A 57,671-nucleotide genomic window follows, 5' to 3' on the forward strand; every position below is an offset into this window, starting at 1 on the left:
CGCGCCGAACGATCCGGATGGCATCGACATCCCGGATTTCCTGCGCTGATTGAGCCACGAAAGCCAGAAAGGAAACACTGATGCCCGGGTTTCTCAAACAGACGATGTCATATCTCGGCATGAGCGACGTCGCCGAGGACGATGACGCCGAATTCGACGAGGAGGAGGACGAGACCGCATCATCCTTCGATTCCGACCGTTCGGTGACGCCGATGCCGGCCGCGACCTCGCAGCCGGCCGCCGCGCGCAAGCCAGCCGCCCCGTTCCAGGGACGTGTCAGCCGCATCACGACGATCCATCCGCATTCGTATGAGGATGCGCAGCTCGTCGGCCGCGCGCTGCGCGACGGAGTGCCGGTCGTGCTCAACCTCACCGGCGTCTCCGAGGCCGTCGCCTACCGCATCGTCGATTTCTCGTCGGGCGTCGTATTCGGCGTGTCCGGATCGATCGAACGCGTCACGCCGCGCGTGTTCCTGCTCAGCCCCGCGCGCGTCGACATCGTCGCCGAGGACGCCGAGCAGAACGCGGCGCACGACCTGTTCGCGCAGTGACCGGGGCGACGCACGACGCGCGCCCGGTGCGGGAAGGTAAGGAACAGGCATGCTCTCGATGCTGATGACGACGCTGTTCAGGCTCGTCGACTGGCTCATCGACGCCTACCTGCTCGTGCTGTTCGCGCGCATGATCCTCGACTGGGTCTTCGTGCTGGCGCGCGGTTGGCGGCCGCGCGGATTCGCGGCGACGCTCGTCTCGATCGTCTACGCGCTCACCGAACCTCCGCTGCGCTGGCTGCGGCGGTACATCAAGCCGATACCGATGGGGCCGCTGTCCTTCGATACGAGCTTCCTCGTGCTGTATTTCGCGCTCATCGTGCTGCGGGTCCTCATCTGAGAGGGCGCCGCGGACGCGGGACCGGGCGACGGGAAATACGCAGAAACGCGATTGTTTGCACGCAACCCGTGCTAGCATCAACAAATAAGTCCAACTAAGCCGGGTGGTAACCCAAAGCGAGGTGCAAGATATATGGCTCTTTTGACGCCTAAGGATATTAGGGAGCACACCTTCCAGACGGTGCGCTTCAAAGAAGGGTACGACGTTGACGAGGTCGACGACTTCCTCGATCAGGTCACCGAGACCGTCGAAGCTTTGGGCAAGCAGGCCGTCGCCGGCAGCCAGTCGACCCAGGCGCTCGGCCCGGACGTTTCCGAACTCAACACGAAGATCTCCGACCTGACGAACCAGGTCCAGCAGCTGCAGAACGAGAACCAGTCGCTGCGCGCCGCGGCCGCGCAGGGCGCCGGCGAGCAGGCCCAGTCGCAGATCGCGCAGGCCAATCAGCTCGCCCAGGCCGCGCAGGGCAAACTCGCCGAGGCCGAGGACACGAACCGCACGCTCGCCTCGCAGAACGAGCAGCTCAAGGCGCAGGTCGAGCGCCTGAGCGCGCAGGTCGACCAGCTCACCGCGCAGGCCGCGCAGAACACCGAGCAGCCTGATCTGGCGGCGCAGCTCGCCGAGGTCACCAAGCAGCGCGACCAGTTCCGCGCCGATAGCGAGAACCTGCGCCACGAGCTGTCCAGCGCGCATCAGCAGACGATCCGTGCACAGCAGCAGGACGCGCAGATCGCCGAGCTGAGCAAGCAGCTCGAGGAGTCGAAGCAGCGCGAGGAGCAGCTGCGCGATCAGGTCGCCAAGGTCGAGCCGAACACCGAGACCGGCAGCCTGCAGAAGATCAAGAGCGCCGCGGCGGCCGCCAACAGCGAGCCGGAGCGCGCGACCGCGATGCTCACGCTCGCGATGCAGCTGCACGACCAGTACGTCGACAAGGGCAAGGCCACGGCGAAGGAGATCACCGAGCAGAGCCAGCGCAAGTACGAGGAGCTCATCGGCAAGGCCAACGACTACTCGAACCGCACGCGCACCGAGGCCGACGACTACAACAAGCGCGTCCACGAGGAGGCGGACGCCTACAGCAAGCGCACTCGCGACGACGCGGACGCCTACGGCAAGAGCGTGCACGAGCAGGCCGAGGCCTACTCGACGAAGACTCGCACCGAGGCCGACGAGTACAGCGTGAAGACGCGCCAGGACGCCGACACCTACATGCAGAACAAGCATGCCGAGGCCGACCAGTACGTCGTCGACAAGACCGCTGAGGCGAACGACTACGCGGAGACGAAGACGAACGAGGCGAACACCTACGCCGACGCGAAGGCGCATGAGGCTGACGAATACGCCCAGAAGAAGCAGGACGAGGGCAACACCTACGCCCAGCAGAAGAAGAGCGAGGCCGACCAGTACGTCGTAGACCGCCACGCCGAGCTCGACGAGTACGAGAGCGAAGTGCAGCAGCGCGCCCAGGCCTACGACGAGAAGACCCGTACGGCGGCCGACGACTACGCGACGCAGGTGCGCACGAACCTCGAGACGCAGTCGAAGGTCATCGAAGGCAACATCCAGGGACTCAAGCAGTTCGAGACCGAGTACCGCGCACGCCTGACCGAGTTCCTCACCCAGCTGCAGGCGCAGGTCTCGGACACGAACAACTACAACAGCATGGACAAGAGCAACTGAGGGACGCAGTGACCCATCAGTCGAACAGCGAGCAAAGACGGCCGCGTATCCGCGTGGCCGTCTTTGCGTGTACCGCCATCATCGCCATCGCCATCGACCAGCTGACCAAGTGGGTCGCGCAGGCGCGGCTCGCCGACGGCGAACCGGTCGCCGTCATCCCCGGGATGCTCAGGTTCACGCTCGTGCACAACCCCGGCGCCTCGCTCGGCATGGGGTCGAACATGACATGGCTCATCGCGCTGCTGGCCATCGTCGCCTGCGCCGTGCTGCTCGTGCTCGGGCTGCGCACGCGGTCGATGGCGTGGACAGTGTTCCTCGCGCTGGCCTTCGCCGGCGCCTTCGGCAACCTCATCGACCGCGTCGTCCATGCGGACGGGTTCCTCAACGGCAGCGTCGTCGACTTCCTCGACTACGGATGGTCGGTCGGCAACGTCGCGGACGTCTTCCTGATGGTGGCCGGCGTAGGCATCGTGGTGCTCATCCTGTGCAATGTGCCGTTCCTCGGGCGTGATGGCGCCGGGGCGGCGAAGGGAAAGGACGAGGGGACATGCTGAAGGTCGTGCCGGCGCCGGACACGCTCATCGGCAGGCGCTTCGACATCGCCGTCGCGAAGATGCTCGGCATCTCGCGCGTGAAGGCGACCGACCTGATCGAGACCGGTCAGGTGCGCATCGCCGGACGTCAGGGGGACCACGGCAAGTCGGCGACGCTGCAGGACGGCGACCTCGTCGAGTTCGACCTCGTCGACGAGCAGCGCGCGCCCGAACCGATCGCCGAGGACATGCCGATCGTCTACGAGGACGAGGACATCGTCGTCGTGGACAAGCCGGTCGGCGTCGCCGCGCATATGTCGGTCGGCTGGACCGGACCGACCGTGCTCGGCTCGCTGCTCAAGCGCGGCGTGCGGATCACGGCGCTCGGCGTCCCGGGCCGCCAGGGGATCGTCTCGAGGCTCGACGTCGGCACGTCCGGGCTCATGCTCGTATGCAAGTCCGACCTCGCGTACAAGGAGATGCGCCGGCAGTTCTCCGAGCATGAGGTCGCCAAGACCTACCATGCGATCGCCCAGGGCAACCTCAAGGAGGACAAGGCGACGATCGAGGCGCCGATCGGGCGCGCGAAGGTCTCCGACTTCCGCTTCTGCGTGACGCCGGGCGGCAAGGACGCGGTCACCCATTGGGACGTGCTCGAGCGCTTCGGCGAGGCGACGCTCGCGAGGATCAACCTGGAGACCGGGCGCACCCATCAGATCCGCGTGCACTTCTCGTCGATCGGGCATCCGCTCGTCGGCGACACGATGTACGGGGCGAACCCGAAGCTGTCGGCCGAGCTCGGGCTCAAACGCCAGTGGCTGCATGCGATGCAGCTCGAGTTCCGCCATCCGCGCACGCATCTGAACACCGTCGTCACCTCGCGGTATCCGGCCGATCTCGAGCACGCGCTCGAAGTACTGCGCGCGCGCCGCGCCGGCGCCGATGAAGACTGAGGCACGCGCTAGCGCGTTGCGGAGTGTCGCACGGCGGGGGCCGTGAATCGCCCCACAGACCCTTGAGGGGCGTCAGCGAAGTTCGCTAGATTGGTGGGCATGGCTCAATCCGCGAACTTCGTCCATCTGCACAACCACACGCATTATTCGCTGCTCGACGGCGCCTCGAAGATCCCCGATCTCGTCGCGCGCGCCAAAGAGCTGGGGATGCCGGCCGTCGGCATCACCGACCACGGCAACATGCACGGCGCCTACGAGATGTGGAGCACGGCGATCGGACAGGGCGTCAAGCCTATTCTCGGCATCGAGGCATACGTGACCCCGGAGACGGCGCGCGGGGACAAATCCCGCGTGCATTGGGGCACCGAGGACCAGAAGCGCGACGACGTCTCCGGCGGCGGCCTGATCACCCATCTGACGCTGTGGGCCGAGAACGACGAGGGCCTCGTCAACCTGACGAAGGCGTCGTCGGTCGCCAATCTCGAAGGCCGCGTCATGCGTTATGCGCGTATGGACAAGGACGTGCTCTCCACCTACAGCAAAGGCGTGATCTGCGGCTCGGGCTGCCCGTCGGGCATCATCCAGACGCGTCTGCGCCTCGGGCAGTTCGACGAGGCGCTGCGCGCCGCCGGCGAACTGCAGGACATCTACGGCAAGGACAACTTTTTCATCGAGCTGATGGACCACAACATCGAGATCGAGCGCAAGGTCACCGATGACCTGCTCGAGATCGCCGACAAGCTCGGCGCGCCGCTGCTCGCGACGAACGACTCGCACTACGTGCTCGAGCAGGACGCGGCCACGCAGGATGCAATGCTGTGCATCAACTCGGGTTCGAGGCTCGACGACCCGGACCGCTTCAAGTTCGACGGCGAAGGCTACTACCTGCGCACGGCCGAGCAGATGCGCGAGCTGTTCCGCGACCTGCCGCAGGCGTGCGACAACACCCTGGAGGTGGCGGAGCGGTGCAATGTGATGTTCGACGATCATGAGGACGGCGCGTTCATGCCGAAGTTCCCGTGCCCGGAGGGTTGGGACGAGACCTCGCTGTTTTTGAAGAAGGTCGAGGAGGGCCTCGAGCGCCGCTACGACGGCGATGTGCCGGCGCATGTGCTCGCGCAGGCGGACTACGAATGCGGCGTGATCTGCCAGATGCAGTTCCCGGGCTACTTCCTCGTCGTCGCCGACTACATCCAGTGGGCGAAGGACCATGACATCATGGTCGGCCCGGGCCGCGGCTCGGCGGCAGGCTCGATGGTCGCGTACGCGATGGGCATCACCGAGCTCGATCCGCTCGAGCATGGCCTGATCTTCGAGCGCTTCCTCAACCCCGAGCGTGTGAGCCTGCCGGATATCGACGTGGATTTCGACCCGGACGGCCGCCTCAAGGTGATCGAGTACTGCGGCGAGAAGTACGGGCATGACAAGGTCGCGCAGTGCGTGATCTACGGCACGATCAAGACGAAGCAGGCGATCAAGGACTCGGCGCGCATCATGGGTTACGAGTTCGCGATGGGCGAGAAGGTCACGAAGGCGCTGCCGCCGGCGGCCACGGGCGGCAAGGACATCTCGGTGCACGACATCTTCGACCCGAAGTCGAAGCGCTACGCCGAGGCGCGCGAGTACCGCGAGCTGTACGAGTCGAACCCGGACGCGAAGGCGATCACCGACAAGGCGATGGGCCTCGAGGGGCTGATCCGTCAGACCGGCGTGCATGCGTGCGCGACGATCATGGGCTCGGCGCCGATCACCGACACGTCGCCGCTGCTCGAGCGCACCGACGGCACGATCACGACGACGTTCGAGTACCACACCTGCGAGACGCTGGGCCTGGTGAAGATGGACTTCCTCGGCCTGTCCAACCTCACGGTGATCAGCGACACGTTGAAGAACATCGCGGCCAACGGCAAGGAGTCGATCGACTACACGAAGATCCCACTCGACGACAAGGAGACCTACGAGCTGCTGTCCCGCGGCGACACGCTGGGCGTGTTCCAGCTCGATTCGGACGGCATGCGCGCGCTGCTCAAGCAGCTCAAGCCGGACAACTTCAACGACATCTCGGCGCTCATCGCGCTATACCGTCCGGGCCCTATGGATATGAACTCGCACACGAACTACGCCAAGCGCAAGAACGGGCTGCAGAAGATCGAGCCGATCCACCCGGAGCTCGCCGAGCCGCTCAAGGAGGTGCTCGACGAGACCTACGGCCTGATCGTCTACCAGGAGCAGGTGCAGTCGGCGGCGCGCATCCTGGCCGGCTATTCGCTCGGCAAGGCGGACGTGCTGCGCCGCGCGATGGGCAAGAAGAAGCCCGAGGTGCTGGCCAAGGAGAAGGTGCCGTTCTTCGAGGGCATGAAGGAGCACGGCTATTCCGAGGAGGCGGCGCAGGCGGTGTGGGACGTGCTCGTGCCGTTCTCCGGCTACGCGTTCAACAAGGCGCATTCGGCCGCCTACGGGCTGATCTCGTACTGGACCGCGTACCTCAAGACGCATTACCCGGTCGAGTTCATGGCCGCGCTGCTGCAGGGCGCAGTGAGCAACAAGGACAAGACGGCGCTCTACCTCGGCGAGGCGAGGCGCATGGGCATCAAGGTGCTGCTGCCGGACATCAACGAGTCGGTGTTCGAATACTCGGCCGTCGGCGACGTCGTGCGCTTCGGTCTGGGCGCGATCAGGAACGTCGGCGAAACGGCCGTCAAGGAGATCATCGCCGAGCGCAACGGCCCGCGCGGCAAATACGTCGACTTCATGGACTACATCCGCCGCGCGCCGCTCGCCGCGCTCAACAAGCGCCTCGTCGAGTCGCTGATCAAGGGCGGCGCCTTCGATTCGGTCAACCCCAACCGCCGCGCGCTGTGCACGATCCACGAGGCCGCGATCGACTCGGTCGTCGACCTCAAGCGCCGTCAGGCCAACGGCCAGTTCGACCTGTTCGCCGACCTCGACGGCGGCGAGGACGACGATCCGTCGCTGCTGGGCGACGCGACCGTCACGATCCCCGACATCGAGGAATGGGACAAGAAGACGAAGCTGCAGTACGAACGCGACATGCTCGGCCTGTACGTCTCCGACCATCCGCTTTCGGGCATGCAGAGCATCCTGGCGGCGCTGCGCGAGATGTCGATCGCGCATCTGATCGACCGTGCGCCGACGATGCCTGAACGCACGCAGGTCACGGTCGCCGGCCTGATCACGAACGTCGACCGGCGCATGTCGAAGAAAGGCAACCCGTGGGCGATCGTGACGATCGAGGACATGGAAAGCTCGATCCAGTGCATGCTTTTCGGCAAGGTCTACGAATCGGCCGCCGCCGAGCTCGCCGTCGACACCGTCGTGCAGATGCGCGGCATGGTCGAGGAGCGCGACGAGACCGTCACGCTGCGCGCCACCGAGATGCAGGTGCCTTCGCTCGAGGCGGAGGACGCGCGTCCGGTGCTCATCGCGCTGCCGGCCGGGGCCCTGCGGCGCGACCGCCTCGAACAGCTCGGCGCCGTGCTGACGAACCATCCCGGCTACTGCGAGGTCAAGCTTGTCATCCTCGACGACCGCGGCGACGCGCAGGTGCTGACGATGGGTGACCGCTTCCGCGTCACGCGCGACACGAGCCTGTTCGCCGACGTCAAGATCATCTTCGGCCCGTCGGCGCTGATGTCCGCGTGACCTGCGCGCGCCGCCGTGCGGCAGCCACATCGTGAGACACGGCGGCGCGTGAACCATGCTCGTGACAGACCGTTGTTACGATAGTGGCTTATGAGCGAAGAAAACTACATGCGCATCATTGACCTGCGCGGAAAAGAACTCAACCGTGCCCAGATGCTCGAGGCGATGCCGCGTGCCGAGATGGGCACCGACGAAGCCACCGAGCTCGTCCAGCCGATCCTCGACGACGTCAAGGCGCACGGGGCGGAGGCGCTGCGCGCGTACGCCGAGAAGTTCGACCACGTCGTGCCGAAGTCGCTGCGCGTGCCGGCGGACGTCATGGACGCCGCCGTCGCCGAGCTCGACCCCGAGGTGCGCGCCGCGATCGAGGAGTCGATCCGCCGCGCCCGCGCCGTCGCGCAGAACCAGGTCCCCGAGGACTTCCACACCGACCTCGCCGACGGGGCCCGCGTGTCCGAGCGCTGGATTCCGGTGCAGCGCGTCGGCCTGTACGTGCCCGGCGGCAAGGCCGTCTACCCGAGCTCGGTCATCATGAACGCCGTCCCGGCGCAGGCCGCCGGCGTCGAATCGCTCGCGATCGCCACGCCGCCGAACCGCAACGACCCGGACGGCTGGCCGAACAAGACGATCCTCGCGACATGCGCGATGCTCGGCGTCGACGAGGTCTACGCGGTCGGCGGCGCGCAGGCGATCGCGATGTTCGCGTACGGCGCGACCGACGTCGACGACCCGACGAGCCCGGTGCTGTGCGAACCGGTCGACAAGATCACCGGCCCGGGCAACATCTTCGTCGCCACGGCCAAGCGCCTCGTCTCCGGCATCGTCGGCATCGACGCCGTCGCCGGCCCGACCGAGATCGCGATCATCGCCGACAAGGACGCGAACCCCGAATGGGTCGCCGCCGATCTCATCGGCCAGGCCGAACACGACGAGCTCGCCGGCTCCGTGCTCATCACCGACAGCCCCGAACTCGCCGACGCCGTGCAGGCCGCGCTGCTCAGGCGCGTGCCGCGCACCGAGCACGCCGAACGCGTCGCCACGTCGCTGTCGGGACGCCAGTCCGGCATCATCCTGACCGATTCGCTCGACCAGTCGATCGACGCCGCAAACGCCTACGCCGCCGAACACCTCGAGGTGCAGACCGCCGACCCGGACGCCGTCATCGCGCGGATCCGCAACGCCGGCGCGATCTTCCGCGGCCCGTACTCGCCGGTGCCGCTCGGCGACTACATGTCCGGCTCGAACCACGTGCTGCCGACCTCCGGCACCGCGCGCTTCGCCGCCGGCCTCGGCGTGCACACGTTCATGAAGCCGGTCGAGGTCATCGAATACGACGAGCAGGGCCTCAAGGAGCTCGCCTCGCGCGTCAACGCCTTCGCCGTCTCCGAAGATCTGCCGGCGCACGGCGAGAGCGTGCTCAGCCGCTTCGTCGACGACCCCTACGACAAGGCGACGCTCAAGGACCAGGAGCAGGAGGCGGGCCTTCGATGAGCGAGGGGACGATCCCTGCGGGCCTGCCGCTGCGCAACGACCTGATCGGCGAGGAGCCCTACGGCGCCCCGCAGCTCGACGTGCCGGTATGCCTCAACGTCAACGAGAACCCGTATCCGCCGAGCCACGCCGTCGTGCGCAGCATCGAGAAGCGCGTGCGCGAGACCGCCGCCGGCCTCAACCGCTATCCCGACCGTGAGCACATCGAGCTGCGGCAGGCCTTCGTCGACTATCTGGCCAGGGAGTCGCAGGCCGACCTGACGACCGACGAGGTGTGGGGCGCGAACGGCTCGAACGAGATCATGCTGCAGCTGTTCCAGGCCTTCGGCGGCCCGGGGCGCAACGCGCTCGGCTGCGACCCGACCTACTCGATGTACCCGGAATACGCGCGCGACACGTTCACGACGTGGAACACGGCGCCGCGCCGTGCCGACTTCGCGCTCGACGTCGACGCGACGATCGCCGCGATCGACGCGCTCGAACCGTCGATGGTCGTGCTGACGAGCCCGAACAACCCGACCGGCACTCCGTTGCCGATGGCCGACCTCGAACGCATCCTCGACCACTGCCAGAACGCGCGCGTCGCAGGCGCCGCCGACGGCGTGCACCCGATCGTCGTCGTCGACGAGGCCTACATCGAGTTCCGCGACCCTGGCACGCCGTCGGCGACGACGCTCGTCGGCGCCTACGTGAACCTCGCCGTGAGCCGCACGATGAGCAAGGCCTTCGCCTTCGCCGGCGCCCGCGTCGGCTACATCGCCGCGAGCAAGGGCATCATCGACTGCCTGCGCATCGTGCGCATGCCGTACCATCTGTCCGCCGTCACGCAGGCCGCGGCCCTCGCCGGCTTCGACCACACCGACGAGCAACTCTCGCAGGTCGGCCATCTGCGCGCCGCGCGCGAGGCGACGGCCGCATGGCTCAAGGAGCAGACCTACGACGGCAAGCCGCTCGAGGTCGCGCCGTCGCAGTCGAACTTCCTGATGTTCGGCGGCCACTTCGACGACCGCGGCGCGATCTTCGACGAGATGCTCGAACGGGGCGTGCTCATCCGCGTCGTCGGACCCGAAGGCTGGCTGCGCGTATGCATGGGCACCGACGAGGAGATGAAGGCCTTCCGCAAGGCGCTCGTCGAATCGATGCGCGCCGTCGAGGAGCGCGCGGCGCGCTGAACCACAACCACAATCCACAGCAGACAGACAGCAGGCAGGAGGAACGCGACGATGGCACGTACCGCGACGATCGTGCGTGAAACGAGCGAATCGAGGGTCGAGCTGAGCCTCGACCTGGACGGCACCGGCAAGACCGAGATCAACACGTCGGTGCCGTTCTACAACCATATGATGACGGCGCTCGGCAAGCATTCGCTCATCGATCTGAGGATCGACGCGCACGGCGACACCGACATCGACGCGCACCACACGGTCGAGGACACGGCGATCGTCTTCGGCGAGGCGCTCAAGCAGGCGCTCGGCGACAAACGCGGCATCCGCCGCTTCGCCGACGCGACGGTGCCGCTCGACGAGGCGCTCGCGAAGGCCGTCGTCGACGTCTCCGGACGTCCGTACTGCGTGTGCACCGGCGAACCCGAGGGATTCCAGTACGCGATGATCGGCGGCCACTTCACCGGCTCGCTCGTGCGCCACGTCATGGAGTCGATCGCGTTCCACGCCGACATCTGCCTGCATCTGCAGCTCATCGCTGGCCGCGACCCGCACCACATCGCCGAGGCCGAGTTCAAGGCCTTCGCACGCGCGCTGCGCTTCGCGATCGAGCCGGATCCACGCGTCGACGGCGTCCCGAGCACGAAGGGCGCGCTGTGATGGCCTCCGACGACGATAACAACAAGGACGGCAACGGCGGCTTCGATCCCGACGACGTGCATTTCGACGACGCCGACCTCGAGGCCGCGCTCGAAGGCTTCGAAAAGGAGTTCGCCGATACGGACGGCCCGGACGCGCGTCCGCCTGCTGACGGCGGTGACGCGCCCGCGTCCGCCGGATCCGACGGCGACGTCCTCGGCGCCGACTTCGAGGACGAGCTGCAGGGCATCCTCGGCAACAAGGCGAAATGCGCCGTCCTGTGCTCGCATCTGGCGAGCGCGGAGCTTTTCGCCGCGATCTGCCGGCTCGCCGACGTCGACGCGCTGTGCGTCGGCGACCGCTACGGCGCCGTCGCCATCCTGCGCGACCTCGAGGGCAACGCGCCGGAGACGGCCGCTCATGATCTGACAACGGTCATCTCCGGCATGGACGCGCTGCTCGTCGTCAACCGCGCCGACAAGATCGAGGCATCGATCTACGCGGACGGCGCGGCCGTCGAGCAGATCCCGCCGCCCTTCGCGTTCCCGACGCTCGCGCCCTTCGTCGAGGACTACATGATCGGCCTTGTCGACGTCGCCGGCATCGAGGCGGAGGCGGATGAGACGGTCGACACGGCATCGATCGCGACGACGCAGGACGCGGAACGGCGCCTCCGCGCCTTCATGCGCGCGCATCCGATGCCGCCCGACGACGAGCCGCGGCGCTGAACGCGGACGCGGCATCCCACGAACCAGAACACCCGAAAGGCGGAAGGCAGAAAAGATGAAGACGGTGGTCGTTTTCGATTACGGATTCGGCAACGTGCGTTCGATGGTGCGCGCGCTCGCCGATCAGGGGCTCGACGTGACGCTGACCTCGGACTACCGGCAGGCGCTCGAGGCCGACGGTCTCGTCGTGCCCGGCGTCGGCGCGTTCGGCGCGTGCATGGAGGGCCTGCGCAAGGTCAGTGGCGACCGCGTCATCTACGACCGGTTGCGCGCCGAGCGCCCGGTGCTCGGCGTGTGCGTCGGCGAGCAGATCATGTTCGAGGAAGGCCACGAGCACGGCGCGGAAAGCGAGGGGCTCGGCCTGATCGGCGGCGCCGTCACGAAGCTCGACGCCGACGTCGTGCCGCATATGGGCTGGGACACGCTCGAGGCGCCGGCCGATTCGATCCTGTTCGCCGGCATCGAACACGAGCGCTTCTACTATGTGCACTCGTACGCGGCCCACGAGGTGCGGCCGGCCGACACGAGCGAATACATGATCGACTTCGCCGACGCCCCCGAGCGCGTCGCCTGGTGCGACTACGGGCGCAGCCGCTTCGTCGCCGCCTACGAGCACGGGCCGCTGTTCGCGACGCAGTTCCACCCGGAGAAGTCGGCGCAGGCCGGCGCCAAGCTGCTGCGTAACTGGGCGTCCGTGCTGTGACGCGCGCATCGCCGTCCATCCATCATCATCCAGATATCCAGACCATCCGTTCAACCGATTCGAAGGAAACGAACCCCCATGCCATTGACCCTTCTTCCTGCCGTCGACGTGCGTGACGGCAAGGCCGTGCGCCTGCGCCAGGGCGAATCCGGATCCGAGACCGACTACGGCTCGCCGCTTGAGGCCGCCCGCACCTGGGTGGACGCCGGCGCGCAGTGGATCCACCTCGTCGACCTCGACGCCGCCTTCGGCACCGGCGACAACCGCGCGCAGCTGCGCGCGATCGTCCACGAGCTCGGCGACCGTGTCAACATCGAGATGTCCGGCGGCGTGCGCGACGACGACTCGCTGCGCGCCGCGCTCGACGCCGGAGCCGCGCGCGTCAACATCGGCACGGCCGCACTCGAGAACCCCGACTGGACGGCGCGCGTCATCGCTGAGTTCGGCGACCGCGTCGCGGTCGGCCTCGACGTGCGCGGCCACACGCTCGCCGCGCGCGGCTGGGTCAAAGAAGGCGGGGATCTCTTCGAGACAATGAGGTTCCTCGACGACGCCGGCTGTTCGCGCTACGTCGTCACCGACGTGACGCGCGACGGCATGATGAGCGGCCCGAACATCGACCTGCTGCGCGAGGTCGGCGAACGCACCGACGCGAAGGTGACCGCCTCGGGAGGTATCGCGAAGCTCGACGACCTGCGCGCGATCGCCGCGCTCGCCGACTGCGGCGTCGATTCGGCAATCCTCGGCAAGTCGCTCTACGCGGGCGCGTTCACGCTCCAGGAGGCGCTCGCCGTCGCGAACGGCGAGTGACGGAACGGGCCCATCCACGACGACGTCGGCGGACGGCGGCACGTCACCCCTTCGAGCAGGGCAGCTCGCCGTCCTTGATCATCCGTTTGAAGACGCGGTAGTCCTCCTCGTTCTGGTCGGCGTAGGAGTCGGCGAAGCTCGCCATCGCGACGTCGAAGGCGTCGGTGCCGCCCAGATAGTTCGCGATCGCGATGCTGTCGCCGCTGCGTGCGTGCGCGTGCGCGAGGCACCACGCGCACATGCGGCCGAGGTCGTTGAGGGAGACCGCGGTCAGATGGTTGATGTCGATTGAGCCCTTGCCGTTCCACAGTTGGCGCACATAGTAGTCGCGCGGATGGCCGTCGTTGGCGACGAACTTCGTCCAGCCGAGCATGATGTCGGCCGTTGTCTGGATCAGCTTCTGCCCCTGCACGACGCGTTCGCCGTGTGACGGGTAGCGGGAGCGGCCGACGAAGCGTTCGAGCACGGAGTCGGTGGCCTCCTTCATCTGCAGCATCAGCGGATCGTCGATGTCGCGGCCGGTGAGCACCGACACCCATGCGCGCGTGCCGACCGAGCCGACGCCGACGACCTTGCGCGCCGTATCGTGGTAGCGGTACTGGCTGAGCACATGGCGGCGGTCCTCGTACAGCGAATCGTGGTAGGACGAGAACAGCAGGTCGAGCCGTTGCCGCAGCGCGTCGATGTCGCCGTAGCCCTCGAGCTCGTTGATCGGCACGAGCTCGGGCGGCATCGAACGGAAACGCAGGCGGTCGCCGTCGAGATAGGTGAGCTTCGCGGTCGCGCTCGCCGAATCCTTCGACTTCGCCTTCATGACGGCCGCGCGCAATGTGCGGTTGCGCTTGCCGTGCGCCGACGATTCGAACTGGTCGAGCGTGTTCTCGACGTCGAGATGGTCGTACCACATGTCCAGATACCGCATCTGCGAGAACTGGTTGATGTAGCCGCGGTACGTCCTCACGCACTCGCGCACCGCCGCCTGACGGTCCTTCGAATAGACGCCGTTCGCGCGCCCGCAGATCTCGACGGAGACGACGAGGCGTTTGATGTCCCATTCCCACGGTCCGGTTGTCGTCTCGTCGAAGTCGTTGACGTCGAAGACGAGACGCATCGTCGGCGAATAGAAGATGCCGAAGTTGCCGATGTGCGCGTCGCCGACGGCCTGCACCGGGATGCCGGTGATCGGCGTGCGTGCGAGGTCGTTCGCCATGATGAGCGCGGTGCCGCGGTAGAACGTGAACGCCGAGTCGCTCATCCGGTGGTAGCGCAGCGGGATGAGGCTTTGCAGACGCGTCCTCGACTGCTCCTCGAGCAGTCCGATGACGTCACGTCGGCCCTTGACGACCTTCCATACGGCGTGCGATTCGAGCGGGGCCTTCCGGCGGGCCTCGATGCCCGCGCGCGCACGCGAGCGCGGCGTCGGCGACTGCCGCCATGTGGTGATGTCGACGACAGGGGCGTCGGGGCTGGATACGACGATGTTTCCGTTCATGTGCGTCATATCCGCAACGATAGCGTGACAGTGCGCCGACGGCGTGGCGGAAGGGGAGCGGAGGGCGTCCGCGCCGGCGCCCGTCCGCCATCTGATTGTTAACATCTGCCGTAACATCGGCATGGAAGCATGGGCGGCATGGACAAACAGCAAGAGTTCGCGCTCAGGACCGTGGAAGAGCGCGACGTACGTTTCATTCGCCTGTGGTTCACGGACGTGTTGGGAACGCTTAAATCGGTCGCGATCGCGCCTGCGGAGCTGGAGGCTGCGTTCGAGGAGGGCATCGGTTTCGACGGTTCGGCGATCGAAGGCATGACGCGCGTCTCCGAGGACGACATGATCGTCAAGCCCGATCCGAGCACCTTCCAGATCCTTCCATGGCGCGGCGGCCCGCAGGGCACGGCGCGCATGTTCTGCGACATCCTCTCGCCCGAGGGAGAGCCCTCGCTCGCCGATCCGCGGCATGTGCTCAAGCGTGCGCTGTCGAAGGCGAAGGAGAAGGGCTTCACGTTCTATGTGCACCCGGAGATCGAGTTCTATCTGTTCGAGAAGCAGGACGACTGGTCGCTCACGCCGGTGCCGATCGACCAGGGCGGCTATTTCGACCATGTGCCGCGCAGCCCGGGCATGGACTTCCGCCGTGCGACGGTGAACATGCTCGAGCAGATGGGCATCTCGGTCGAATACTCGCACCATGAGGCGGGTCCGGGCCAGAACGAGATCGACCTGCGCTACGCGGACGCGCTGACGATCGCCGACAACATCATGACCTTCCGCACCGTCGTCAAGGAGATCTCGCTCGAGCGAGGCATCCATGCGAGCTTCATGCCCAAGCCGCTCGCCGACGCGCCCGGTTCGGGCATGCACACGCATCTGAGCCTGTTCGAAGGCGACACGAACGCGTTCTACGAGGCGGGCCAGGAGTTCAACATGTCGTTGACGGCGCGCCAGTTCGCCGCCGGCATCCTGCACCACGCCGCCGAGATCTGCGCCGTCACCGACCAGTTCGTCAATTCGTACAAGCGCCTGTGGGGCGGCAACGAGGCGCCGAGCTACATCTGCTGGGGCCACAACAACCGTTCCGCGTTGCTGCGCATCCCGCAGTACAAGCCGGGCAAGGGCAACTCGGCGCGCATCGAGTTCCGTGCGCTCGATCCGGGGGCGAACCCGTACCTGGCGTATTCGGTGCTGCTCGCCGCCGGCCTTGACGGCATCGAGAAGAAGATGCAGCTCGGCGAACCGACGAGCGACGACGTCTGGGAGCTCACCGACGCCGAACGTCAGGCGATGGGCATCCAGCCGCTGCCCGAATCGCTCGACGAGGCGCTGCGCATCATGGAGAAGTCCGATTTCGTGGCCGACGTCCTCGGCGAGCACGTCTTCGAGTACTTCATCCGCAACAAGCGCAAGGAGTGGGAGGAGTACCGCAGTCAGGTGACGCCGTTCGAGCTCAGGAAGTACCTCGCGAAGCTCTGACCGGCGCCTCTCGCCGATGCGTCGCGGCGGTCCGTGCCTGTGCAGGCTCTGCACAGGCACGGACCGCCGCTTTGCTATGCCGCCCTCGGGTCGCCGAACCAGTCGGAGTAGATGATCGAGAAGTTGCGGTTGCCGTAGGTTGAGCAGGCGTCGCCTTCGCCGGCGCCGGCGGCGAGCGCCGCGTCGTTCGGCTGGTAGGGCGTGTAGATGTACAGCAGCGCCGTCGCCTTGTTCTCGATGTACACGTTCGCGCCGCCGCATGAGACGTCCGGACTGAAGCGGACGAAGTTGAGACGTCCGGCGTGGAAGTCGTAGCGGTCCTCGTGGTGCACGTAGTACTGGTAGCGTTCCGCGGAGCCGAAGACCTGCCTGAAGAAGCCGGCGTATTCGGGGTCGCAGTGGTCGTCGTCGGGGCAGCTCAGGCCCATCGCCGACTTGAACTGGAACTCCTTCGGATTCGTCGCGGTGACGAGCTGCTGCTCCTTCTGCAGCATCGTGAGCAGCACCTTCGGCGAGACATTGCAGGCCTTCGCGGCCGCCGTGATGATCGCGGCCGCCGACTGCCCGTCCTGCGCGCCAGGATATTCGCTGCAGTAGTCGTTAGCGGCGCGCCGCTCGACGCTGAAGCGTCGCGCGCGCAGGCACGAGTCCTTCGTGCATGCGGCGCCCTGCTCGTCGAGGAAGGCCTGCACCTGCGCCTCGTCCATAGCGTCGCCGTCGAAGAACTGGTCGTCCGAGATGATGTCGCCGGGATTGAAGCCATAGGTCTCGGTGAGTTCGACCTGCCGTGCCTTCGCCTCGGAGAGTTCGACGCGGTCGGTGATGATGTTGCCGATGGCGACGACGAGCGCGATCGCGACGACCGCGGCGAGCGCGCCGAAGGTCGCCATCGTCGCGCGTTCGACGCCCGATCCGCCCCTCCAGCGCGCGGCGAGCGTCGCGAAGGAGCGTCGTGCGCGCGACCGCCGACGGCGGTCGGCGATGCGCGCCGCGAAGGTGCCGCCTCGCGACGTCCGCTTCGCCGTCGATTTCGCCGATGTCGACTTCACCGTCGTCGGTTTCGCCACCGCGTCGTTGGCGGCCTTCGGCGCCGACTTACCCGGTTTCGCCGGTTTCGTCCTGCGCTGCGCCGCCGGTCGTGCCGATTTCGGCGTCGGCTGCGCGGGGCCGGTGCGCCGCGGCTTGCGCGGACCGCGCTTCGGTGTGCCCTTCGATGCTGCCATCTTCTTCCTTTCCGCCGACGCTCAGCGCAGCGCCTTCGCGATGCGCTGCATGCTCACCGGCTGGTTCGTGCCGAGTTCCTGCGCCCACAGCGAGACGTAGAACTCCTCGAGCAGCCACCGTGCGCGCGTCGCCTTCGCCCTCGCCTCGTCACGCGCCGCTCCTGCGGGCATCGCGTCCGCCTTGGCCGCCGCGTCGTCGACGAGCCGCTTCGCCTCGTCGGCCTGCCACGCCCATCGCACGTCGCGGTTCTTGTCGGCCTTCGCCTTGTCGAGCCGCATCAGGTCGGCGCGCAGATAGACGCCGATCCGGGGCAGCGCGAGTGGCGGCGTGCGTCCGATGAACCCGGGGTTGACGAGCGTCGCGACGTGCTCGCGGATCGACTGGAGCACCGACAGCATCGGCAGATCCGCCGGCCCGCTCACCGCCTTGTCGACCTTCGCGTACTGTTCGAGGATCGCGACGACGTCCTTGGCGACGGCGTAGACGGCGTCCTCGTAGACCTGTTCGACGCCGGCGACGGCCTGCGCGAGCGCGGCGTCGTCCGTGAGCGCGCCGATGTCCGGCAGCAGCCGTTTGACTGCGGCGCGCTGCAGATCCTCGACGAGCTGCTTCGTGTCGTCGTATGGCGCCGCGGCCAGACGCAGCGCCTCGGCGCCGAGCCAGCGCGACGAGATGCGTTCGGCCGGCAGCCGCAGACGGTCGAGCGCGCCGTCCCAGAGCATCTGCTCGCGCGAGCGCGTCGTCGCACCGGCGTTGCGCAGCAGGTCCGCCTGCCTGACGATCGCGCCGGCGTCGGCGGCCTGCTGCGCCTGACGCTTGACGACCTGACGTGCCGAGACCTGCGCTTCGGCGGCGAAGCGGCGCTGCAGCTCGGCGAGCGATCTGCCGCTCGCGACGACCTTCGGCATGACCCGTTCGCGCCGGCGCCCGTGCTTGGGGCGGGGCATCGGCTGCTCGATGACGAAGGTCATGCGCAGGTACGGCGGCAGCTTCGTGGTGAGCCCGTCGAGGACCTCGGGATGGATCTGCGCGCCGACGACGCTGATCGCGGCCTTCGTGAACACATGGAGGAAGTCGGGCCAATTGCCGTCGGGCGCCTCGGCCGGATGCTCGCGTGTGCCGGAGCCGGGCTGTTCGGGGAAGTGCGCGCCGATCCACTCGTCGATCTTCGCAGCCGTGTCCGGGGCGGGCACGAACTGCACGCGCAGGGTCTTCGGCAGCGCCTTGATCAGCGCGACGATGAGCTCGCGGCGCAGGCCGGGCACGTTCCAGCTGAACTCCTCCGGAGTGACGCGCGACAGCGCGGTCATCGGGATGTGGACGCTGACGCCGTCGGCCTCGTCGTTCGTGTCGTAGACGTAGCTCAGCCGCAGCTCGATCGCGCGGCCGTCGGATCCGACGGTGACCCAATGGTCGGGGAAGTCGCCCGGGTCGTAGGATTCGGCGTCGAGCAGCCGCTCGACCTTCGACGGGTCGAAGTCGAGCAGATGCGGCTGGGTCTCATGCTCCGTCTTCCACCATTTGCCCAGATCGGCGACGCTCGTCACGTCCTGCGGAATCAGTGCGTTGTAGAAGTCGAAGAGGTCCTCGTCGTTGAGGCTCAGCGCGATCTGGCGCGTGCGGCTGGCGTCGTCCTGCGCGTCGGCGACGATCTGGCGGTTGCGCTCGACGAAGCCGTCGAAGGCGAAACGCTGCTGGATCTCGCCTTCGACGAGGCCCTGGCGGATCAGGAAGTCGCGCGCCTCGAGCGGATTGATGCGGCCCCACTGCACCTGACGGCCCTGCACGATCGGCAGGCCGTAGAGCAGCACCTTCGCCTCGGCGACGGCGCTGCCGCGTGACGCCGACCAGTGCGGCTGCGCGTAGGTCGTGCGCGTGAGACCCTTGGCGAGCGGCTCCGCCCACGCCGGATCGATCTGCGCGCTGTAGCGCGCCCACAGCCGGCTCGTCTCGACGAGTTCGGTGCTCATGACCCACGGCGGCGTCGACTTGGCGACGGCCGACGCCGGGAACAGCGCGAAATGCGTGCCGCGTGCGCCCTGATAGTCGTTCTTCGCCGTCTTCTGGGCGCGCTTGAGCGCGCGTGCGCGCGCGGCGCCCTTGAGGTTCGCGTAGTCGGAGGCCTTCGGTTCGCGCACGACCTGCATGCCGATCATCGACAGCAGGCCCGCGAGCATCGACGTGTGGATGCCCTGCGCGTCCCACGAGCAGCACAGCGCATGCGCGGCCTGCTGGTTAATCGGCAGCGCGCGCACCGCCTCGTCGGGACGGGAGACCGGAATCGGTTCGCCGACCTTGAACCTGAGCTCGCGGCACAGCTCGCGCAGCTGCGTGACGAGGTCGCGCCACTGGCGCATGCGCAGATAATGGAGGAACTCGTTTTTGCACAGGCGGCGCAGCGCGTTGCCGCTGCGTTCGCCGTCGGCGCCGAACGTCCGGTCCCAGATGTTGAGCGCCGTCAGGAAGTCGCTCGTCGGATCGGCGTAGCGGTTGTGGATGCGGTCGGCCTCGTCGCGCGCCTCCTCGGGGCGTTCGCGCGGATCCTGCAGACTGAGGAACGCGACGACGACGATGAGCGCGGCGAGCGTGTTCGGCGTCGTCGAACGCGCCGCCTCGATGAGCATGCGTCCCAGACGCACGTCGATCGGGATACGTGCGAGCTGGCGTCCGGTGTGCGTCAGGCGGATGTCGCCGCGCGTGCGCGAGATCGCCTGCAGCTCGGTCAGTTCGTTGATGCCGTCGGAGACCGATTTCATGTCCGGCGGGTCGATGAAGCCGAAGTCGGTGATGTCGCGCGCCGTGTGCGCGACGCCGACCGAGAGCATGTGCAGCACGACGGCGCCGAGCGACGTGCGCAGGATCTCCGGTTCGGTGAAGCGCGGACGGCTTTCGTAGTCCTCGGCCGAATACAGGCGGATCGCGATGCCGTCGGCGATGCGGCCGCAGCGGCCCGAACGCTGGTCGGCGCTCGCCTGCGAGATCGGCTCGATAGGCAGCCGCTGCACCTTCGCGCTCTTCGAATAGCGCGAGATGCGCGCCAGACCCGGATCGACGATGTAGCGGATGCCCGGCACCGTCAGCGAGGTCTCGGCGACGTTCGTCGCGATGACGATGCGCTGACGGCTGTGCGATTCGAAGACGCGGTGCTGGTCCTTCGCGCTCAGGCGCGCGAACAGCGGCATGATCTCGATCGCGTCCGGACGGCGCATGTCGGCGCAGCGCGGGCCGAAGGCATGGCGAATCGCCTGCTCGTAGTCGCGGATGTCGCGCTCGCCGGCCGCGAAGACGAGGATGTCGCGCGGACCGCGGTCATGCGCCGAAATCGTCACGAGCTCGACGCAGGCGCGCGCGACGGCGGTCGGCATGTCGCCGTCTGCATCGCGTTCGCCGCCGGCTGCGTCCGCATGGACGTCGGCGAAGCCGGGCACGTGGCTCATCAGCGACGGAGCGCCGCCGAGCGGCTCGTAGCAGATCGTGACCGGATAGGTGCGTCCGGAGACCTCGATGACCGGCACAGGCTGCTTGAGCGCGTCCTCGAAATGCTTCTGGAACTTGACCGAATCGATCGTCGCCGACGTGATGACGAGCTTGAGGTCGGGGCGCTGGGGCAGCAGCGCCGTCAGATAGCCGAGCAGGAAGTCGATGTTGAGCGTGCGCTCGTGCGCCTCGTCGATGACGATCGTGTCGTAGCGCGTGAGCTTGGGGTCGCGTTGGATCTGCGCGAGCAGGATGCCGTCGGTGACGACGCGCAGCCGCGTCTTCGGCGACGACTCGTCGGTGAACCGCACCTGGTAGCCGACCTCGTCGCCCAGATGCACGCCGAGTTCGCCCGCGATGCGTTCGGCGACGGTGCGCGCGGCGAGACGCCGCGGTTGCGTGTGCACGATCTGACGGCCATGTGCGCCACGGCCGAGTTCGAGCAGGATCTTCGGCAGCTGCGTCGTCTTGCCCGATCCGGTCTGGCCGGAGACGATGACGACCTGCGCGTGGCGCACGGCCTCGGCGATCGCGTCGCGCGCGCCGCTGACCGGCAGTTCTTCTGGATATGAGAATTTCATATGATGCTATGCGTTGTGCTTTCCGTGGCACCGATGTCTGCGTGGTGCCGATGTGCTTGATGGATGATATGTGACGTCGATGCGCCGGCATGGGCGGGGGGGGGGGGGGGAAGGGCATATGCCGGCGGCCTGCCGCGATGCCCCGCATGCAGCGCGGGACCCGTGCCCCGTCAGGGCAGGCGGTGGACCTCGATGACGCGGTAGCCCTTCGAGCTGGCGTACTTGCCGACCGTGTAGGCGTCGCCGAGCGCGTCGGCGAGCCAGCGCATCAGCGAATCGGAGCCGAGGTTGCGCTGCACGACGAGATAGGCATGGCCGTCCGGCGCGAGCCGCGGCAGCCACGTCATCAGCAGCGTGTGCAGCTCCTCCTTGCCGATGCGGATCGGCGGATTCGACCAGATGAGCTCGAACTCGAGGCCGTCGGGGACGTCGTCGGCCGTGCCGGCGTGGATGTTCGCGCAGCCGTTGATCCCGGCGTTGCGTTCGGTCAGCTCGATCGCGCGTTCGTTGACGTCGACCGCGTAGACCTCGGCCCGGGGGGACTCGAGCGCGAGCGCGAGGCTGATCGCGCCCCATCCGCAGCCGAGGTCGAGGAAGTCGCCGCGCTCGGGGGGCTGCGGCGCGTGACGCAGCAGCACCGACGTGCCCAGATCGACGCGATGCGCTGAGAAGACGCCGTTCGACGTCTCGACCTGCGCCTCATGGCCTCGCAGCGTCACCCGCATCGCATGGCGCACGTCCTTCGACGAGGGGGAGGCCGAGAAATACTGTTCGTTCGCCTGTGGGGATTCGATGTGCGCCATGGTGCTCCGCCTCGCTCTGCTGTATACTGGCATGTCTGCTTATCCGATGATAATCAGGGCTCAGTAAGTTTTCCAAGCAAGGACGAGGTAGTATTTGACCACATTGAACACCTTCGACGACGAAGCGACGGCCCCCTTCGGGGCGCAGGGACGCCGCGGCGTGCTCGCCGACCAGTCCGACGTGCTGCTCGATGACGGGCACATGGACGGCGCCGAAAGCGAAATCTGGCGCGAAAGGGAATCGCGCAACGAACTCAAGCACGTCATCGGCCTCGGCGAGCTCGAGGACGTCACCGAAGTCGAATACCGCAAGGTGCGCCTCGAACGCGTCGTGCTCGTCGGCGTCTGGTCGGCGCGCACCGGTTCGCAGCGCGAGGCCGAGGAGTCGATGCGCGAGCTCGCGGCGCTCGCGCAGACGGCCGGCGCCGTCGTGTGCGACGCCGTGCTGCAGCAGCGCTCGCGGCCCGATCCGGCCACCTACGTGGGCGCCGGCAAGGCCAAGCAGATCGCGGACATCGTCGCGGTCAACGAGGCCGACACGATCATCGTCGACGACGACCTGCCTCCAAGCCAGCGGCGCGCGCTCGAGGACGCGACGAAGGTCAAGGTCGTCGACAGGACGGCCGTCATCCTCGACATCTTCGCGCAGCATGCGACGTCGCGCGAAGGCAAGGCGCAGGTCGAGCTCGCTCAGCTGCAGTACATGCTGCCGCGTCTGCGCGGCTGGGGCGCGGCGCTGTCGCGTCAGGCCGGCGGACGCGCCGCCGGCGCCGACGGCGGCATCGGCTCGCGCGGCCCGGGCGAGACGAAGATCGAGCTCGACCGCCGCGTCATCCGCACCAGGATCGCGCATCTGCGCCACCAGATCGCGCAGATGGCGCCGTCACGCGAGGTCAAGCGCGGCTCACGGCGCAAGTACGGGCTGCCGACGATCGCCGTCGTCGGCTACACGAACGCCGGCAAGTCGTCGCTGACGAACCGGCTCACCGGCTCAGACGAGCTCGTCGAGAACGCGCTGTTCGCGACGCTGGACACGGCCGTGCGCCGTGCGCGCGCGAAGGACGGCCGCCTGTACGCGTACGTCGACACGGTCGGCTTCGTGCGCCGGCTGCCGACGCAGCTCGTCGAGGCCTTCAAGTCGACGCTCGAGGAGATCGCCGACGCCGACCTCGTCGTCCACGTCGTCGACGCGTCGCATCCCGACCCCTTCGGGCAGATCGACGCCGTCAACGAGGTGCTGCGCACGATCGACGGCGTCGAGCGGCTGCCGGTCGTCACCGTGTTCAACAAGACCGACCTCATCGACGACGTGACGCGCGAACGGCTGCACCGGCTCGCGCCGGACGCGTTCCTCGTCTCGTCGGCGAGCGGCGAGGGCGTCGACGGGCTGCGTGCGCACGTCGAGGGGATGCTGCCTAAGCCGAACGTGCACGTCGAGGCGCTGCTGCCGTACACGGCCGGCTCGCTGCTGTCGAGGATCCGCGAATACGGCGACGTCGGATCGGTCGAATACCGCGGCGATGGCGTCATGCTGCAGGCGGACGTCGACGAGCGCCTCGCCGCGCAGGTGATGGAACAGGCCGTCGACGGGGGCTGACGACACGCAAAGCGCCCCGGCTGCGCACGTTCGCGCGGCCGGGGCGCCTGACGCGCATTCCGTCCAGCGCGCAAGTTGCTGACAGCGCTGTCAACACGGGGACGGGAGACGGCGGCGGGGCGCCGATGGCGCCGTTTTTCGAACCGTGAACAAGGGGGACGTCTGCTACAGTGAGCAGCGAATGAAATACGCATCCGCCACAAGCGGATCTTCGGTGATTATTGAGAGGTTATCATGGTGGATTCACCCATTAAGCCCACAAAGCTCGCCATCGTCGGCGCCGGCGCCGTCGGTTCCACGCTCGCCTTCGCCGCCGCCGAGCGCGGCGTCGCCCGTGAAATCGTCCTCGAGGACATCGCGAAGGAACGCGTCGAGGCCGAGGTGCTCGACATGCAGCACGGTTCGAGCTTCTTCCCGACCGTCTCGATCGACGGATCCGATGACCCGGAGATCTGCCGCGACGCCGACATGGTCGTCATCACCGCCGGCGCACGCCAGAAGCCGGGCCAGTCGCGCCTCGACCTGGCCGGCGCGACGATCAACATCATGAAGTCGATCATCCCGAACATGGTCAAGGTCGCCCCGAACGCGATCTACATGCTCATCACGAACCCGGTCGACGTCGTCACCCATGTGTCGATGAAGCTCTCGGGCCTGCCGTCGAACCAGATCTTCGGCTCGGGCACTAACCTCGACTCCGCGCGTCTGCGCTTCCTGATCGCGCAGCAGACCGGCGTCAACGTCAAGAACGTCCACGCCTACATCGCCGGCGAGCACGGCGATTCCGAAGTCCCGCTGTGGGCCTCCGCCACGATCGGCGGCGTCCCGATGTGCGATTGGCAGCCGCTGCCGGGCCACGCCCCGCTCGACGCGGCGATGCGCGAGCAGATCCACCAGGAGGTCAAGAACGCCGCGTACAAGATCATCAACGGCAAGGGCGCGACGAACTACGCGATCGCGATGTCCGGCGTCGACATCATCGAGGCCATCCTCAAGGACTCGAACCGCATCCTGCCGGTGTCCTCGCTGCTCAACGACTTCCACGGCATCTCGGACGTGTGCATGTCGGTGCCGACGCTGCTCAACCGCAACGGCGTGAACTCCCGCATCAACACGCCGGTGTCCGAGCATGAGCTCGCCGAGCTCAAGCGCTCCGCCGAGACGCTCAAGGAGACCGCCGCGCAGTTCGGCTTCTGATTCGCGCGACCGGCATGTTCCAAGGGCCGGGTGACCGATCGATCGGCCACCCGGCCCTTGCCGTCTTCCGGGGGGGCGGCGACGCGCCGCCTGCGCCCCGGACGGTTGCCGTGCCGGGGCGCGCGTCCTAGGATGTGCAGCAGCGACGGGGACGGAAGCCGCAAGGCGGTTCCGGCACGCCGCGCGAAGGTGAGGTCGCGGACAGGGAGATGGCATGGCGCATTCGCATACGCATACGGTGGGCGGCGGGATGGACCACGCCGGCAGGCTGACGACGACGCTCGTCCTGACCGGCACGATCTTCGTGGCCGAGGTCGTCGGCGCCGTCGTCACCGGCTCGCTCGCGCTGCTCGTCGACGCCGGCCATATGATGACGGACGTCTCGGTGCTCGCCGCGTCGACGCTCACCGCGTATCTGATGCGGCGCCGGCCGAGCAACGCGCGCACGTGGGGATGGGCGCGCCTCGAGGTCATCACGGCCGCCGGCGGCGGCGCGCTGCTGCTGTTCGTCGGCCTGTACGCGCTCATCGAGGCCGGGATGCGCCTGTTCGGCGCCGAGCCGGATACGATCCACGACGTGCGGCTGCTGCTGTTCTTCGGCGTCCTCGGTCTGGCCGCGAACGTCGGCTCGATCCTTGTGCTGCGCGCGCAGGCGGGCGACAACATGAACATGCGCGCCGCGTTCCTCGAGGTATGCAACGATGCGCTCGGTTCGGTGGCCGTCATCGTCTCGGCCGTCGTCATGATGACGACGGGATGGGACGGGTTCGACGCGATCGCCGGCGCGTTCATCGCGCTGCTGATGATCCCGCGCGCCTTCATCCTCGTACGCGACGCGATGCGCGTGCTGCTCGAGGAGACGCCCGAGGGCCTCGATCTGGACAAGGTGCGTGAGCATCTGCAGCAGGTGCCGCATGTGATCGCCGTGCACGACCTGCATGCGAGCGTCGTCGCGACCGGCATGCCGATCCTCACCGCGCATGTCGTCGTCGATCGCGGCATGACGATGGAACAGGCCGGAGAGGTGCTGCGCCGGATGCAGGACTGCCTGCGCGAGCATTTCCCGGTCTCGATCCCGCACACGACCTTCCAGCTCGAACCGGAGGGCTATACGAGCGAAAGCGCGTCGCGCATCCATTCGTGAGTGGCGCGGCTCACAGCCTGCGCAGCACGGTGACGACCTTGCCCATGATCTGGGCGTGCGTGCCGTCGATCGGCGAATAGTTCGGATTGTGGGGGATGAGCCAGATGTGGCCATGCTCCTGACGGAAGGTCTTGACGGTCGCCTCGTCGCCGAGCAACGCGGCGACGATGTCGCCGTTCTCGGCGTTCTGCTGCTCGCGCACGACGACGAAGTCGCCGTCGCAGATCGCGGCGTCGATCATCGAATCGCCGTGCACCTCGAGCATGAACAGGTTGCCGGTGCCGGTGAGCCGCACCGGCAGTCGCATGACGTCCTCGACATGCTGCTCCGCCGTGATCGGCGCTCCGGCGGCGATCACGCCGACGAGCGGCACGTCCTGCGAGGCAGTGTAGGCGTCGCCCGTCGCCTGCATGCCCTCGCCGAAGGCGACCGGCACGTTCTGCGGCCCGGTGATTTCGATCGCGCGCCCCTTGTTCGCGTCACGGCGGATGTATCCCTTGAGCTCGAGCGCCTGCAGCTGATGCTGGACCGACGACGTGCTCCTGAGACCGGCGGACTGGCCGATCTCGCGCAGCGACGGGGCGAATCCCTGGCGCGAGATCAGATCGCGGATCGCGTCGTACACGCGCCGTTGGCGCTCGGTGAGGGGCTCCTGCGGGCCGGCGTTGCCCGGCTGCTCGCGCTGTGGTTCGGTGCTGTGCATGGCATGTCCTTTCGTTGGTAGCCACGATACCGCGAAACGCCGAGGAAATCAAACAGATGTTCGAATCAGGCTTGACGGAATCGAACATCTGTGTGAACATCGATGCCATCGAAGAGAACAGATGTTCGAAAGGTGGCTCGTATGGAGACTCGGGGAATGCGTCGGATGACGGTCGGATCCGAGACGCATGGCGGTCGTGCGGTCATCGACGTGCCGATGGCCGCCGCGGCGCCGTGCACGCGGCTTCGCAGCGGGGAACGCGCCGTCGCGGCGCCGGTCCGCGGCTGGTGCGCGCGCCATATGCGCATGCTCGCCGTCGTGCTGTTGGCGTGCGCGACCTTCCTCGCCCTGTGGGGCAGCGGCGCATGGTCCGGCGGCCGCGCCCCCGCTGCGTCCGCCGGGCGGGCGGCGGCCGGTGTCGCCGCCGACGCGGTCGTCCACTACACGGTGCGCTCCGGCGACACGCTGTGGTCGATCGCGCGTTGGTGCGGCTATGCGAACGAGCAGCAGGGCGTGGCCGAACTGATGGCGATGAACGATCTGGGCACGGCCGAGCTCAGCCCCGGCCAGCACCTCGTCCTGCCGATGGGCGTGTGACGATGGCGGCCATAGCGGCGGCCGCGCACGGCGCGCGGTCGGTTATAAAGGGCGCGCTTGCCGCTATTGTTGCAGATATGTATTGTCCTTTCTGCCAGAACCCCGATACCAAGGTGATCGACACGCGCATCAGCGACGACGGTCACTCGATCCGCCGCCGGCGCGAATGCCCCAAATGCGCTCGCCGCTTCAGCACCGTCGAGACGGCGACGCTGCTCGTGAGGAAACGCTCGGGCAACGTCGAGCAGTTCGACCGCAACAAGGTCGTCTCCGGCGTGCGCAAGGCGTGCCAGGGACGGCCGATCAACGAGGATGACCTCAAGCAGCTCGGCCAGAAGGTCGAGGAGAGCCTGCGCGCGCAGGGCATCGCCGAAGTGCCGTCCGAGCAGGTCGGCAAGGCGATCCTCAAGCCGCTGCGCGAACTCGACGAGGTGGCGTACCTGCGCTTCGCGAGCGTCTACCAGAACTTCGAGGACCTCAACGACTTCCAGCGCGCGATCGACGACCTGCGCGAAGCGGAGTGAAGGTGCGCCGATGACGAGGGGGCCGCATCCCGTACCGGGATGCGGCCCCCTTTCTGTATGCCCCTGTGCGCGGCGCCGTCAGTGCTCGAGGACGCGCATGCGGATCGTGCCCGGGATCGCGGCGAGCGCGTCGAGCGTGCGCTCGTCGGGGACCGTCGCGACGTCGGTGACGACGTAGCCGATCTCGCCTTCGGTGCCGAGCGCCTGCGCCGAGATGTTGATGTCCTGCTCGCCGAGCACGCGGTTGACGGCGGCGAGGATGCCCGGCAGGTTGTCATGCAGGTGCGCGATGCGCACCGCGCCCTTGCATGGGCCGGTCGTGATCTGCGGCAGGTTGACCGACAGCATCGTCGACGCCTTCGTCCAGTAGTCTTCGAGACGCTGGGAGACGAACTGGCCGATCGATTCCTGCGCCTCGAGCGTCGAGCCGCCGATGTGCGGCGTGAGGATCATGTTGTCCTCGTCGGCGAGCACCGTATGGAACTCGTCGCCGCTCTTCTTCGGCTCGGTCCGGAACACGTCGATCGCCGCGCCGGACAGATGGCCGCAGTCGAGATGGCGCTTGAGCGCGTCGAGGTCGACGACGAAGCCGCGTGAGCAGTTGATGAAGATCGCGTCCTGCTTCATGTGCGCGAACTGGTCCTCGCCGAAGAAGCCGACGTTCGACTTCCTGCCGTCCACATGGATCGTGACGGCGTCCGAGCGTTCGAGCAGTTCGTCGAGCGTCTCGCAGCGTTCGGCGTTGCCGAGGGCGAGCTTCTCCTCGATGTCGTAGAACAGCACGTGCATGCCGAGCGCCTCGGCGAGCACCGACAGCTGCGATCCGATGTTGCCGTAGCCGATGATGCCGAGCGTCTTGCCGCGCACCTCGTGCGAGCCGGCGGCGGACTTGTCCCACAGGCCGTGCTTCATATGGTGCGTGTGCGCGGGGATGCGGCGCATCAGGCAGATGATGTCGCAGATGACGAGCTCGACGACGGAACGCGTGTTCGAATACGGCGCGTTGAACACGGCGACGCCGGCCTTCGCCGCGGCGGCCAGATCGACCTGGTTCGTGCCGATGCAGAAGCATCCGATGGCCGTGAGCGTCGGCCGCGCGTCGAGCACGCGCCGCGTCACCGTCGTCTTGGACCGGATGCCGAGCAGGTCGACGCCGTCGAGCGCCTCGATGAGCTCGTCCTCGGCGAGGGCGCCCTTCATCGTCTCGACTTCGAAGCCATGGTCGCGCAGGGCCTGCGCGGCGAGCGGATGGATGTTTTCCAGTAACAGTGCTTTCGGCATGGAGTCCACCTTAGAGGTTGAGCAGCGTTTCATCATCGTTTGTCCGTAGTATAAGCAGACGCTGCGTCGGGCGCGTCAGCGCTACGTACAGATCGGCGGCCGCGCTGACGTGATCGGGCGCCTCCTGCCCGATGGCGCCGGGTTCGACGACGACGACCGCGTCGTATTCGAGTCCCTTGACCGCCTGCGCGCCGCATACGACGACCTCGTCATCGACGAGGCCGGGCCGCCCGGCCAGGGCGTCGGCGACGGCGGCATGCACGGCGTCGGCGATCTCGTCGGGGACGATGACGGCGACGCGGCCGTTGCCGCCGTCGTCGACGAACTCGTCGGCGAGCGCGCGCGCCCGTTCGCCGACGGCGCGGTAGAGCGCCGGTCGGTCGTCCAGCCGGACATGTTCGACGGCGTCGGGCACCGAGCGGATCGCCTTGACCGTCGAGATGTACAGGCCTTCGCCTTGCGCGAAGGCGGCGGCGAGGTCGGAGACCTCGCGCGGGTTGCGGTAGTTGATCGTCAGTTCCTTGAGGTCCCAGTTGCCCGGGCCGAAGAGCGCGTTCATCGACTTCGCCCAGTCGCGCGTGCCGCCGAGCGCCGAGGTCTGGGCGACGTCGCCGACGATCGTGAACGAGCGCGACGGGCACCGGCGCATCAGCATGCGCCAGTCCATCGGCGTGAGCTCCTGCGCCTCGTCGACGACGATGTGCCCGTAGGTCCATTCGCGGTCGGCGGCCGCGCGCGTCGCGACGAGTTCGACGTCGTCGGCGCTCATCTCGTCGGCGAGCATCCTCGAGGTGACGATGCCCGATCCGATCCCGGCCTGCGCGAGCGTGTCGCGCGCGTACTGCTCCTCCTCGGCGCGCCGGGCGTCGCGGGCGGCGCGCCGGGCCGCCTCGTGCGGATCCGGGCCGAGCAGCTCGAGCGCCTCGTCGAGCAGCGGGATGTCCGAGCGCGTCAGCGGCGCTCCGGGCTCGCGCGTGAGCATCCGCACCTGCTCGTCGGTGAGCCACGGCGCGAAGCGGCGGAGCTGCGCCGGCTTCGAGAACATCTGGTCGAGCATCCACGCGCCGTCCATCGGCAGCCATGCGAGGTTGAGCGTGACGCGCAGGCGGTCGTTCATGCGCAGCTGCGCGAGGATGTCGGCGAGCTCGGAGGCGTCGGGCGTGTAGTCGAGCTGCTCGACGACGCGCGTGCGCATCATCCCGAGCATCGACGCGACGAAGGTCTCGCGCGCCTTGTTATGCGGCTGGCGCGTGCGGCGGGCGTCGGCGATCGCCTGTTCGATGTCGGCGGCGCGCATCGGCACGCTGACGCCGTTGACGTTGATCGTCGGCAGCTTCGAGGGCACGCGCTCGCGCGCGGCGACGGCGTTCGCGACCATCTGCGCCATGCGGCGCTCGCCCTTGAGCTTCGCGACATGGGGCTCGTCCTCGCGCGCGGCGACGACGCCGGGGACGAGGACGCCGATCGTGCGGCTGACGACACCGGTCTCGCCAAGCGACGGCAGCACCTGGTCGATGTAGTGCAGGAAGTCCTCGCTCGGGCCGACGACGAGCACGCCCGACCGTTCGAGGCGACGGCGGTGCGTGTACAGCAGATAGGCGGCGCGGTGCAGCGCGACCGCCGTCTTGCCGGTGCCCGGACCGCCCTGCACGACGAGCGCGCCGCGCATGTCGGCGCGGATGATGCGGTCCTGTTCGGCCTGAATCGTTGCGACGATGTCGGTCATCTTGCCGGTGCGCCGCGAGCCGAGCGAGGCCAGCAGCGCACCCTCGCCGGTGAGCGTGCCGCGTTCGGAGGCGGCGTTGACGTGCTCGGAGCGCACGTCGAGCACCTCGTCCTCGATGCCGGCGACGTCGCGGAAGTGCAGCGTGATGTGGCGGCGCATGACGATGTCACCGTGATGCGACGGCGTCGCCTCGTAGAACGGCCGGGCCGCCTCGGCGCGCCAGTCGGTGAGGATCGGCTCGTGCTCGGCGTCGGACAGGCCGATGCGCCCGATGTAGCGGCGTCGTCCGGCCGTGTCGTCGAGCCGTCCGAAGACGAGGCGGTCCTCGACGGCGCGCAGCTGCGCGAGGCGGTCCTCGTACATCGTCGCGAAGGAGTCGCGTTCGGTGCGCTGCGTCGGCGAGCCATGCGATCCGGCCGCGCGCACGTCGCTCAGGCGTTTGCGCACCTGCGCGCGCAGATCGTCGAGACGCCCGTAGGCGCGGTCGACGGCTCCCTGTTCCTCTTGCAGCTGCGATGAATACTGTGACATGCTCTTGTGCGTCCCCTCGGTGAAAGTTAAGCCGTACAAGTGTAGCAAACGCGTTCAACAGCGTCGCGCCGACGGACGCGATGTGCGGATTTCGTACATGAAACGGGCCGACGGGTCACGCTCACGGCGTGTTTAGCCGCGCGGTGGGGATTTTAGGTGAACAGTGGGGTAGAGTGGTGGTCTGAGCAAGCAAGTGGTCGGAGTCAGGTCGAGAGCGTGCGGAGGTGGGCGATGACGGATCACACCGACGCGCACCCCACGCATGCGACGGCCGACACACCGGACGACGCGGCCTGCGGGCCGCTCGACGACGCGCCGCTGCTGCTTGGAACCTACACGCCGAAGATCGATGCCAAAGGAAGGGTCGCGTTGCCAGCGAAAATGCGTACGCAGCTGGGGGAGGGCATGGTGCTCGCGCGAGGCCAGGAACGCTGCGTCACCGTCCTGCCACGCCGGGAGTTCCGCCGCATCGCCGCCCGCATCCAGCGCACGTCGATGGGCGACCGCGCCGCGCGCCAGTACCTGCGCATCTTCCTGTCCGGCGCCGTCGACACGCTGATCGACCGCCAGGGCCGCATCAGCGTGCCGACGATGCTGCGCGACTACGCCGGCCTGGGCGAGCGCATCGTCGTCATCGGCGTCGGCACACGCGCCGAGATCTGGAACGCCGACGCGTGGGAAGACTATCTCGCGCGGAACGAACAGGGATACGCCGACATCAGCGACGACGTGCTCCCGGACATGGAGTTCTGATGACCGATTTGACCGATTACGCACACATCCACCAGCCGGTGCTGCTGCGCGACTGCGTCGAGCTCGTCTCGCCGGCGCTCGCCGCCCCCGGCTCGGTCGTCGTCGACTGCACGCTCGGACTGGCCGGGCATGCGGTCGCGTTCCTCAAGGCGAACCCCGAGGCCCGGCTCATCGGCATCGACCGTGACGCCGAGGCGCTCGAGATGGCGACCGCGCGCATCGCCTCCGAGGGGATGGCCGGCCGGTTCACGCCGGTGCACGCCGCCTTCGACGCCTTCGACGAGGTGATCGCGGGCAACGGGCTCGAACATGTGGACGCCGTGTTCATGGACCTCGGGCTGTCGAGCCTGCAGATCGACGAGTGTGAGCGCGGCTTCTCCTATTCCCATGACGCGCCGCTCGACATGCGCATGGACGTCGCGCAGCCGCTGACGGCGCGCGACGTGCTCGCGACCTACGACGAGCGCGCATTGGCCCATATCTTCAAGGAATACGGCGAGGAGCGCTTCGCCCGACAGATCGCGCGCCGCGTCGTCGCCGAACGCGCCCGCGGGCCGCTCGAGACCTCGGCGCAGCTCAACGCGCTCGTCGACGAGGTGATCCCGCAGGCGCACCGCGCGAGCGGCAACCCGGCCAAACGCGTCTTCCAGGCGCTGCGCATCGAGGTCAACGGCGAGCTCGACAAGCTCGCGCGCACGCTGCCGCAGATCGCGAACCGCCTCGCCGTGGGCGGACGCCTCGTCGTCGAGTCGTACCATTCACTCGAAGACCGTTCCGTCAAGACCTTCATGAACCAGGGACTGCACGCCGACGTCCCCGCCGGCATGCCGGTCATCCCCGACGACATGCAGCCGTTCTTCGCGCCCGTCACGAAGGGCGCCGTCATGGCCGACGCCGAGGAGCGCGCGCGCAATCCTCGCGCGGCCTCGGTGCGCCTGCGCGGCGTCGAGCTGATCCGGCCGCTGCCCGAACGCTGGCGCCGCCGCTTCGCCGAACAGGCGCGCGGCGACGCCGGCGGACGCGCGGACCGTGTCGGCCGCGGCGCGCGCGGACGCCACGGCCAGGGCCGGCGCGCGAAGGCGAGGAGCTGATCATGGGATCGTCAATGCGTTCATCACGTTCGTCGGCGGCGCCGGCCGGACGCCAGGGCCAGGAGCCGGCCGTCGGCCATGTCCAGAAGCGCCCGCAGCTGCACGTCATCGAGAACCGCCGCGCCTCGTCGTCGAAGGTCGGCCGCGGCATGGAGCGGCTGCTCGACTGGACGCGCACGCGGCGTTCGCCGGCCGTGCACATCGTCGTCGCCGTGCTGTTCCTCGGCGTGTGCCTGCTCGGCGCGCTGCTGCTGCGCACGCAGATGAGCTCGAACTCTTTCGAGGCCGCCACGATCGAGCAGCACATCACGATGCTCCAGCAGGACGTCGAGGAGGACCAGACGAAGCTTTCGCAGCTCGAGGCCACGCTGCCCGAGCGCGCGCAGAAGATGAAGATGGTCCCCGCCGAAGGTTCGCTGTCGATCGACCTCAACGGATACACCCCGTCACAGGAAGGCACCCACTAAGCCATGATGCATCCCATCCGTTCGTTCAGGGCGCTCGCCAAGCCGATGCGCAGCGCCCTCGTGCTCGGCGTCGTGCTCGCGCTGCTCGCCTCGGCGTGCCTCGTGCAGCTCGGCGTGCTCCAGCTCGTCGAAGGCGCGCGCACCGCACAGGCGGCCGCGCAGGCCCGCACCGTGCAGGTCACGCTCAGCGCCAAACGCGGCCGGATCATGGACACCAACGGCGTCGTGCTCGCCCAGAGCGTCGAACGCTACACGATTGTCGGCAACCCGCAGGCCGCGCAGGACTTCACGCCGCTCGACTGCACGCCGCGCACCCAGGACTACTGCCAGCAGCTCGACGGCAAGCCGCTCGAGACGACCGGCGTGGCCGCCGTCGCGCAGCTGCTCGCGCCGCTGCTCGACATGAGCGCCGCCGAGATCGGCGGCAAGCTCGCTGGCACCGGCCAGTACGCGGTGCTCAAGAAGGACGTGACGCCCGAGGTCAAGCGCAAGATCAGCGCGCTGCATCTGGGCGGCATCGTCTACGGCGAGCTGAGCAACGAGCGCGTCTACTCGAACGGGTCGCTGCTCGGCGTCTTCCTCGGCGGCGTCGACGACGAGGGCAAGGGCGTCGCCGGCGTCGAGCAGCTCGAGGATGAGGCGCTCACCGGCACCGACGGCTACGAGATCTACCAGCAGGGCAACGGCGGCGAGCAGATCCCCGGCACGATGACCGAATCGAAGGCCGCCGTCAACGGCGCCGACGTGCAGTTGACGATCGACCGCGACGTGCAGTGGCGCGTCGAGCAGATCCTCAAGCAGAGCCAGGAGAAATACAAGGCCGGCTGGGGCATCGCCGTCGTGCAGAACGTGCGCAACGGGCAGATCGTCGCGCTCGCCGACACCGACGACATCGAGGCCGGCAGCGACGACGCGAAGCTCAACGTGGCGCGTGCGGTCAACGAGACCTTCGAGCCCGGCTCGATCGGCAAGGTGTTCACGATGTCCGGCCTCATCCAGGAGGGGCTGCACACGATGGGCGACAAGTTCACGGTGCCCTCGACGCTCACGCTCGACGGACAGCAGTACAAGGACTCCTTCGAGCACGGCGACGAACGCTGGACGATGGCGGGCATCCTCGAACAGTCGTCGAACATCGGCACGATCCTCGCCTCCGAGAACTTCAGCGACGACAAGCGCTACGACTATCTGCGCAGATTCGGCATCGGGCAGCCGACCGGCCTGGGGCTGCCGGGCGAATCGCAGGGGCTGCTCGCGCAGGCCTCGCAGTGGGACGGCCGCACGCGCAACACCGTGCTGTTCGGCCAGGGCTACACGGTCAACGCGCTGCAACTGACGAACGCGGTGAGCGTCATCGCGAACGGCGGCGTCAGGAAGCCGCAGTCGATCATCAAGGCGGTCATCGACGCCGACGGCAAGACGCGCGAAAGCGAGACCGGCGACTCGACTCGCGTCATCGACGAATCGGTCTCCAAGCAGGTGCTCAACGCGATGGAATCGGTCTCCGAACACTACGCGTCGCAGGGATTCGCGGGCGTCGACGGCTACCGGGTCGCCTCGAAGTCCGGCACCGCCGAGGTCGCCGGCGCCGACGGCAAGCTCTCGTCGCTGATCAGCGACTATTCGGGCATCATCCCGGCCGATGACCCGCGCTTCGTCATCACCGTCATCCTCAAGGACCCGGAAGGCGCGTACGGCGGCCTGACCGCCGGACCGGTCTTCGCCGAGATCGGCAAGTTCCTGATGCAGAAGTACGAGGTGCCGAACTCCCAGCCGCGCACGGACGCCATCCCGGTGGAGTGGTGAGCCGCAGGCGGAGGAAGCACACGGAGAGGAGACAACGATGAGCGCAATCAACGAAACGACATCCCAGCGCCTGACGCTCGGCATGCTCGAGGACCGCTACGGCTGCGAGCTTGTGCCGGGCTTCGCACGCGACGTGACCGTCACCTCGCTCGCCAACGACGTGGACTCGGTCACGCCGGGCGCGCTGTACATGCCCGGCGCGCGCGTCGACAGGGGCCGGATCGCGCTCGCCGTGCGCCGTGGCGCCTACGCCGTCATGCTGCCGACGTCGATGCGCAACGCGGTCGACGACCCGCAGGTGCCGGTGCTGTTCGCCGACCCGTCGCCGCGCCGGATCGGCGAGCTCGCCGCCTCGATTGCCGGGCGCCCGGCCGAGTCGATCGCCGTCTTCGCGATCGCCGGAAGCGACGTCGACCATGTGCGCGAGGACGTCGACGTGCTCGCGCAGTTCCTGCACATGCTCGGCAACCCGGTCGGTACCGTGTGCGAGGGCGACTCGCAGTCGCTCGAACGTTTCCTCGAGCTGAGCTATCCGGTCGACGCCTTCGCGATGCAGCGCGTCCTCTCGGTGTGCGTCGAGGACGGCGCCGCCGCGATCATCATCGCGCTCAACAGCCGCACCGTCGCCGCCGGCGCGCTCGAATCGGTCGGCGTCGACGTGCTCGGCTGCGACGACGCCGGCGCCCACGTCGACGAGATGATCGCGCATGTGGCCGAGCAGTACGGCTGCACGCTCGACGCGAACACGCATCTGGCTCAGCGCGACGCGGAGACTGACGCGATGGCCGAGCAGGCCGACTTCGGCGACGGGCATGCGCACGCGCTGTCGCTCGCGATCGCGATGACGCTCGCCGCCGGCGTGCGCAAGGCGAACATCCGCAACGCGCTGCGCGTGTCCAAGGAGCTGCGCTGAGCGCGGCGCTGGCGGATCGACAAGGCTTCGAGACGAAGGAGACAACAACGATGATGAGGATGAAGCTGGGCCGGGCGGCCCGGGCGGCCGACGGCCGCCTGATCAACGCGGACGACGCGACGGCCGGACGAATCGTGGCCGACGTCGTCACCGATTCGCGCAAGACGCGCGAAGGTTCGCTGTTCGTCGCGATCGCCGGCGAGCACGTCGACGGCCACGACTTCGTCGCGCGGGCCGCCGAGCAGGGCGCGATCGGCGCGGTCGTCGACCACGAGATCCCCGACGTGCCGTGCCCGCAGATCGTCGTCAAGGACACCGTCGAGGCGCTCGGACTGCTCGCCAAGGCCAATCTGCGCATGCGCCGCGAGAGCCGCGCGCCGTTCACCGTCGTCGGCATCACCGGCTCGGTCGGCAAGACGACGACGAAGGACCTGCTCAACGCGCTGCTGTCCACGATCGGCGCGACGATCGCGCCGGTCGGCTCGTTCAACAACGAGATCGGTCTGCCGCTGACGGCGCTCGAAGTGGACGAGCGCACGCGCTACCTCATCGCCGAGATGGGTGCGAACCATCTGGGCGAGATCGCGCATCTGACGACGATCGCGCCGCCGGACGTCGCCGTCGTGCTCAAGGTCGGCGTCGCGCACCTCGGAGAGTTCGGCTCGGTCGAGCACATCGCGCAGGCGAAGAGCGAGATCGTGCGCGGCCTGCTCGACGACGGCGTGAGCGTGCTCAACGCCGACGACGAACGCGTCGCGGCGATGAGCGCGATAGCACCCGGCAAGGTCTCCTGGTTCGGCCTCGAGCATGCGCAGGCGCACGACGAGGACGGCTACGTGGCCGCCGACGACGTCACGCTCGACGATCTGGGACGCCCCGTGTTCACGATCGTCGACGACGGCGGCGTCGAACAGCGCGTCACGCTCGGCATCGGCGGCGCGCACAACGTCATGAACGCGCTCGCCGCGGCCGCCGTCGCACGCCTCGAGGGGATGCCGCTCGCACGGATCGCCGACGTGCTCTCCGCGGTCACGGCCGTCAGCCCGCACCGCATGGCCGTGTCCGAGGTCGCGCGCGGCGGCGGCCGCTTCACGCTCATCGACGACTCGTTCAACGCGAACCCCGATTCGATGCGCGCCGGGATCGACGGGCTTGTCGCTTGGCGCGCGCAGGAGGACACGCAGCCGTTCCGCGTCGCCGTGCTCGGCGCGATGCTCGAGCTCGGCGCCGACGAGGAGCGCGCGCACCGCGACGTCGGCCGCTACGCCGTCGAGGCGGGCGCCGACGCGCTCATCGCGGTCGGCGCCGACGGCGACGGGCATCTCAACACGTTGGCGCAGGCCATCGCCGACGGCGCGCGCGAGGCGCTCGGCGCCGGCGACGCGCGACGCGTCGCCGCCGTCACGAACACGGCGGACGCCGACGAGGCCGTGCGCCGCCTCAACGCCGCGCACGCCGATATGGCCGTGCTGCTCAAGGGCTCCCACGCCTCCGGGCTGAGCGCGCTGGCGACGCGCTGGACCGGCGGCGCGCGATGAGGCCACGCAATCCACGGCAACCACGCAACCGAATGGAGAACCTCAGGTGATCGCACTCATCATTGGCATCTTGGTCTCGCTGATCGTGACGATGATCGGCACGCCGCTGCTCATCCGCATCGTGCACAAGCTCGACTACGGGCAGTACATCCGTCAGGACGGACCGCAGTCGCACCTCGTCAAACGAGGCACGCCGACGCTCGGCGGCGTCGTCATCGTGCTCGCCGTGCTCCTCGGCTGGGGCGCGAGCGCGCTGTACCGCTACTGCTGCCACGGCATCGTGCCGTCATGGTCGGCCGTGCTCGCGCTGTTCGCGATGGCGTCGATGGGGCTGCTGGGCTTCATCGACGACTTCGCGAAGGTGCGCAAGAAGCAGAACGAGGGCCTGACCGTCGGAGGCAAGTTCCTCGGCCAGATCGTCTTCGCGACGCTGTTCGCCGTGCTCGCGCTCGTGCTGCCGACGAAATCCGGGTTCCCGAGCGCGCAGGCCGGCATAAGCTTCATCGAGAAGCCCTTCATCAGCTTCGAGTTCGCCGGCCGCGCGCTCGCGATCATCCTCTTCGTCATCTGGGTCAACTTCCTGATGGCCGCGTGGACGAACGCCGTCAACCTGTCCGACGGCCTCGACGGCCTGTGCGCGGGGTCGTCGATGGTCGCCTTCGTCGGCTACGCGATCATCGCGATCTGGGAGAGCTACCATCTGGCCGGACCGGGGCGCTCCGGCTTCGCCTACGCCGTCTCCGACCCGCTCGACCTAGCGATCATCGCCTGCTGCGCGGCGATGGCGTGCCTAGGCTTCCTGTGGTACAACTGCAATCCGGCGTCGATCTTCATGGGCGACACCGGCTCGCTCGCGCTCGGAGGCCTGTTCGCGGCGCTGTCGATCGAGACGCACACCGAATTCCTCGCGATCATCATCGGCGGCCTGTTCGTCATCGAGGCGATGAGCGACGTCATCCAGGTCGGCTATTTCAAGGCGACCGGCAAGCGTGTGTTCAAGATGGCGCCGATCCACCACCATTTCGAACTCGAAGGGTGGACGGAAGGCAAGGTCGTCGTGCGCTTCTGGATGATCGAACTCATGTTCGTCATGGTCGGCCTCGTCATCTTCTACGGAGATTGGGTCGCCCGCTCGGGCCTGTGGCACGCCTGAGCGTCCCCGCGCGTTCCGCAAGCCGCCCGCGGACGCGCGCAACGACGGGCGGCATGCGGGCGCGCGGACCCGAGACGATCCACGACATGGACGGAAGGACAGCAACAAATGGAACTCGACCTTGAGCATATGACGGTCGTGGTAGCGGGACTCGGCGTTTCGGGACGCAGCGTCGTGGACATCCTGCGCCCGCGCGCCAAGGAGGTCATCGGCGTCGACGAGCACAAGGCGGACGCCGACCTCGACTCCTTCGACGCCATCCCGTGGGAGCGCGTCGACCTCGTGTGCACGTCGCCTGTGTTCGACCCGCGCACGCCGTTCATCCTCGAGGCGCGTCGCCGCGGCATCCCGGTCGTCAGCGAGGTCGAAATCGCATGGCTCATGCGCGTGGACAACGCGAGGACCGGCCGGCCGGCGCCATGGATCGGCATCACCGGCACGAACGGAAAGACGAGCACGACCGAGATGACCTCGGCGATGCTCACCGCATGCGGATTGACGGCACCCGCCGTCGGCAACATCGGCAAGGCCGTCTCACACGCCGCGCTCGACCCGGCCAACGACGTGCTGTGCGTCGAACTGAGCTCATTCCAGTTGCACTTCACGTATTCGCTCGCGCTCGCCGGCGCCGCGATCACGAACATCGCCGCCGACCATCTCGACTGGCACGGCGGCATCGAGGCCTACGCCGAGGACAAATCGAAGGTCTTCGACGGCGCGCGCCGCGTCATCGCCTACAACGCGCAGGACGAACGCGTCAGCGAGCTGGCGCGCGAGGCGAAGACGGCCGAGGGCTGCGTCGCCGTCGGCTTCACGCTCGACGAACCGGCCGCCGGCCAGATCGGCGTCAAGGACGGATGGATCGTCGACATGGCCGGCGTCACCGGCATGCCGATCGGCGTCGCGCACCGCCTCGCCGCGCTCGCCGACTTCCCGCATCTGATGGAGCCGGACGGCACGCTCTACCCGCATCTGGTCGCCGACGCGCTCACGGCGCTCATCCTCGTGACGGCGATGGACGTCGACATCGACGTCGCGCTCGACGCGCTCAAGCGCTTCAAACCCGGCGGTCACCGCATCGAGGAGGTCGCCAGGCTGACGCTGCCCGACGGCTGCGCGATCCGCTTCGTCGACGATTCGAAGGCGACGAACGCCCATGCGGCGCGCGCCTCGCTGGCCAGCTTCGCGCCCGGCAGCGTCGTGTGGATCGCCGGCGGCCTGGCCAAGGGCGGCCGCTTCGAGCGGCTTGTCGCCGAGGTGCGCGACCGGCTCAAGGGCGTCGTCGTCATCGGCGTCGACCAGCGGCCGATGCTCGACGCGCTGCGCACGGGCGCCCCGGACCTGCCGGTCGCGATCATCGACCCGGCCGATGCCGGCAACGTCATGGCGCGCGCCGTCACGGCGGCCGCGTCGATGGCGCAGGGCGGCGACGTCGTGCTGCTCGCGCCGGCCTGTGCGTCGATGGACCAGTTCCGCTCCTATGCGCAGCGCGGCGACGAGTTCGCCGACGAGTCCCGTCGGTGGGTGAGCGAGTATGGCCGGGACTGAACGCAAGCGGCGCGAGCCGCGCACCGCCTCGTCGGACGGCGCGGTCGAGGCGCCGCGCCGGCGGTACGCGGTGCGCAGGCGTTCGCAGCCGACGGCGCAGGGCGCAGCCGCTCCCCGGCGCGCCGTGTCGGACAAGGGCGCGGGGGAGGCGCTCGACTTCGCCCAGTACCGTGGATGGCGCATGTTCCTCAACCCGCTGTGGTGCTACCACGGCTTCTTCGCATGCGTGCTCGCGTTGACGCTGTTCGGCCTCGTCATGGTGTTCTCGAGCTCGTCGGTCTCGATGGTCGCCGCCGGCGCCTCGCCGTGGGCGCAGCTCGTCAGCCAGTCGGGCTTCGCCCTTCTTGGTTTCGGGCTGATGGCCATAGGCCGCTTCCTGCCGTTGCGCGCCTACGGGCTGCCCAAATTCATGTACGGGCTGTATGGGGTGTGCATGACGTTGCAGCTGCTCACGTTCTCGCCGCTCGGCGTCGAGGTGTACGGCAACCGCGGCTGGATCAAGCTCGGGCCGGTCCAGCTGCAGCCGGCCGAATCACTCAAGCTCATGCTGTGCATCGTGCTGCCGCTCGCGCTGCAGCATGCGCAGGCCGCCCACCGCAGAAGCGGCGCGCAGCCGAAGCTGAAGGACTACCGGCTGCCGCTTGCGCTGTTCGTCGCCGCCGTCGGCCTTGTCATCTGCGGCAAGGACCTCGGCACCTGCATGATCCTCGTGTTCATCGGCCTCGTCGCGTTCGCGGCGAGCGACTTCCCGAAGAAGTGGCTCGCCGGCGGCGGCGTCGCCGCGCTTGTGTTCATCACGGTGTTCGTCGTGACGAGCGGCAACCGCATGAGCCGCATCCTCGCGACCTACCGGGGCTGCGAGGACGGCGCGCAGACCGTGTGCTACCAGTCGACGCACGCGCGCTACGCGATCGCCTCCGGCGGCATGTTCGGCGTCGGCATCGGCAACTCGCGCGAGAAATGGAACTACCTACCGGCCGCGCACAACGACTTCATCTACGCGATCATCTGCGAGGAGCTCGGTTTCATCGGAGGCCTGCTCGTGCTGCTGCTGTTCGTCGTCATCGGCTGGTGCATGCTCGTCGTGGCCGTGAAGACGCCGAACCGCTTCGCGTCGTCGCTCATCATGTGCATGACGATCTGGATCGTCGGCCAGGCGCTGATCAACATCGCCGTCGTGCTCGGCCTGCTGCCCGTCATGGGCCTGCCGATGCCCTTCGTCTCGGCGGGCGGCACGTCGCTGATCATGTGCCTGGCGGCGGCCGGCGTGTGCATGAGCGCGATGCGCAGCCAGCCGCAGATCCGCGCCGAACGCGCGAAGGCCTGAGCTCGGGCGCGTCGGCTACAGTGAAGGCATGAACGAAGGCAAGAACGAAGGCAAGATGAGCAGTACGAAGAACGCCGGGACGCGGCATCGCATCATACTCGCCGGCGGCGGCACCGCCGGCCACGTCAACCCGCTGCTGGCGGTCGCCGACGCGATCCGCCGCAGCGAGCCGGACGCGGACATCATCGCGCTCGGCACCGCCGTCGGACTCGAGGCCGACCTCGTGCCGGCAGCCGGCTACCGCCTCGAGACGATCGAGAAGGTGCCGTTCCCGCGCCGTCCCGGCGTGTACATGGTCAAGTTCCCCGCGAAATGGCGCCGCGAGACGGCGAAGGTCAGGGATCTCATCGGCGCGCAGGGCACACAGGTCGTCGTCGGCTTCGGCGGCTACGCTTCGGCGCCGGCGTACGCGGCCGCGCACAAGCTCGGCGTCCCCGTCGTCATCCACGAGCAGAACGCGCACGCCGGCATGGCGAACAAGCTCGGCTCGCGCTGGGCGCGGTTCATCGGCACCGCCTACGACGGCACCGGCCTGACGCCGGCCAAGGGCGGCGCCGTAGAACGCGTCGGACTGCCGCTGCGTCCGGCGATCGCTGCGCTCGCCGAACAGCTGCAGCACGACCGCGCCGGCGTCCGCGAACGCAACGCGCGCGAACTCGGCCTCGACCCGGAGCGTCCGGTCATCGTCGTCACCGGCGGATCGCTCGGCGCGGCGAGCCTCAACCGCGCCGTCTCCGGCACCGCCGGCACGCTTGTGCGCCACACGCAGATCGTCCACCTGACCGGCAAGGGCAAGATCGACGAGGTGCGCGACCGCGTCGTGCAGTCGGCCGGCGCGCAGGTGCTCACCGGACTCGGCGAGGACTCGCAGCCGGGACGCGACTACCATGTCGCGCAGTACCTCGAACGGATCGACAAGGCCTTCGCCTGCGCCGACCTCGTCATCTGCCGCTCCGGCGCGGGCACCGTGAGCGAGCTGACGGCGCTCGGACTGCCCGCCGTCTACGTGCCGCTGCCGATCGGCAACGGCGAGCAGCGCTTCAACGCGCAGCCGGTCGTCGAGGCCGGCGGCGGCCTGCTCGTCGACGACCATGACTTCACGACGACCTGGGTCGAGGAACACATCCCGGCGCTGCTCGCCGACCCCGCGACGCTGCGCGGCTACGGAGAGCGCGCCTGGCGCTACGGCATCCGCGACGCCGCCGACCGCATGGCGCGCCGCGTCCTCGACATCGCCGGGGCCGAGGCCGCCGCCGTATAACGACGGCCGCGCGCCGGACGCACCATCGGCCACGGCAACATCAACACAATGACAACAGGAGCGTGTTTTCCAGTGAACGAACAGACACCGCAGCCAATCGACCTCGACCCGACGATCGCGCGCTTCGCGCCAGCGGAGCGGGCTCAGGACCTCGGACGGACGCATTTCATCGGCATCGGCGGCGCCGGCATGTCCGTCCTCGCCGAGATGCTGCACGAGCAGGGCGTCGACGTCGACGGCTCGGACATGCGGGCGGGCGCGAAGACGGAACGCCTCACCGCGCTCGGCATCCCGGTGAGCATCGGCCAGCATGAGGACAACGTGCGCGGCGCGCAGGTCGTCGTCTACTCGAGCGCGATCAAGGCGGACAACCCGGAGATCGTCGCGGCCGCCGAGCAGGGTTCGCGGATCGTGCACCGCAGCGACATCCTCGCGCTGCTCATGCACGGGCGGCGCGCCGTCACCGTCGCCGGCGCGCACGGCAAGACGACGACGAGCTCGATGCTCGCCCATATCCTCACGCATGCCGGCTCCGGCTCGCTCGCCGACCCGAGCTACGCGATCGGCGCATCGATCCAGGGCCCCGACGGCTCGACGCTCGACGGAGGCCACGCCGGCGCCGGCGACGTGCTCGTCGCCGAGGCCGATGAATCCGACGGCAGCTTCGCGAAGTACGCGCCGCATATCGCGATCGTCACGAACGCCGAACCCGACCACCTCGACCACTACGGCGATGCCGACGCCTACCACGCCGCCTTCGTCGACCACCTCGGCCACGCGCGCGGCGCGATCGTCGTATGCGCCGACGACGCGAACGCGCTCGCCGTGCTGCGCCGGCTCGACCCGGCGACGGCGGCGCACGCGGTCGCCTACGGCACGGCGGCGCGCGAGGACGTCGGCGAGCTCAACGGCGCGCGCTATGTGCGCATCGCCGCCGAGACGGAGCACGCCGGCGACGGCGCCGAACGTTTCGCGCTCGAGATGCCCGCAAGCGTCGCCGAAGGACGGCCGTACTCCGGCGACGGCGATGCGGGGACCGTGACCGTGCCGGTGACGCTCGCCGTGCCCGGGCTGCACAACGCGAGGAACGCGACGGCCGCGATCGTCGCCGCGACATTGCTCGGCATGGATCCGCATCAGGCCGTCGAAGCCGTCTCGACCTTCCTGGGCGCCGCCCGCAGGTTCCAGATCCGCGCGCAGGTCGGCGGCGTGACCGTCGTCGACGACTACGCGCACCATCCGACCGAGATCGCCGCGCTGCTCGACGCGGCGCGCCGCCGCTACCCGGAGGCGACGATCCACGTGCTCTTCCAGCCGCATCTGTTCTCCCGCACGAAGTTCTTCGCGAAGGAGTTCGCCGACGCGCTCGGATCGGCGGACGACGTCATCGTCACCGGCGTCTTCCCGGCGCGTGAGAGGCAGCAGGACTTCCCGGGCGTGGGCGCGGCGACGATCGCCGGCATGGCCGGCGCGGATACGCCGATCGACGTCGAGGAGCATATGGAGACGGCGGCGCAGATGATCGCGATGCGCGCGAAGCCGGGCGACGTGGTCTTCACGGTCGGCGCCGGCGACATCACGAAGATGGCGCCGGTCATCGCGCACGTGCTCGAGGCGCACGCCGGCAAGGACGACTGATGGCCGGGCGCAGCGTCAGATCATCGTCGGACGGCACGGACGGCGGCACGCGCAGGAGGGCGTCGGGCGGGGCGTCCGGCGCGCATGAAGGCGGCCGCGGGCGCACGATCTCGTCGCATCGGGACGGGACCGCCGATGCGACGCAACGCGGACGCGTCCGCAGGTCGTCGTCCGGCGCGGCTTCCGTGGCCGGCGCGACGTCCGATTCGGCGTCGAAGCGCAGCGGCGACGCGAGACGATCCAAGGATCCGGAATCGCCGTCGCCGAAGACGGGGGAGCATCGCTTCCCGGTCGGGACGCCGTCGTCGCGACCGCGCGTCGCGTCGAACACGGGCGCGCGGCATGACGGTGCACGTACCGTGTCGTCGGGGTCGGCGTCGTCGGCGGCGACGGAGAGGAACGCGGCCGCGCCGCGCCCGGCCGCGACGGCGCCGTCGAAGCGGGGGCGACGCGGCGGACGGTCGCTCGTCGCGCGGATGCGAGGGCTGCTGCCGAAACGCGGCGGCCAGACGACGCAGGTGCGCCGCACACGCATCGTCGACGAGCCGGTCAGCAGAAGCGAGCCGGGATCCTTCGTCGATGCCAACAACATGCGCAGCGAGGACATCGTCGCGAAGACGCTCAGGCAGACCGCAGGCGCCGTCGGCGTGGCGACGCGCCCGAAGGTCGTCGACTTCACGAAACGGCAGAAGGAGCGTCGTCGCGCGAACCTGCGGCAGACAGTGACGCGCGTCGCGGCCGCCGTCGGCGCGATCGCCGTCGTCGCGGCCATCGTCTGGCTGCTGTTCTTCTCACCGGTGTTGCGGCTCAATCCGGACAGGATCGCCGTGTCGGGCGCGAACCAGTGGGTGAGCGAGCAGCAGATCATGACGATCGCGCGCGGACAGGCCGGCAAATCGCTGCTGCTCGTCTCGGACGGGGCCGTCGAGGAGCAGCTGTCGCAGATTCCCGGCGTCTCCTCGGCACAGGCGACGAAGCGGTTCCCGAACGGGCTCGACGTGCACGTCGAGGCGCAGCGTCCCGCGGCGATGCTGCGCGTCAAAGGAGGAGACACGCTCACGGCCGTCGACAACAAGGCGCGCGTGCTCAACGCCGTCGACGCGAAGTCGGTGAAAGGCATCCCCGTCATCGACGTGGACTCGGTCGATGACGCCGTCGGAAGCCGTGCGCTGCAGTCGGCCGTCGTCATCCTCGATGCGTTCCCGGAAGGGTGGCGCACGGACGTCACCGCTGTGAACGCGCCGACGCAGGATTCGATCACGACGACCTTCGCGAACGGCATCACCGTCGTTTGGGGCGACGACACCGACCTCAAGCTCAAGATGGCGATCGCGGACAAGATCATGAACGACCCGAAGGTCATCGGCGACAAAAAGCAGATCAACGTCTCCGCGCCGAATCGGCCGATCATCAAGTAGCCGCGCGGGCAGCCGGCCGGCCGACGACTCGCGTCCCGCCGCGCGCATTCGTGCGCTGTGCGGGACGCAGGGGCGGCTGTGTGCGGCTCGGGCTGCGTATGCGTGCGCGGTATGTGACATTGGGATGATTGGGTGCGACTCAGATTGCGTATGCATACGCTGGTCGGGATGGCGGCGGTCCGGTGTCCGGCTCGGATTGCGTACGTGTGCGCGGACCAGGACGCTGGGGAGGCTGTGTGCGACTCAGAGTGCGTATGCGTGCGCGGACTAAGATGTTGGGGCGCACGTCTGCGACTTGGGCTGCGTACGCATGCGCTGGATGGGACGCTGGGGCGCGAGGGAGAGGAGATATCCTTGGGCCGGCAGAGGCCATGCGTGTACCCATCTGTGTACCTAAAACGTAGGTTTCAGGTCCGATCTTCGAAGTGCGGATACTGGTACGACGCGGATAGTGGACGGTTGTGGAGCTGATGGTAATCGAAACGGTATCGAGCACCTGGTAATCGCACATGCGGACGCGGACGGGCGGCGGGAAGGGGTCTGCATGGGGCGAACTGTGCTGATGGCGTTGTCGGGCTTGCCGATTCAGGACGGTCGTGTTATATTGAGAAGTCCGGTTTGGTGAGGCCGCGAGGCTCATCGCCGGAGTTTGATAATTCAAGAGGGGCCGATTTGGTTTCGACGGTGATCTGTTCGCTTCGGAGAAGCGTGCCGAGAATGTAGAGTCCGCTCGTGATGTGCTCTGCAATTTAAATTAAGTGCTAAATCTAACCGCACTGAGTTCGCTCTCGCTGCCTGATTTTCAACGTAATCAGATCTAATCCAGCGAGCGTGGCTCCGTCCGCTCTCCCGGGTCTTCGGGGAGAGGTCGGGCGTCGTTAGAGGACTTGCCTACGTCACTGAACCGCAGGGTGACGTGGGGACTTTGACTGTGGCTAGGCTCGCCATCAGTCGTCTGCGACATTGATGGGGGCCGAAAAACCACCCCAGTGGTCAGCAGACTACGCACGTAGAAGTACGAGGGTACGGTCACCGGACCGGGGTTCAATTCCCCGCGGCTCCACGGATGAAAACCCGCCAGCAATGGCGGGTTTTCTTGTATTCGCAACGGTTCGTGCCGTCCGCGCCGTGCGACGCGGCTTCATTCACTTCGCGTTGATGCGCTGCCGGTTCGCCATCGCCAGTTCGCCCAGATAGCGGTAGATCGGCGCGATGTCGAACTTGCGCGGGAACTCGAGCGTGATCTCGTCGAGCGTCTCCGTACCGGTCTTGCGCTGATAGACGTCCTTGAGATACGTGATGTTGATCTCGCTGTCGTCGGCGATCGCGCCGGCCGTCTCCACCTCGACGTCGACGATCGCGTCGAGATGGATCGTCTTGTAACGCGCCTTCGCGCCGGTCGCGCCCTGCTTGTCGATGAAGATGATGCGCATGTTCGTGAACACGACGGCGTCACGGATCAGCTGATACCCGTTCGTGATCTGCTCGCCGTTGAACAGGAACGGCCCGTACTGCTGCATGAGCTGGTCGTTGCTGACCTGCTGCAGGTTGCCGGCGAATGCGTTGAATAATCCCATGGTCACCTCGATGATGGTCGATTGGTCGGTTGGTGTTCCGTGACGCCGCCCGCGATGTGGGGCGCGGTCACGTATGTTGAAATGCGAAGAGCGCGCCGTCCCGTATTCGCGAAGGTCACGTGATTCGCAGACGTCACGCGGCATGTCACCCGTCGTGTGACGTCTGCGGAGCGGTGGTCCGGGCACGGCGGCGAGCCGTGGTGCGATGCGCACGTATGCGCGCCACCGGTCAGATCTGGTAGCCGTTCTTCTCGTAGTACTGCGGCGAATAGCCGAACGTCGCGTAGAGCAGTCCGGGCAACGTGACGGCGGCCGCGCGCTGCACGGCCTCGTCCTTGACGTCGCCGCCGTCGGGGCCGACGACGTCCCAGCGGAAGACGCTCGCATCGCTCGCGTAGCGTGTGCGCATGTACGACTTGAGCCACGGCTTCGAGACGAACATGACGAGGTAGGGGACCTCGCGTTCGAGCAGCGCCTGCACGTCGGCGTCAGGCATCTCGTCGCCCTTCTGCGTGAAGACGATCGTGCCGCCGCCGTCATAGGCTTTGATTGAGATGTCGAGCTTGACGAGGTCCCATGCGCGTGCGCCCGCGTACGATAGCGACGTCAGGCAGTCGTCCTTCTTGAATGCGTCAAGCATATCCGTCAGTTGCGTCATATCGATCCTTTCTCGCGGCCGTTGGGCGTGCCGGGCGCACGTCTGCGCTCAACGATACACCGTTTCCCGCGGCGCGCCATGTTCCCTCGCGCGGCCGCGCGCGATACCGGCGCCGATGTTTCCGAACGATGTGCTCCGGCAAATGGTTGGCATGCGCCGAAATCGTTTCGTAATCGTGGGGGAGCGCGCCGGAAACCCAACGTTCGGCTGCGCGAAACCCGGCGTTTTTAGCGTGGTTGCTGTCTGCAGCTCACCTATGGCCGTTGCCGGCACGTCGTAGATGGGGTTCGTTGAGTGAAGTCGTTTCCGTGCGGACGTGAAGAGAGAGGCAACCATATGCTTGTGCATGGCAGGTTCGCGATTCCAATGCATTCCAACGGCGGGCGTCGGCGCGCTGGCGATGTGCGCGTCGCTCGGCGCGTTCGGCGCCCACGCCGCGTTCGCCGACACCACCTACAGCGCGGCCGCGGCCACGGCGCCGAACGTCGTGACGAACGGCGTCATCCCCGCCGGCGCGCTGAGTGTCGTCAACTTCCACCCGGTATGGGGAGACAAGGAAGCGAACAAGGCGAGCATGCTCAAGTGCATCGACGAGGCGCACGCCGCCGGCGTTAGGATGATCGTGTTCCCGGAGATGGCGCTCACCAGCTACGTCTCGTCAAGCGACCCGGACTCCGCCGCGTATAGGATGGCCATGTCCCAGTCCGAGACGATCTCCAGCCCGACCACCCGCGAACTCGCCGACAAGGCCGCCGCATACGGCATGTGGGTCGTCTTCGGCACGTCGGAGCGCATCCCGGGGGACGCCGACCACACGTACAACTCTGCGCTCGCCGCGTCCCCGGACGGCAAGGTCGTCAGCTACCAGAAGATCGCGCCGGTGGAGGGCTCGTGGGCGACGCCCGGCACGACGCCGGCGCTGCTGCAGACCGAATGGGGCCTGGCGGGCTTGAGCTTCTGCTACGACACCTGCGAATCCGGAGATCGAACGCTACTACGCCGCGCAGGGCGCGGGCATCCTCATCAATCCGACCGCTACCTCCCGCAGCTACCGCGACATCGACGGCGACGGCGTCAAGGACGGCAAGGGATGGGAATGGTATTAACCGCAACCGTCTCGAATCGATTGCGTCGGGCGACGGCCTCGTCATCGCCTCCGCCGATCTCGTCGGCGCCAACGGCTGCCCCGGACGGCGACGGCAAGCGGCCCTACGATTTCCCCGGCGGCAGCGTCATCGTGCGCGGTTCCGCCTACTACTCCGCCGCCCAGAACGCCGACGGCTCGCTCATCGTCGGCACGGAAGGCGCATTGGCGAACTCGAAGGACCTGCGGGTGAGCTATCCGTCGACGACGCGCGTCGCCAACGATTCCCATCCTGACTACTACGCCAAGTGGTACGCCGAACTCGCGGACAAGCAGGAATCGGGCACATCGCTGAGCAACTACTACGGTCCCGAGGACGGTCCGCGCGTCGCCGTCGCCAACGTCGCCGGCGTGTGGGCGGACAAGCAGGCGAACGTCGACATGATGGTCCGATACGCCGAACAGGCCGCGGCCGACGACGTCGACCTGCTCGTGTTCCCGGAGACCGTGCTCACCGGCTACGACAGCACCGATCCGAAGGACGACGCGAACGCGCACAGCGCGAACGCCGACGTCAACCGTGCGCTGGCGGCGAGCGATGACTACATGCAGGTGCTGCTCGCCGAAAAGGTCAAGGGCGCCGACGGCGACGACACGCGCGGCGTGTCGGTCAGGACGATGGCGGACACGGCGAAGCGGCTCGGCATGTACATCGTGTTCGGCTTGCCGGAAATGCCCGACGGCGGCCCGATCGCCGACGCCGACGGCGTGAGGAAGGTCTACAATTCGGCCGCCGTCGTCTTCCCGGACGGCCACACCGAATCGTTCCAGAAGATGCACCGCGCCGGACAGGAGAAGCAGGTCTGGTCGGTGCCGGGGAACACGCCGCGCATCTTTGAGATGCCGGAATTCACCGGCTCCGACGGCGGTGCGCTCAAAGCCGGCATCAGCAGCATCTGCCGCGACGGCCATTTCTATCCCGAACTCGGCCGCTACTATGCGGCGAGCGGCGCCGAACTGCTCATCCATCCGACCGCCACGACCGGCGACCCGTGGTACCGTGAATCGCGCATCGGCAGCTACACCGACAGCGACGGGCTCGCAGCCGTCACCGCGAACCTGTGGGGACAGGACGGATATCCGCTCGACGCGGACGGTAATCCGATCTACTCGGTGGACGCGAACGGCGACACGGTCAGTTCCGGCAAGGAGATCAAAGGCTACAACTACATGGGCGTCGGGCGGGACGCTTTCCGTTCGAGGAGCCTGATTATCACCGCATGGGATGGCAAGGACGGCACACCCTTCGACTACGCGACCGGATCGGCGCTCGACACTTCCGGCACCGGCGGCAGCGCGACGCCGCAGATCACGAAGGACTGGGCGTTTGGTGGCCGCGGCGAAGGACGCGCTCAATGCGGCCTACGACGCGTTGACGCCGGCGACCACGGAGCAGGCGCCCGGCGACGGGCCGACGGGGGGACGGACGATGTACTCGCCAAGGACGCGAACGGCAACGGGAACGGAGGCGCTGCAACGCCTGACGAACCGCTCTCCTCCGATAAGACGGGCGCCGATGGCTCGGCCGGGGCCGATGCCTCCGCCGCGGGAAAAGACGGTGCGACGCGGACGCCGCTGTCCACCATCGGTTTGCCGGTCGTGGCCTTCGTGGCGCTCGCCATCGCCGTCTCCGGAGCCGTCATGCCCATGCCCGTTGTCGCCGGCCCGTTGGGAAAGTGGAGGTTCGGGTCGTATCTGCGATTTTGGGGTGGGGGCTTTCGGAAAGCGGTCATTGATCCGTGCGGTTCTTATCGTTTTTGTGCGTAAATCGCACAGATCGGGGCTTTCAGCGAGGGGGTGCGCGAGGACACCCACTCCAAAATCGCAGATACGGCTCCAGGATGCTTTTTGTACGCATACGCAATCTGGGTAACAAAGAGGACAGCAAGATGAAGTCGCTGGTAAAATCAGAACGCTCGGGCAGAGGAGGAGACCCCGATGAGAGAAGAGAAAACGTCGGAGACATGTTCGCGCTGCGGGGCGTATCGCGCTCCGGACGCTGAATTCTGCCGTAACTGCGGTGGCAAATTGCGGGCGGCTATGGATTCCGTTGATGTAACGACCGTTGCGAAGGGAGCGATGCCGCCAATTCCCGCAGTGCCGTTGCCGTCGGTGCCACCGCCGACCGAAATGGGGGCGCCGCCGCCACCTTGCCCGCCTTCCGGCGATCATATGAAGGCTTCGGCCCGCAATCCACGCAAATTGCCGCTGACGATCATCGCGATGGTTGTCTTTGCGCTGCTCGTGGTCACCGGATGCGCCGTCACCTATAACCTGCATCTGTGGGGAAGCCATGCGGTGCCGTATTTCAGCGCGGATGACGAGATCCTGTCGGCAGACGATGTGCTCGCCCGATTGCAAGGTGATCGTTTCAACGCGAAGAAACGTCAGGAATTCAGCAAGGAGAAGCGTGGCGCGTATCTGAGGCTTGACGGCGTACAGGAAGGCGAGCGGGTCGAACGCACTCAGGAAATCACCGTCGTCGAATCGCTCGGGCCCGGCGTGCCGGAAGGGACCGTCGGCGAAGACGAGGGGACGGCGACGAAGATTCTGTCCGATATGGGCGTGCCTGTCACGAAGTACACGATGGTGTCGGACGATCCGGGCAAAGTCGTCGCCACGTTCCCGCAGGACGGACATGCGTTGGAAAAGCGGGACGACACCGCGAAGACGCCTGCGACGAAGACGGATACCGGCGAAGCGGATGGAACGGATACGGGAACAAGCGGGGGTGAGCCCGCCCCCGATTCGCTCGATGGCATCAAGTTCGTCGTTGGGGTCAAAGGCGATGGCGTGCCGGTGGAGGTCTATGGCATGGCGCAGGCCGAAGCCGAGGGTCTGCTCAAATCGCGTGGATTCGAAGTCGGGACGAAACTAGTGCCCGCCGACCGCGACATGATCGGCAAGGTGGTGCGCACCGAACCGCAGATCGGCAAGGAGTCGGCGGCCTCCCGGGCGACGATGTACATCGGGGCGAACGCGAAGGATCTGCGTGCGTCGATGATGATCACCGCCGACGGTGTCGAGGAGAGCGAGCTGTATCACGGCAAGACACCGTCCGATTTGTCCACGCTGATCGGGCAATGGTGCACCGACGCCGGCGATTGCATCGAACTGGCGCCAACGGATTCCATCGATGAGGGAACACAACCGGTGTGCTACCTGCAGATGAAACGGGACGGCGAACACGTCGGCGCAGAACGACTGGACAACCTCCCCAGGGTGCACTATATGCCCGACTATGACGTGGACAAGCCGGAAGGGGCGTTCAGACACCAGCTCGGCACCGGAACCACCGGCGTCCTGGACATCTACGACACGAACCAGCTCGCGCTATGCGGCACGCAGCCAAGGAACGGCGTCGGCTGGTATTGCGACCACGGCACCCCGAAGAACTGGGAGGAGTCGGATGACGACGGCCGGCGACACGAGGACAGCGGACTGGTGTATCGCATGAGCGATTATCTGATCGTTGTGCCGGTGGACGCCGACATCGCGAGTGTGAGTCGAAGCGGGTATTTCGTGCAATCCGACGAGAAGGCGGAGGAGGCGGATGCCGACCGGCCGTATCTGCTGATTCGCGACCCGCAGCTCTATGATGCCGACGACCGCGAAGTGAGCGCCCTCTCCACGGATGGTGGGACGGCGGTCAATCCGTTCATCCCGACTGAATCCGGCTCTCCGAAGATGAAATTCGCTCCGGCTCCGAGCGCCGAATCCGCGTATTACCTCGTGCAGTCGTCACCTTTCGATTGGACGGCGATGGGTGAGGGTGAAGCGGTCTGCGATGAGCAGGGCTGCGACGTGGCGACGAAGGCGCCAGCGAAGCAGAAGGCCGCCGACATGACGATCGCGCAGATCCGATCCGCGGCCAAACGCGGCGATTTCACTCCGATCGCCGGCAGGTACTGTCAGAAGAAAACCGGTGACTGCCTGACGTTGGACGATGACGGCACGGTAACCGGTCCGCGCAGCGGCTATGTAAAGCATGACGCGATGTCGACGACACTCACCGTCCAGTCGTCGGTGAGGGCAACGTGGTTCCCGGAAGGCACGGTGAAGGATCATGCGCTGGAATTGAAGGCGCCGGAATCGGACACCTACTGCATGAACGATCGCGCCGGGGAGAACCAAGGGGAGGCCTGTCTGTCCGGCGACTACGCCTACGGTTCCGACATCCGGCAGTCGCTTACTCTGACCTATTACGCGAAGGGCCTTGATCTTCTGCAGCATGACGAATACGACCAGTACGCCTTCTACGGGGTGACGCCGCCGGATCCGGACACGCCGTTCCTGCATCGTCCGGAAGCACTGCGGCCGCCGCCTCCCGCCGACGAAAACGTCTACTACCTCGTCGACTGACCTGCAAACCGTCCGATTTCCCTGAAAATTCGCCGCGGTGGGTGGGCCGCCGCGGCAAAACGGTTGCATCTGGGAATCCGCCGAACCGTGGTGCGTGTTCTGACTCATGGAGGTATACGGGCTTGCTGAGAAGGGTTGCCGTTGCTGCTGGTTGAGTTGGCTGTTTGCGCGGAGGCTTGAGTGCATTTGCGATTTTGGGGTGGGTGTCCTTGGAGAGTTTCCGATGATCTGTGCGGTTCTTATCGGTTTTGCGCGTAAACCGCACAGATTGGGGCTTTCAGTGACGGGGTTTGCGAGGACATCCACCCCAAAATCGCAGATACGGCGCTGGAGACAATTTGGCGAGTGCTCTCGTGGGGACGGGGACGGTCACCAGCCAACCCACCCTCGGCACCGGCATCGACTGGAACGAATTCCACATCGCCACCCGATACCCAGACACCACCGCCTAGAACTCTAAATCAACACAAAATGACCTATATGCCCATTTACCGGATTAGAGTAGTGCGGCTACGGCAGTCACAGTCGTGGATTCGCTCGTCGCGCAGAAGGGCATATTCGACGAACACTCGCGCTGCGGCGGCGTCGGCGGATTCGGCGGGAATTGACGTCAAGCCGCTGCCTCTTCGACGAGACGGCGGCCGTGTGTCCGCAGTCGCGCAGACAGGGATTGGTCACGGCCATGCCGATTGCGGTGATGAATGCACCGCCCCGGGAAGCTGATTCCGGGCTCCGCGGACGGCAACGGCGGAATGCCGCCCGTGGCCGACGAAAACGTCCACTGCCGTGTCGACTGACCTGAGCCCCGTCCGATTTGCGTGAAGATTCGCCGCAGCAGGTTGCCCGCCACGGCGAAACGACTACGCTTGAGGACCTATGGGACATGACATGCCGGTTCAGGGGACGACGCCAGAACCCGTCGGAGATCCGCAATGGGTCGCGTGGACGCTGCGACGGCTGTCCGGCTCGCCGTTCCGTGCGAAGTTCCGGCTGTCGGACGCCGACCGCGCCTATGCGCGCGCGAAGGGCAGGGCGACGATCGACCGTCACGCCCATGAGATGCTGCGTACCCGCGTCGGCGGCGCCCAGCCGATCAAGGACGGCAAACAGACGCCGTGGAAAGGTCATCCGGTGTTCGCGGCGCAGCATGCGACGGCCACCTGCTGCCGTGGCTGCATCATGCGCTGGCACCGCATCCCCAAGGGCCGCGCTCTCACCGATGCCGAGGTGAACCGGCTCGCAGCGCTCGTCATGGCGTGGATCGACCGCGATCTGCGCGACCATCCGGCGCAACCGGAACCGCCGGCTGAGATCGTGAAGAGCACCACGTCGCAGCCGAAGGCGGCCCCGACCGCGTCGATGGAGCCGTTGTTCTGATCCGCGATCAGCCGGCGCGCCGCGCCGCTGCTACGATGGCGGCTGTGCCCAATGAATCCCTCGAATCCCAGCACAGCGGACCTTCGGCCACCGCCGTCGTCCTCGACTATTTCGGTGCGCTCGTCGACTGGCGTCCCGAGCGTGTCGTCGGCATGTTCTATCCGGCCGGCGTGACCGCGATGTTCTTCGACGCCGACGACCCGCACGGCTACGACCACTATCGCCGCCGTGCCATCGAAGGTTGGGGCGACGAACGGATCATCGATGACTATTCGCGTGAGCATGGCCCCGCCGTCGGCTGGATCATGCGGTTGCTGCTCGAGAACCGCATGCTGGGCTTCTACGACATGCCCGACGGCGTCCCGACGCGGCTTCGTGAACTGCACGCCGCCGGCGTCCGCCTGTACGGCTTCGCGAACTGCTCGAGCGGCGCCGTCGCCCTCATGCATGAGAAATACCCCTGGCTGAGCCTGCTCGACGGCACGATCGACGGTCGCCTGACGCCCGAGGAAACCCTCGTCGCCTTCGACCTCGACCCTGACTCCACCGCATTCGTCACGACCGACCCCTCCCGCGCCGCCGCCCTCATGAATGCCGGTCTGCATGTGACGCAAGCCTTGCCGCCTTTCGCTTGATGTGCATATCGGTGCTGTATCAACCGTGTATGCCACGCTGATACGGGATGACATGGTTCCTTCGCAATGACGATGCACACCATGATGGATGTTTCGTGGATGATTCCCAACATGATGTGGAACGCCGGAGTCGACTCCATACAATGAGGGCGGCAACTGTTTGGGACTTTGGCGACGGGAAGAGCACTGCTATGGGGAAACCGCATTACACCATGGACGATAAGGCCCAATGGGCGTGGGATCATGGCGGCCATATGGACAACGGCATTCGAGATGATCATGGTCGATTGATGGCCATCCCTCATCTGACACGGGTGGAGGATGACGATAACGACTATGACGAGCGGGGCGCTGACAGCGGTTCCGGTGGAAGTCTCGCCGCCGCCGTCGTGACTGCGGCCGCCGTAATTGGCATTGCCGGAATTGCTTCCATGTTTTCCGCTCGCAGGGAGGCAAGACGAAACGAGATCGCATTGCAGGAGCGTCTTGCTGCCGAAACGCAGCATCAGCAGGAGCTTCGCAAGTTCGAACGCAGCCGCATGCGGCAGAAGATGAAGCGTAAACTGGCCGAACAGCGTCTGCAGTTCGAACAGGAGAAACTGTCCATGGAGACCGACCGCAGGATGGCGGCGGAAAGGCGTGAGCAGCAGGCATGGCAACAGGTAACCGAGCAAAGGAACCTGACGGAGAAGATTCTTGACCAGCATGAGGCGCAGCTGCGGCATGACTGGCAGATTCAGCAGCAGTTGCTGCGATCGCTCGAACAGGAACGTGAAATGCTGCTGCGTCAGCAGGAGCAGATGACCTCCCAGTTGCAGATCCTGCATGATTTGTTGCGGACCGAAGCGGCGCAGGAAGCAACGATGCGCACGACCCGTGTCCAGATTGAGATGCTCATGCTGTCCATGCAAGGCGTGCATGCGCGTATCGAGGAGAATCACGAGCGCTATCAGCAGGAACAAAGTCTCTTGTTGGCATTGGAGAGCGAGACGAAGTAGCGAGGCGCGTCTGCTTGGATGCTTTCACTGCGCTATGAGTGACGCCCATTCAGGATGCAATGAACGATGATCGATTGACTGCGGGGGATGCAATGAAAAAGAAGACGATGATGGCCGAATCGCCGATGGACACGCAAGACGCGACGGACGTGGCAATCGAGGCAATGAATCTGTATGAGATGGGGGAGCATGCGCGGGCATTGCGATTGACTCGGCAGTATCTGGCTTCAGATGGCGAAGAGGATGCGGAGGTATGGACCTTGCACGCGATGTTGGCGATGGAACTCGATAATGTCGCCGAAGCCGATGCGGCGATCAGTTGCGCGGAAGATCTTGTTGCCGACGATGAACTCGCGATGGAAGTGCGTTCATTGGTGAACGAACGCAAAAGACTGGCTCT

46 protein-coding genes and 1 other RNA gene (2 of these 47 running past the window's edge) are annotated in these 57,671 nt (G+C 67.2%); 38 read left to right on the forward strand and 9 right to left on the reverse strand.

Annotated features, from left to right (window positions below):
• From ftsZ to priA, 13 genes are all read left to right on the forward strand, one after another.
• A protein-coding gene (gene ftsZ, locus D2E22_RS05830) for a cell division protein FtsZ (RefSeq protein WP_126032172.1) crosses the window boundary here: on the forward strand, nucleotides 1–49 show its 3' portion. 1,211 nt of this gene lie to the left of the window's left edge; only the last 49 of its 1,260 coding nucleotides appear in the window; its start codon lies beyond the left edge, outside the window; the stop codon is at nucleotides 47–49.
• A gap of 31 nt (nucleotides 50–80) precedes the next feature.
• Nucleotides 81–551 (forward strand): cell division protein SepF, encoded by a 471-nt coding sequence (locus D2E22_RS05835; protein ID WP_126032173.1) that lies wholly within the window; start codon nucleotides 81–83, stop codon nucleotides 549–551.
• A gap of 49 nt (nucleotides 552–600) precedes the next feature.
• A complete protein-coding gene (locus D2E22_RS05840) occupies nucleotides 601–891 on the forward strand; it encodes a YggT family protein (RefSeq protein WP_126032174.1) in 291 nt (96 codons plus the stop codon).
• A gap of 132 nt (nucleotides 892–1,023) precedes the next feature.
• Complete coding sequence (locus tag D2E22_RS05845; RefSeq protein ID WP_126032175.1) at nucleotides 1,024–2,571, forward strand: DivIVA domain-containing protein; 1,548 nt, start codon at nucleotides 1,024–1,026, stop codon at nucleotides 2,569–2,571.
• An 8-nt stretch (nucleotides 2,572–2,579) separates the two neighbouring features.
• Nucleotides 2,580–3,125 (forward strand): signal peptidase II, encoded by a 546-nt coding sequence (locus tag D2E22_RS05850; RefSeq protein WP_126032176.1) that lies wholly within the window; start codon nucleotides 2,580–2,582, stop codon nucleotides 3,123–3,125.
• Nucleotides 3,119–4,057, forward strand: coding sequence for an RluA family pseudouridine synthase (locus D2E22_RS05855; RefSeq protein WP_126032177.1), 939 nt, complete (start codon nucleotides 3,119–3,121; stop codon nucleotides 4,055–4,057). The genes D2E22_RS05850 and D2E22_RS05855 overlap by 7 nt, the downstream gene beginning before the upstream one ends.
• A gap of 99 nt (nucleotides 4,058–4,156) precedes the next feature.
• Entirely contained in the window at nucleotides 4,157–7,720 is a 3,564-nt protein-coding gene (gene dnaE, locus D2E22_RS05860) for a DNA polymerase III subunit alpha (protein ID WP_126032178.1), read from the forward strand.
• Nucleotides 7,721–7,810: 90 nt separating this feature from the next.
• On the forward strand, nucleotides 7,811–9,211 hold the full coding sequence (gene hisD, locus D2E22_RS05865) for a histidinol dehydrogenase (protein ID WP_126032179.1): 1,401 nt from the start codon (nucleotides 7,811–7,813) through the stop codon (nucleotides 9,209–9,211).
• A complete protein-coding gene (locus tag D2E22_RS05870) occupies nucleotides 9,208–10,383 on the forward strand; it encodes a histidinol-phosphate transaminase (protein ID WP_126032180.1) in 1,176 nt (391 codons plus the stop codon). Before hisD ends, D2E22_RS05870 begins: the two co-directional genes overlap by 4 nt.
• Nucleotides 10,384–10,434: 51 nt before the next feature.
• A complete protein-coding gene (gene hisB, locus D2E22_RS05875) occupies nucleotides 10,435–11,034 on the forward strand; it encodes an imidazoleglycerol-phosphate dehydratase HisB (RefSeq protein ID WP_126032181.1) in 600 nt (199 codons plus the stop codon).
• Entirely contained in the window at nucleotides 11,034–11,741 is a 708-nt protein-coding gene (locus D2E22_RS05880) for a hypothetical protein (RefSeq protein ID WP_126032182.1), read from the forward strand. The genes hisB and D2E22_RS05880 overlap by 1 nt, the downstream gene beginning before the upstream one ends.
• A gap of 55 nt (nucleotides 11,742–11,796) precedes the next feature.
• Nucleotides 11,797–12,444, forward strand: a complete 648-nt coding sequence (gene hisH / locus D2E22_RS05885) for an imidazole glycerol phosphate synthase subunit HisH (RefSeq protein WP_126032183.1) — start codon at nucleotides 11,797–11,799, stop codon at nucleotides 12,442–12,444.
• Nucleotides 12,445–12,522: 78 nt separating this feature from the next.
• Entirely contained in the window at nucleotides 12,523–13,254 is a 732-nt protein-coding gene (gene priA, locus D2E22_RS05890; protein ID WP_126032184.1) for a bifunctional 1-(5-phosphoribosyl)-5-((5-phosphoribosylamino)methylideneamino)imidazole-4-carboxamide isomerase/phosphoribosylanthranilate isomerase PriA, read from the forward strand.
• 43 nt (nucleotides 13,255–13,297) lie between these two features.
• Here the strand turns inward: priA and D2E22_RS05895 are convergent, their stop codons facing one another.
• Entirely contained in the window at nucleotides 13,298–14,755 is a 1,458-nt protein-coding gene (locus tag D2E22_RS05895) for a DUF2252 domain-containing protein (RefSeq protein WP_420897242.1), read from the reverse strand.
• Between the two features lie 129 nt (nucleotides 14,756–14,884).
• Between D2E22_RS05895 and glnA the strand changes: the two genes are divergently transcribed.
• Entirely contained in the window at nucleotides 14,885–16,222 is a 1,338-nt protein-coding gene (gene glnA / locus D2E22_RS05900; RefSeq protein ID WP_095613447.1) for a type I glutamate--ammonia ligase, read from the forward strand.
• A 74-nt stretch (nucleotides 16,223–16,296) separates the two neighbouring features.
• On the opposite strand, the gene D2E22_RS05905 is transcribed toward glnA, so the two are convergent.
• From D2E22_RS05905 to D2E22_RS05915, 3 genes are all read right to left on the reverse strand, one after another.
• Nucleotides 16,297–17,445 (reverse strand): hemagglutinin, encoded by a 1,149-nt coding sequence (locus tag D2E22_RS05905; RefSeq protein ID WP_420897243.1) that lies wholly within the window; start codon nucleotides 17,443–17,445, stop codon nucleotides 16,297–16,299.
• A 21-nt stretch (nucleotides 17,446–17,466) separates the two neighbouring features.
• Nucleotides 17,467–21,504 (reverse strand): ATP-dependent RNA helicase HrpA, encoded by a 4,038-nt coding sequence (gene hrpA / locus D2E22_RS05910; protein ID WP_126032185.1) that lies wholly within the window; start codon nucleotides 21,502–21,504, stop codon nucleotides 17,467–17,469.
• Nucleotides 21,505–21,674: 170 nt separating this feature from the next.
• The gene (locus tag D2E22_RS05915) at nucleotides 21,675–22,307 is read right to left on the reverse strand and encodes a class I SAM-dependent methyltransferase (RefSeq protein WP_126032186.1); all 633 of its coding nucleotides are present in this window, start codon (nucleotides 22,305–22,307) and stop codon (nucleotides 21,675–21,677) included.
• 202 nt (nucleotides 22,308–22,509) lie between these two features.
• Here D2E22_RS05915 and hflX point away from each other — a divergent pair, with 202 nt between their 5' ends.
• From hflX to D2E22_RS05930, 3 genes are all read left to right on the forward strand, one after another.
• A complete protein-coding gene (gene hflX, locus D2E22_RS05920; protein WP_126032295.1) occupies nucleotides 22,510–23,904 on the forward strand; it encodes a GTPase HflX in 1,395 nt (464 codons plus the stop codon).
• 234 nt (nucleotides 23,905–24,138) lie between these two features.
• Nucleotides 24,139–25,101 (forward strand): L-lactate dehydrogenase, encoded by a 963-nt coding sequence (locus D2E22_RS05925; RefSeq protein WP_126032187.1) that lies wholly within the window; start codon nucleotides 24,139–24,141, stop codon nucleotides 25,099–25,101.
• Between the two features lie 214 nt (nucleotides 25,102–25,315).
• Nucleotides 25,316–26,245 (forward strand): cation diffusion facilitator family transporter, encoded by a 930-nt coding sequence (locus tag D2E22_RS05930; RefSeq protein WP_126032188.1) that lies wholly within the window; start codon nucleotides 25,316–25,318, stop codon nucleotides 26,243–26,245.
• 10 nt (nucleotides 26,246–26,255) lie between these two features.
• Here the strand turns inward: D2E22_RS05930 and lexA are convergent, their stop codons facing one another.
• Entirely contained in the window at nucleotides 26,256–26,948 is a 693-nt protein-coding gene (lexA, locus tag D2E22_RS05935) for a transcriptional repressor LexA (protein WP_126032189.1), read from the reverse strand.
• Between the two features lie 165 nt (nucleotides 26,949–27,113).
• Here lexA and D2E22_RS05940 point away from each other — a divergent pair, with 165 nt between their 5' ends.
• Together D2E22_RS05940 and nrdR are read left to right on the forward strand one after the other, a co-directional pair.
• A complete protein-coding gene (locus D2E22_RS05940; RefSeq protein ID WP_126032190.1) occupies nucleotides 27,114–27,545 on the forward strand; it encodes a LysM peptidoglycan-binding domain-containing protein in 432 nt (143 codons plus the stop codon).
• Between the two features lie 77 nt (nucleotides 27,546–27,622).
• Nucleotides 27,623–28,069, forward strand: a complete 447-nt coding sequence (gene nrdR / locus D2E22_RS05945; protein WP_126032191.1) for a transcriptional regulator NrdR — start codon at nucleotides 27,623–27,625, stop codon at nucleotides 28,067–28,069.
• A gap of 78 nt (nucleotides 28,070–28,147) precedes the next feature.
• On the opposite strand, the gene serA is transcribed toward nrdR, so the two are convergent.
• Together serA and D2E22_RS05955 are read right to left on the reverse strand one after the other, a co-directional pair.
• Nucleotides 28,148–29,350, reverse strand: a complete 1,203-nt coding sequence (serA, locus tag D2E22_RS05950) for a phosphoglycerate dehydrogenase (RefSeq protein WP_126032192.1) — start codon at nucleotides 29,348–29,350, stop codon at nucleotides 28,148–28,150.
• 10 nt (nucleotides 29,351–29,360) lie between these two features.
• The gene (locus D2E22_RS05955; RefSeq protein WP_126032193.1) at nucleotides 29,361–31,607 is read right to left on the reverse strand and encodes a HelD family protein; all 2,247 of its coding nucleotides are present in this window, start codon (nucleotides 31,605–31,607) and stop codon (nucleotides 29,361–29,363) included.
• A gap of 231 nt (nucleotides 31,608–31,838) precedes the next feature.
• Between D2E22_RS05955 and mraZ the strand changes: the two genes are divergently transcribed.
• The 13 genes from mraZ (at nucleotide 31,839) to ssrA (ending at nucleotide 47,586) form a co-directional block, all read left to right on the forward strand.
• Nucleotides 31,839–32,360 carry a division/cell wall cluster transcriptional repressor MraZ gene (mraZ, locus tag D2E22_RS05960; RefSeq protein ID WP_126032194.1) on the forward strand — a complete coding sequence of 174 codons (522 nt, stop codon included), beginning with the start codon at nucleotides 31,839–31,841 and terminating at the stop codon, nucleotides 32,358–32,360.
• An 8-nt stretch (nucleotides 32,361–32,368) separates the two neighbouring features.
• The gene (gene rsmH, locus D2E22_RS05965; RefSeq protein ID WP_126032296.1) at nucleotides 32,369–33,451 is read left to right on the forward strand and encodes a 16S rRNA (cytosine(1402)-N(4))-methyltransferase RsmH; all 1,083 of its coding nucleotides are present in this window, start codon (nucleotides 32,369–32,371) and stop codon (nucleotides 33,449–33,451) included.
• Nucleotides 33,452–33,453: 2 nt separating this feature from the next.
• The gene (gene ftsL / locus D2E22_RS05970) at nucleotides 33,454–33,918 is read left to right on the forward strand and encodes a cell division protein FtsL (protein ID WP_126032195.1); all 465 of its coding nucleotides are present in this window, start codon (nucleotides 33,454–33,456) and stop codon (nucleotides 33,916–33,918) included.
• Between the two features lie 6 nt (nucleotides 33,919–33,924).
• A complete protein-coding gene (locus D2E22_RS05975; RefSeq protein ID WP_126032297.1) occupies nucleotides 33,925–35,724 on the forward strand; it encodes a peptidoglycan D,D-transpeptidase FtsI family protein in 1,800 nt (599 codons plus the stop codon).
• A gap of 37 nt (nucleotides 35,725–35,761) precedes the next feature.
• Nucleotides 35,762–36,637 carry a UDP-N-acetylmuramyl peptide synthase gene (locus D2E22_RS05980; RefSeq protein ID WP_126032196.1) on the forward strand — a complete coding sequence of 292 codons (876 nt, stop codon included), beginning with the start codon at nucleotides 35,762–35,764 and terminating at the stop codon, nucleotides 36,635–36,637.
• Between the two features lie 50 nt (nucleotides 36,638–36,687).
• Nucleotides 36,688–38,175 (forward strand): UDP-N-acetylmuramoyl-tripeptide--D-alanyl-D-alanine ligase, encoded by a 1,488-nt coding sequence (locus D2E22_RS05985; RefSeq protein WP_126032197.1) that lies wholly within the window; start codon nucleotides 36,688–36,690, stop codon nucleotides 38,173–38,175.
• 46 nt (nucleotides 38,176–38,221) lie between these two features.
• On the forward strand, nucleotides 38,222–39,328 hold the full coding sequence (gene mraY, locus D2E22_RS05990; protein ID WP_126032198.1) for a phospho-N-acetylmuramoyl-pentapeptide-transferase: 1,107 nt from the start codon (nucleotides 38,222–38,224) through the stop codon (nucleotides 39,326–39,328).
• A gap of 108 nt (nucleotides 39,329–39,436) precedes the next feature.
• A complete protein-coding gene (murD, locus tag D2E22_RS05995) occupies nucleotides 39,437–40,876 on the forward strand; it encodes a UDP-N-acetylmuramoyl-L-alanine--D-glutamate ligase (RefSeq protein WP_126032199.1) in 1,440 nt (479 codons plus the stop codon).
• On the forward strand, nucleotides 40,863–42,203 hold the full coding sequence (locus tag D2E22_RS06000) for an FtsW/RodA/SpoVE family cell cycle protein (protein ID WP_126032200.1): 1,341 nt from the start codon (nucleotides 40,863–40,865) through the stop codon (nucleotides 42,201–42,203). The genes murD and D2E22_RS06000 overlap by 14 nt, the downstream gene beginning before the upstream one ends.
• A 55-nt stretch (nucleotides 42,204–42,258) precedes the next feature.
• Nucleotides 42,259–43,464 carry a UDP-N-acetylglucosamine--N-acetylmuramyl-(pentapeptide) pyrophosphoryl-undecaprenol N-acetylglucosamine transferase gene (locus tag D2E22_RS06005; protein WP_126032298.1) on the forward strand — a complete coding sequence of 402 codons (1,206 nt, stop codon included), beginning with the start codon at nucleotides 42,259–42,261 and terminating at the stop codon, nucleotides 43,462–43,464.
• 48 nt (nucleotides 43,465–43,512) lie between these two features.
• The gene (gene murC / locus D2E22_RS06010; RefSeq protein ID WP_126032201.1) at nucleotides 43,513–45,102 is read left to right on the forward strand and encodes a UDP-N-acetylmuramate--L-alanine ligase; all 1,590 of its coding nucleotides are present in this window, start codon (nucleotides 43,513–43,515) and stop codon (nucleotides 45,100–45,102) included.
• Entirely contained in the window at nucleotides 45,102–46,520 is a 1,419-nt protein-coding gene (locus D2E22_RS06015; protein WP_206431375.1) for a cell division protein FtsQ/DivIB, read from the forward strand. Before murC ends, D2E22_RS06015 begins: the two co-directional genes overlap by 1 nt.
• A gap of 663 nt (nucleotides 46,521–47,183) precedes the next feature.
• Nucleotides 47,184–47,586: a transfer-messenger RNA gene (gene ssrA / locus D2E22_RS06020) on the forward strand.
• A 79-nt stretch (nucleotides 47,587–47,665) separates the two neighbouring features.
• On the opposite strand, the gene D2E22_RS06025 is transcribed toward ssrA, so the two are convergent.
• Nucleotides 47,666–48,097: a PH domain-containing protein gene (locus tag D2E22_RS06025; RefSeq protein ID WP_126032202.1), complete on the reverse strand. Its 432-nt coding sequence runs from the start codon at nucleotides 48,095–48,097 to the stop codon at nucleotides 47,666–47,668.
• A 229-nt stretch (nucleotides 48,098–48,326) separates the two neighbouring features.
• Nucleotides 48,327–48,755 carry a hypothetical protein gene (locus D2E22_RS06030; RefSeq protein WP_126032203.1) on the reverse strand — a complete coding sequence of 143 codons (429 nt, stop codon included), beginning with the start codon at nucleotides 48,753–48,755 and terminating at the stop codon, nucleotides 48,327–48,329.
• A 346-nt stretch (nucleotides 48,756–49,101) separates the two neighbouring features.
• On the opposite strand from D2E22_RS06030, the gene D2E22_RS06035 reads away from it, so the two are divergent.
• The 6 genes from D2E22_RS06035 to D2E22_RS06060 form a co-directional block, all read left to right on the forward strand.
• Nucleotides 49,102–51,666: a carbon-nitrogen hydrolase family protein gene (locus tag D2E22_RS06035; RefSeq protein ID WP_206431377.1), complete on the forward strand. Its 2,565-nt coding sequence runs from the start codon at nucleotides 49,102–49,104 to the stop codon at nucleotides 51,664–51,666.
• A 456-nt stretch (nucleotides 51,667–52,122) separates the two neighbouring features.
• Nucleotides 52,123–54,261 carry a PASTA domain-containing protein gene (locus D2E22_RS06040; RefSeq protein WP_126032204.1) on the forward strand — a complete coding sequence of 713 codons (2,139 nt, stop codon included), beginning with the start codon at nucleotides 52,123–52,125 and terminating at the stop codon, nucleotides 54,259–54,261.
• A gap of 888 nt (nucleotides 54,262–55,149) precedes the next feature.
• On the forward strand, nucleotides 55,150–55,638 hold the full coding sequence (locus tag D2E22_RS06045; protein WP_126032300.1) for a DUF4186 family protein: 489 nt from the start codon (nucleotides 55,150–55,152) through the stop codon (nucleotides 55,636–55,638).
• Nucleotides 55,639–55,682: 44 nt separating this feature from the next.
• Nucleotides 55,683–56,273, forward strand: a complete 591-nt coding sequence (locus D2E22_RS06050; protein WP_126032205.1) for an HAD family hydrolase — start codon at nucleotides 55,683–55,685, stop codon at nucleotides 56,271–56,273.
• Nucleotides 56,274–56,416: 143 nt separating this feature from the next.
• Nucleotides 56,417–57,271 carry a hypothetical protein gene (locus D2E22_RS06055; RefSeq protein ID WP_126032206.1) on the forward strand — a complete coding sequence of 285 codons (855 nt, stop codon included), beginning with the start codon at nucleotides 56,417–56,419 and terminating at the stop codon, nucleotides 57,269–57,271.
• Between the two features lie 59 nt (nucleotides 57,272–57,330).
• Nucleotides 57,331–57,671 carry the 5' end (the start) of a hypothetical protein gene (locus D2E22_RS06060; RefSeq protein WP_126032207.1) on the forward strand. It continues 535 nt past the right edge of the window, so the window shows 341 of its 876 coding nt (coding positions 1–341); it begins with the start codon at nucleotides 57,331–57,333; the stop codon falls past the right edge of the window.

The organism is Bifidobacterium castoris (assembly GCF_003952025.1).
GTDB lineage: Bacteria > Actinomycetota > Actinomycetes > Actinomycetales > Bifidobacteriaceae > Bifidobacterium > Bifidobacterium castoris.

Coding starts and splice junctions, on each gene's coding strand:
- D2E22_RS05835 (WP_126032173.1), top strand. CDS start 81: ATGCCCGGGTTTCTCAAACAGACGATGTCATATCTCGGCATGAGCGAC.
- D2E22_RS05840 (WP_126032174.1), top strand. CDS start 601: ATGCTCTCGATGCTGATGACGACGCTGTTCAGGCTCGTCGACTGGCTC.
- D2E22_RS05845 (WP_126032175.1), top strand. CDS start 1,024: ATGGCTCTTTTGACGCCTAAGGATATTAGGGAGCACACCTTCCAGACG.
- D2E22_RS05855 (WP_126032177.1), top strand. CDS start 3,119: ATGCTGAAGGTCGTGCCGGCGCCGGACACGCTCATCGGCAGGCGCTTC.
- dnaE (WP_126032178.1), top strand. CDS start 4,157: ATGGCTCAATCCGCGAACTTCGTCCATCTGCACAACCACACGCATTAT.
- hisD (WP_126032179.1), top strand. CDS start 7,811: ATGAGCGAAGAAAACTACATGCGCATCATTGACCTGCGCGGAAAAGAA.
- D2E22_RS05870 (WP_126032180.1), top strand. CDS start 9,208: ATGAGCGAGGGGACGATCCCTGCGGGCCTGCCGCTGCGCAACGACCTG.
- hisB (WP_126032181.1), top strand. CDS start 10,435: ATGGCACGTACCGCGACGATCGTGCGTGAAACGAGCGAATCGAGGGTC.
- D2E22_RS05880 (WP_126032182.1), top strand. CDS start 11,034: ATGGCCTCCGACGACGATAACAACAAGGACGGCAACGGCGGCTTCGAT.
- hisH (WP_126032183.1), top strand. CDS start 11,797: ATGAAGACGGTGGTCGTTTTCGATTACGGATTCGGCAACGTGCGTTCG.
- priA (WP_126032184.1), top strand. CDS start 12,523: ATGCCATTGACCCTTCTTCCTGCCGTCGACGTGCGTGACGGCAAGGCC.
- D2E22_RS05895 (WP_420897242.1), bottom strand. CDS start 14,755: ATGACGCACATGAACGGAAACATCGTCGTATCCAGCCCCGACGCCCCT.
- glnA (WP_095613447.1), top strand. CDS start 14,885: ATGGACAAACAGCAAGAGTTCGCGCTCAGGACCGTGGAAGAGCGCGAC.
- D2E22_RS05905 (WP_420897243.1), bottom strand. CDS start 17,445: ATGGCAGCATCGAAGGGCACACCGAAGCGCGGTCCGCGCAAGCCGCGG.
- hrpA (WP_126032185.1), bottom strand. CDS start 21,504: ATGAAATTCTCATATCCAGAAGAACTGCCGGTCAGCGGCGCGCGCGAC.
- D2E22_RS05915 (WP_126032186.1), bottom strand. CDS start 22,307: ATGGCGCACATCGAATCCCCACAGGCGAACGAACAGTATTTCTCGGCC.
- hflX (WP_126032295.1), top strand. CDS start 22,510: ATGGACGGCGCCGAAAGCGAAATCTGGCGCGAAAGGGAATCGCGCAAC.
- D2E22_RS05925 (WP_126032187.1), top strand. CDS start 24,139: ATGGTGGATTCACCCATTAAGCCCACAAAGCTCGCCATCGTCGGCGCC.
- D2E22_RS05930 (WP_126032188.1), top strand. CDS start 25,316: ATGGCGCATTCGCATACGCATACGGTGGGCGGCGGGATGGACCACGCC.
- lexA (WP_126032189.1), bottom strand. CDS start 26,948: ATGCACAGCACCGAACCACAGCGCGAGCAGCCGGGCAACGCCGGCCCG.
- D2E22_RS05940 (WP_126032190.1), top strand. CDS start 27,114: ATGACGGTCGGATCCGAGACGCATGGCGGTCGTGCGGTCATCGACGTG.
- nrdR (WP_126032191.1), top strand. CDS start 27,623: ATGTATTGTCCTTTCTGCCAGAACCCCGATACCAAGGTGATCGACACG.
- serA (WP_126032192.1), bottom strand. CDS start 29,350: ATGCCGAAAGCACTGTTACTGGAAAACATCCATCCGCTCGCCGCGCAG.
- D2E22_RS05955 (WP_126032193.1), bottom strand. CDS start 31,607: ATGTCACAGTATTCATCGCAGCTGCAAGAGGAACAGGGAGCCGTCGAC.
- mraZ (WP_126032194.1), top strand. CDS start 31,839: ATGACGGATCACACCGACGCGCACCCCACGCATGCGACGGCCGACACA.
- ftsL (WP_126032195.1), top strand. CDS start 33,454: ATGGGATCGTCAATGCGTTCATCACGTTCGTCGGCGGCGCCGGCCGGA.
- D2E22_RS05975 (WP_126032297.1), top strand. CDS start 33,925: ATGCATCCCATCCGTTCGTTCAGGGCGCTCGCCAAGCCGATGCGCAGC.
- D2E22_RS05980 (WP_126032196.1), top strand. CDS start 35,762: ATGAGCGCAATCAACGAAACGACATCCCAGCGCCTGACGCTCGGCATG.
- D2E22_RS05985 (WP_126032197.1), top strand. CDS start 36,688: ATGATGAGGATGAAGCTGGGCCGGGCGGCCCGGGCGGCCGACGGCCGC.
- murD (WP_126032199.1), top strand. CDS start 39,437: ATGGAACTCGACCTTGAGCATATGACGGTCGTGGTAGCGGGACTCGGC.
- D2E22_RS06000 (WP_126032200.1), top strand. CDS start 40,863: ATGGCCGGGACTGAACGCAAGCGGCGCGAGCCGCGCACCGCCTCGTCG.
- D2E22_RS06005 (WP_126032298.1), top strand. CDS start 42,259: ATGAGCAGTACGAAGAACGCCGGGACGCGGCATCGCATCATACTCGCC.
- murC (WP_126032201.1), top strand. CDS start 43,513: ATGACAACAGGAGCGTGTTTTCCAGTGAACGAACAGACACCGCAGCCA.
- D2E22_RS06015 (WP_206431375.1), top strand. CDS start 45,102: ATGGCCGGGCGCAGCGTCAGATCATCGTCGGACGGCACGGACGGCGGC.
- D2E22_RS06025 (WP_126032202.1), bottom strand. CDS start 48,097: ATGGGATTATTCAACGCATTCGCCGGCAACCTGCAGCAGGTCAGCAAC.
- D2E22_RS06030 (WP_126032203.1), bottom strand. CDS start 48,755: ATGACGCAACTGACGGATATGCTTGACGCATTCAAGAAGGACGACTGC.
- D2E22_RS06035 (WP_206431377.1), top strand. CDS start 49,102: ATGGCAGGTTCGCGATTCCAATGCATTCCAACGGCGGGCGTCGGCGCG.
- D2E22_RS06040 (WP_126032204.1), top strand. CDS start 52,123: ATGGTTGTCTTTGCGCTGCTCGTGGTCACCGGATGCGCCGTCACCTAT.
- D2E22_RS06045 (WP_126032300.1), top strand. CDS start 55,150: ATGCCGGTTCAGGGGACGACGCCAGAACCCGTCGGAGATCCGCAATGG.
- D2E22_RS06055 (WP_126032206.1), top strand. CDS start 56,417: ATGAGGGCGGCAACTGTTTGGGACTTTGGCGACGGGAAGAGCACTGCT.